This is a genomic window from Spirulina subsalsa PCC 9445, from assembly GCF_000314005.1.
Lineage (GTDB): Bacteria > Cyanobacteriota > Cyanobacteriia > Cyanobacteriales > Spirulinaceae > Spirulina_A > Spirulina_A subsalsa.
Window position 1 is genome coordinate 2,268,441 of the sequence record NZ_JH980292.1, and the last position, 57,516, is coordinate 2,325,956.

The following is a 57,516-nucleotide window of genomic DNA, read 5'->3' on the forward strand; positions in this document are numbered from 1 at the left end:
TGCTTCATTGGAATAAGCTACTTTGAAACCTTGATTCTCAGCATTTCTGATGGCATTATTGAAATCTTCTGGAGTCCAGGAATCTCGATCAAAAACGCACCATACCTGATCGTAATCTTCTCTTTCCTTCAAATCTTTCGCGCTGTTAAGCAACTTGCTAGGATTTTTTCCTACACCCTTAACATCTATCTCAGCAACCAGAAGTGTTGAATCGGTACTTATGAACTAAGTACAAATGGACACACTAACCCTGTTAAGGGGTAAATTTAACCAGGTGGCACTAGCTCTCTAAACCAGTGTACATAGCTAATTTTTTGACACATAAACGCCTGTAAATATCGCAATTTATCCAATAAAGATTTACCGAACTCTGTCGGTATCTTGAGCATATTTAGAAGTAAATAGGCAATCAGACAACTATAAATCTGGATTTCAATTCCGTTGATATTTTTAGGGATGAGGCGATCTAATTTGAGGTGCATCTTTAAAAATTTCCAAAGCAACTCAATTGACCAACGCAAACGATAAAACTCGGCAATTTCTTCTGAGCTAACTCCTCCTTCTCCCGTCTCGGGTAAGTTCGTTACTAATCGAAACTCAGTCTTTTTCTCTAAGTCGCTAAAACTCACGACTCTAGCTTCAATTTGTTCGCGACCTTGGCCTAGTAACAATTGCCATTATCTAGGAAAGTTAAGTGAACATTGTTCCTAATTCTCAGAACGAAGTAGCGATCCTTCAACTTTTGTAACAGGGCAATTTGAATTAGGCTAAAAAAGCCTCTATCCATTATTCCAACGCCATTAGCTGGAATTGATTCTAGGGTTGTATCGCCATATTTATAGTCATGACCTTGACCAAAATGAAGGAAGAGTCCGCCTGGAATTCCGGTGAAGAGATTTAGACCCGCAAAAAGCTTGACTTGGTGAACTTCTTGATGCCAGAGTAACTTACTGGTGAGAGTGACAATGGTTGAATCTAAGGGAAAAAGTTGTAGCTGATTGGATGGAATCTTATTCTGTTTAAGAAACTGTTGTGTTAGATGAACCCACAATTGATAAAAAATTTGAGGATCGCGATACTTACTGGCTTTAGAAAAGGTGGAAATATCAACAGACTCCCCCATAATATTAAGCCTCTTGAAGAGACTTCTCATACTGGTTTGACTCTGGTCAAGAACAAATTCAAGCCAAATGGAAACGAATTTAAAAGTATTTAAGACGGGATAGTCATCTTGAGGCAAATGACCGAGGCATTGTTTGACAATTTGAGGAAAGTTGGATAGAATCAAGGGATTAGTTTTTTTAAAAAAGTAAGCCCCTATTTTAAAACAATAGGGGCTTTTTGTCAAGTTTTTTACTAACATTCAACACTTCTGCTCAGCAACATCTTTAGGGACGCGAAAACTTCTAAAGTAGTTGGGTTCAGTTTTCTCTCCTTCGCACACAATCAAAAATCTCTGCCTGACTTCTTTAGTGTCAACTTTTCTAGGAGAGTATCCACGAGAATACGGCTTTCTTTTAGACATTGGATTCAATCAAGCGATTCAGATTGCCAATATATGGAATTGCACCATATCTCCCCTTAATATAGTTACTTTCGAAAGATTCATCATTACTTATTTTGTACTCTGCAAGAGAGTATAAGTCTGTTGCGCTGTATCTATTCTTTTCAGTAAACCAAATCTGATCTCTACGAAAGATTTTATTACTGAGCAAGTTAGTATCATGAGTCATGAAAATTAGCTGGCCATTGTTTGGGTTTGCCTCCCTGGAGTTAAACAGCTTAACAATCGCAAGGCTAATTAAAGGATGAAGCCTTGCATCAAACTCATCAATAATTAGAATCTCTCCTTCTTTAAGAGCAGTTACGAGAGGTCCAGCTAATGCAAAAACCTTTTTTGCACCTTCAGATTCATGGTTTTCTAAATTAAATTCTTCAATAGACTTGTAGTTTCCATCGGCATCAAATTTTCGATGAGAAATACCTATTGAGGTTGCTTTACCTCCTGCTTCTTTAACAATAAGCCTCTTAAGCTCATCTGGCATTTCGTCGGGTAGCAAGTCAATTGTGAAATCTTCCTGTTCAACTTGTATCTCGCTAATCCCTAGATCTAGCTTCTTGATCAATTGAACAATATCAGCCTTATTCTTATCGTTTATAAAACATTTGACTGTATAATTTAGGTAAGCTCCATCATGAAGACCTGAAATAATATTTAACTTATCCGTTATCCATTCTAGAATTCTTTCCGCTATTTCAACGTTAAATTGAGCAGAAACAGAAAGGAAGAGTGCATTGCTTCTAGTTCTTTGCTGAACACCGTCAGCATTGTAGACTTTAGATGATTTAATGCTATCAAGTTGACGTTCAAATAGGCTCGTTTCCCTTATGTTAGGAACATAAAATAGCCACTCCGATATTACTCTCTTCTGAGTTGCTTCAAAGCCATATCTATACTTTCGTCCATCCATCAAAAATGCTAACTCAAAGTATGATGGCTTTCCCTCAGTTTCTGTACTGAGCCTAAAAGGTTCTACCTTTATTTCATCTATGCTTTGAGTCTCTTTAGACGAATTGATCATAAACCATTTCATGAAGCTTAAGCCTCTAGCAAGATTACTTTTGCCACTGGCATTTGCTCCATATATGGCAGAGGTCTTAAGCAGTTTCAGTTCTTCATCTATCTCAAAAGTGTTGTTTGTATCAATACTCTTTTCTTTTGACACAAAATTTGCTGCCACCATACTAAAGGTGACTCGATCTTTGAATGACCTGTAATTACCAACACTAAATTCGATAAGCATAGCTCATCCCCTACCTTAATCTAGAAATCTGTGAAAAAATCACACATTCCCACATTAAGCATAGCAACAATTGGCTTGGAATGTTAAGGCATAAGATTGTCTTATGCAGTTCATGAGTACTAAAAAAGCTATAAAATATAATTAATATTTATAAATAAATTAAAAAGATGAGTGAACTGATTTTCACTTCTAAGGTATCCGGAGGCTACCCTAAATGGGTAGCCTTCGGCAAGCTAACACTGCGCTAGTGCGGACGGCACAGAGGTTATCACGTAAACCGCCGCTTAAAGCGGGGATCTAGATAATGTTTCTTGCGGCGATTGCAGGGACGACAAAGGGTTTGTAGGTTGCTAAGGTCATTTGTTCCCCCCTTCGCCAGAGGGATAATATGATCCACTTCTAAATTTTGGGTGCTGCCACAACTACGACAGCATCCACCATCACGATTTAATACAAACTGTCTGACCTCGGGGGGCATTTTGATGCGGGGGCTTTTTTCCATTGTTAAATTGATTTGTTGAATTAATTTGAACTTCTCTATCAAATGATCAACTTTTATAAAGTTTTCTTACAAGAAATAACCTCAACCGTCCATTCTATCAGACGGAGAGAGTCTTATGGGATGACCTTAGAGCAGTCCTAGCTTATTATCTCTTTTAAAGTCGTAACACAGACTACAAAATATTATTTTACCTCGTCTTAATATTAACCCCTTGACTATGTTGTTGGGTACTCCAGTGAACAAGGACAACAACATTCGCTAGCAAGCTCAAAAGAGGAGCCTATGGACAAGCAATTTGGTAGACGGAAATTTTTGATTTATGGCTCGGCAGCCCTAGGAACAAGTATTTTATTAAAGGCCTGCGGAAGCACTCCCACGACAGGAGATACTACGACGGAAGGATCTGCATCTACCCCAGTTGCAGCTAGTGGAGACACAATTAAAGTAGGGATCTTACACTCCCTCAGCGGCACAATGGCGATTAGCGAGACAACAGTAGTTGATGCGGAAAAACTCGCCATTAAACAAATTAATGAAGCTGGGGGCGTTTTAGGGAAACAAATCGAGGCTGTTATTGAAGATGGTGCTTCAGACTGGCCAACTTTTGCCGAAAAAGCAGCTAAACTGATTGATCAGGATAAAGTCGTAACGGTGTTTGGCTGTTGGACTTCTGCGAGTCGGAAAGCGGTTTTAGATGTCTTTGAATCGAAAAACCATATGTTATGGTATCCCGTCCAATATGAGGGACAAGAATGCTCTAGAAACATTTTCTATACTGGGGCTGCACCGAACCAACAGATTGAGCCTGCTGTGACTTGGCTCTTGGAGAATAAAGGCAATAAGTTCTTTTTAGTCGGGTCAGACTATGTGTTCCCTCGCACGGCTAACACGATTATTAAGGAACAGTTAAAAGCCAAGGGTGGCGAGACTGTGGGTGAGGACTATTTACCGTTGGGGAATACGGAAGTTACCCCGATTATTACCAAAATTCAGGCGGCTTTACCTGATGGAGGGGTAATTTTTAATACTCTCAATGGTGATAGTAATGTGGCGTTTTTCAAACAGTTACAAGGGGCGGGATTAACCCCAGACAAGTACCCTGTAATGTCTGTCAGTGTGGCGGAGGAAGAAGTCCAGCAAATTGGGGCGGAGTTCTTAAAAGGACATTATGCCTGTTGGAATTACTTCCAAACGGTTGAAACACCAAAAAATCAGGAATTTGTGGAGGCTTTCAAAGCAGAGTATGGTCAAAATCGGGTGACGAATGACCCGATGGAAGCGGCCTATATTATGGTGTACCTGTGGAAACAGGCTGTGGAAAAAGCGGGAACGGCCGATGATCTCGATAAGGTTCGTATGGCGGCCATTGGTCAGGAATTTGATGCACCGGAAGGGAAAGTGACGATGAATGTTAATCATCACATCTCAAAAACGGTGCGGGTGGGTCAAGTTCGCGAGGATGGTCTATTTGATATTGTCTGGTCAACGGAAGGCCCCATTGACCCCTTACCTTGGAATCAATTTGTGCCGGATACCAAGGGATATGGCTGTGATTGGACTGACCCCAATAAGGGCGGCCGCTATAAGATTTAACGGTCGGGTTTTGGGTGAAAGAAGGGTGAATTTTGGTCATCCTTCTTTTCCTTTTTGTGGTGTGGGGTTGGGAGGGTGTTGGGTTACGCTTTTCCTATGCCTAACCTATGGGGTTTTGTTGGTTGTTTTGAGATTTTTTTGCATGGTTTTACAGCTAGTACAAGGTTTATTTAATGGCCTCAGTATTGGGTCGGTGTTGTTGGTGGTTGCTCTCGGTCTAGCCATTGTGTTTGGCTTGATGGGGGTGATTAATTTGGCTCACGGGGAGTTAATGATGCTGGGGGCCTATACCACGTTTGTGGTGCAAAATACCTTTAGACCCTTGGGAGAGCCTATTTTTAGTTTTTATATTTTGGCCGCGTTACCGATGGCGTTTTTAGTGGCGGCGTTGGTGGGGTTGATTTTAGAACGGGGGGTGATTCGCTTCCTCTATGGACGACCGCTAGAAACGCTGCTGGCCACTTGGGGGGTGAGTCTCATTTTGCGCCAATTTGTGCGGAGTGTGAATGGGTCATTGGCGATGGGTTTAGGGGTCTTTTGCCTGTTGTTTTTTGGCGCGTGGGTGGTTCTCTATCGGTTGCGTCCCGATTGGCCTCGGATCCGAAATTGGGTGTTGTGGGGGGTGGGGATTTTATCTGGTGCGATCGCCTTTTTCACCCACAATCTATTAGAAGCTAACCCCACCTTTAGCACTCTCTGGTTTAGCGCGAGAAACGTCGATGTTACCGCCCCCCCTTGGTTACGGGGTGGGATTCCTTTGGGCAATTTTCAACTCCCCTACGCCCGAATTTTCATTATTATCTTGACGCTGTTCTGTGTGGTAGGGATTTATTTGTTCCTCAATCGGTCGAATTGGGGGTTACGGATTCGCGCTGTCACCCAAAACCGCAATATGAGCGCCTGCCTTGGGATTCCCACGGATCGGGTGGATGCGTTAACTTTTGCCTTGGGATCTGGTTTAGCGGGTTTGGCAGGGGTTGCGATCGCCTTATTGGGTTCGGTCGGCCCCAACACCGGACAGAACTACATTGTAGATGCTTTTATGGTGGTGGTAGTGGGGGGAGTGGGTAATCTCTTCGGCACCATTATTGCGGCGATGGCCATTGGAATTGTCACCTATTTAATCGGTTCAGGTACCCTTGCGGCGTTACTTTTACCCATTGATGCCTTAAAACCGATTACTGAGTTTTTCCTCTTCTTTGCTACTACTAGCATGGCTAAGGTGATGGTTTTTGCCCTGATTATTGCCTTTCTCCAGTTCAAACCGGCGGGAATTTTTGCCCCCAAAGGTCGAACGGCTGAACTGTAAATCCATTCTCCAATCTTCATTTTCCCAATTCCCTAGTCCCCCTGTTCCCTGTTTCGTCTAAATCCAATGACAGTAGAGATTTTAAGCAAAAGCCAAAGTCAGAAACGAGAGCGAAAGCGGCAGTTTTTGCTAGAAGGCATTGCCCTTGTTGCGATCGCCATCTTGCTGATCGGAGTGATGCCACTCTGGCTCACCCCCTTTCGTTTGCGCCTCCTCGGGCGGTTTTTGTCCCTTGCCATAGTTGCCCTTGGCATTGACCTAATTTGGGGCTACACGGGGCTGTTAAGCCTCGGACATGGCATCTTTTTCGCCTTGGGGGGGTATGCGATCGCCATGCACCTACAACTCCAACTTCCTCCCGGACAAATTCCCGACTTCTTCCCCCTCTATGGAGTCACAGAACTTCCCCTCTTCTGGCAGCCCTTTTATTCCTTCCCCTTCACCCTCTTAGCCATCATCCTGATTCCCAGTTTAGTGGCAGGCTTTTTAGGCTATCTAGTCTTTCGCAATCGCATCAAAGGGGTTTACTTTTCCATTCTGACTCAAGCCGCCCTGATTGTTTTTTTTAACTTCTTCAATGGGCAACAAAAACTGATTAACGGGACAAACGGCTTAAAAACAGACACCAATGAATTGTTCGGAGTTGTAGTAAGTTCTCAGCCCGCCCAATTTGCCTTTTATACAGCCACAATTCTGATTTTAATTTTACTCTATCTCCTCGGTCGATGGCTCACCAGTGGACGTTTTGGCCGTTTATTAATTGCCATCCGAGATGATGAAAACCGGGTGCGTTTTTCCGGTTATAATCCCACTACGTTTAAAGTCCTAGTTTTTGCCATCTCTGGCGGGGTTGCAGGGATTTCTGGCGCATTATTCACCGTTCAATCGGGTATTATCACCCCCAGCGCGATGGATGTAGCCTTTTCGATTGAAATGGTGATCTGGGTTGCTGTAGGAGGACGGGGAACCTTAGTCGGAGCTATTTTAGGTGCGTTATTAGTCAACTATGCCCGCACCTTTTTAAGTGAACAATTTGCTGAGGTTTGGCTATTCTTCCAAGGGGCTTTATTCTTAATTGTCGTAACCGTCTTACCCGATGGTATTTTAGGCTGGGTTAGAAGTTGGCAATGGGGCAAAGTTCGCGCTTTATTAGGAAGGTCAGAACCCGTTGTCACTTATCCCAGTTTAGAACAAGATCCAGAAGTGCAGAAAGAACGCCAAGAAATTGGTCAAGACAGTTAACAGTAAACCGCCATTTGTAGGTTGGGTGGAGCGATAGCGAAACCTAACTTTAGGGAATAGGTAATAGGTAATAAGTAATGGGTAATGGGTAATACTAATCAACTCCCGAATCCCTAGGGCGCAAGCATTGCGCCCCTACACCGACTCCCGACTCCCAATCCATGAACCATGACAGAAACCATCCTAAAAATTGAAGATTTAACCGTAAGTTTTGATGGATTCAAAGCCATTAATAACCTCAACTTGTCCCTCGAAAAAGGGGAATTACGAGTCATTATCGGCCCCAACGGTGCGGGAAAAACAACCCTGCAAGATGTTATTACTGGGAAAGTACAACCCACCACCGGGCAAGTTTATTTTAAAGGGCGCAAAATTACCGGACTCGCAGAACATGAAGTTGCCCGCTTAGGGATTGGGCGAAAATTTCAAACGCCTCGCGTCTATTTAAACCTAACGGTTCGGCAAAATTTAGACCTGGCTTGTAACCGCAATAAAAACTTATTTAGCACCCTATTTAAAACCATTCCTAGCACAGAAAAACGTCATGTGGTGGGATTATTAGAAACCATTGGGTTAACGGCAAAAGCGGATCTATCAGCAAGTTTGTTATCTCATGGAGAAAAACAAAGACTAGAAATTGGGATGTTAGTAGCTCAATCTCCTGATTTATTATTAGTAGATGAACCCGTAGCCGGATTAACCGATGAAGAGACGGAAAACATCGGGGCGTTATTATTAGCCCTCGCAGAAAGTCACTCTATTATTGTGATTGAACATGATATGGAGTTTGTGCGACAAATTGCCCGACAAGTGACTGTTCTCCATCAAGGTTCTGTACTTTTTGAGGGGACAATGGATGAGGTACAAAGCAATCCTAATGTCATTGAAGTGTATTTAGGAAAATCCCCTGAATTAACCCCGGAACAGATGAATATTTTGCAAGTTATCGCTTTATTTATCGACAGTGACGGGTTATTTGAGATTGATGATAAGCGGCAAATTATCTCAGAAGTTGCCGCGAAATTTGCGGGAGGTCAAGACCCTACCTTAGTGGAGGAAACCCTACAGTTGTATCTGTCAGAGGAGATAGAATGGGATTATGCGATCGCACAACTCCAGAATTCCCCCGAAAAAGAGCAAGTTTTAGCCTTAAGTCAGGACATTTTAACCTCTCGCGGCATTGACCCCAGCGAGTGCGAAATTTATCAAACTCTGATGGAACAATTGATGAAAGAGGATTTGGATGGTGTGTCAGAATTATAGTGATTTGCCCCTACAATTGTTTACGGTTTTGTTGGGTTTCGCTGTCGCTGCACCCAACCTACGAATTGCACACAACCTACGAATAGCTGATTAGGGTTTTGTTGGGTTTCGCTGTCGCTGCACCCAACCTACGAATTGCACCCAACCTACGAATACCATAGGAAAAGTAATTGAAAATGACTCAAGTTCAAGATCATTCCCCGACCTCCCAAGTTGCAACCCCTCCTCTGTTAAGAATTTCTGGTCTTAATGTTTATTACGGAGAAAGCCACATTTTGCGCAATGTGGATTTAAACGTAGGTCGGGGTCAGATGGTCTGTTTAATTGGCCGGAATGGGGTCGGAAAAACCACGCTGTTAAAAACCGTGATGGGATTGCTTTCCCCCCGCGAAGGTCAAATTAGGTTTATGGATGAAATTATCACCAAAAAAAGTCCCCACCAACGTGCAAAAATGGGCATTGGATATGTTCCCCAAGGCCGAGAAATTATTCCCCGTGTCACGGTGCGTGAGAATTTATTATTAGGACTAGAAGCCCGTCCTCACGGTCGAAAGGGGAATGATACAATTCCCGAAGAAATTTTTGATCTCTTCCCGGTTTTAAAAACGATGTTACACCGTATGGGAGGCGACTTAAGCGGTGGACAACAGCAACAATTAGCCATTGCCCGCGCTTTGATGGGGAAACCTCAATTACTGGTATTAGATGAACCGACAGAAGGCATTCAACCTTCTATTATTTTGGAAATTGAGGCGGCAGTTAAAGGGATTATTGAAGCAACCGGAATTTCGGTTTTATTAGTGGAACAACATTTACATTTTGTGCGACAAGCCGATCGGTATTATGCCATGCAGAAAGGAGGAATTGTGGCATCAGGAGCCACAAAAGATTTAAGTCAAGAAGTGATTCAACGCTTTTTATCGGTTTGATATCCAGAGGAACTCATTTGAGCTAAATTCCAATCCGGTCGCAGGTTCTTCGCTTGGCCTAAATAGACGTGAATCATGGCAGCTTGGGGGTGGGGGGTGTTAACGTGAATTAACACCCGGATACAGCGTTCTAGGCTATTTTCTACAGACATTTGCTGGACATCAAGGAGGGCGACATTATCCCAATTGGGGCGATCGCGTGCCACCGAGGCCGGGAAGATAGCATTGAGGTCAGGAGTGGCTGTAAACACCGCGCTGATAATCTCTTCCGGGTCTAGTTGATTGCGGTACTCAATCTCATCCATTAACTCCTTTACGGCCACCTGAATGGCCTCTACCGTATTCTCTAGGGCTGTTGTTGCCCCACGAATTGCCCGCACTTTCCACTCCACTGTTACATCCTCCACTGCTGCAAAATTTCCCGTAAATTCTTAAGGTCGGTAGATCCACATCGGTTGTCCTTGGGTGGAGAGTTCAAACTCTAACCAATCCAAAGAGGTGGCAAGACGCGATCGCTTAGAGAGACTACGACCAGACAACAGACGCATCAGGACGGGTTTTTTCTCCTCAATAGTGCGACATTTCACCTTGTCCGGGTCGAGATCCACTAAATCCGCTAACCACCGACGGGCATCTTCTTCCGTCCCCAAACGATCCACCACTCCCAATTCTAGAGCTTGCTGACCCGTAAAAATTCGACCATCGGCAAAACTTTTTACTGTCTCGACGGGTAAATTGCGACCTTGGGCAACGGTTCCCACAAACTGCTCATAACTGGTATCAATCAACTGTTGCAGGATGTTCATTTCCTCGGGGGTAGACTCCCGGTCAAAGGCTAGAATGTCCTTATAGGGGCCAGATTTAATGGTTTTGAACGATACCCCCACTTTCTCTAACAGACGTTCTAAATTATTGCCCCGAATAATCACCCCGATACTCCCGGTAATGGTGCCTGGATTGGCCACAATATGATCGGCCCCTACGCCAATATAAACCCCTCCCGAAGCGGAAATATTGCCGAAACTAGCGATGACTTTCACTCCCTTATGGCGAATCCGTTGGAGTGCGTCATAAATTTCCTGAGAGTCTCCGACGGTACCTCCGGGGGAGTCAATGCGCAATAACAGGGCAGGATAATGTTCCTCCTCGACAGTTTTTAGGGCTTTGAGGACTCGTTTCCGGGTTTCTGAGGCGATCGCACCCGTGATTTCAATACGGGCAATTTGCTTGCGTTTATTCGGTTTGAAGGGCCAGATCATGGACAAGTTCAGTAGTCAGTAAAAGGCTATTGTTCTATTGTAATCACGAACGGGGTGATCTCACTGAAGGGCGAACAAAAGCCCGCGCTGTCTCGGGCTTCGGCTTCTGTCGTTAGCCCTAGCCAAAAATGCCCCTCAGTCGCTACAATAGTTTGTTGAAACCCTATCGACCTTGGAGAGGTGGCAGAGTGGTTGAATGCGACGGTCTCGAAAACCGTTAAGGCGGCAACGTCTTCGAGGGTTCAAATCCCTCCCTCTCCGTTCCCAGTTCGTTAATCATGAGACACCACCCAACCTTGACAAGTTAAGGGAACAGGGCGGAGTGTCGTCCAATTTATTGGACGCTATATATGGGACTTGACAAAATGCACACAAGCTTAACTTGTTAAGGTTCGACACCACCTAAAACCCCCTTTTGAGAAGGATAGCGTAGGCGTTTCAGCCTAATTTTGAGAGATGTCTAATAAGAGGAGTAAACACTGAGTAAATTAGGGTCATTGACGCTCCCATCGCTAAAAGCGAGGGATTCCCTGTTCATCCAGTTACCTTATCTAGGAGGCTTTCACCTAATAGACAGTGGGTAGTCTGTCCGAGGGCTTGAATTTCTGTCCGCCCGACAGTATTCGCTTTTTGAAGTATGTTTTTAGCGGCGTTTTCATCCCTATCCAAAACACAACCACAAGAACAAATATGTGTTCTTACAGACAATGTTTTCTTGACAATATTGCCACAACTAGAACATTGCTGGCTAGTATATTGTGGGTTTACCGCTATCACAAACTTCCCGTGTATTTTTCCAAAATAGTCTAACCAATCGGTGAACATTGACCAACTTGCGTCACTAATAGACTTAGCAAGTTTTCTATTTTTCACCATGTTAGAAACCTTCAAATCCTCATAAACTACCAAATCGTTAGATTGGATTAACGCTTTTGCTGTCTTTACAACAAAATCTTTACGTTGTCTAGAGATTTTTAAATGAAGACAGGCTACTTTTGACTTTTGTTTTTGACGCTTGTTGCTCCCCTTTTTCTTTTTAGATAGCTTACGTTGCGCTTTTTTTAAACGCTTCTCGGCTTGGCGGAGAAATCGAGGGTTATCAACTTTATCCCCGTTAGAGTCCGTTAAAAAATGGTTTAATCCAACATCAATTCCCACTTCCTTTCCTGTAGAATCAAACGGTTCTATTCTTTCAAGATCCAAAACAAATTGGCAATAGAATCCGTCAGCCCTTTTGATAAGTCTAACTCTTTTAATTAGCAACTTATCTAGAATTTCACGATTATAAGAGCCAATTAGCTTTAACTTACCAATTCCAGTTTTATCTGTTATGTGGATAGATTTTTTATCTTCTGTTAGTTTCCAACCAGAAGTTTTGTACTCCACAGACCTTGAGAACTTCTTAAATTTAGGGTAGCCTTTTTGAGCTAACCCTTTTTTACAGTTATTGTAGAAACGAGATATAGCCAACCAAGCTCTTTCAGCACTTGCCTGGCGAGCCATAGAGTTTAGATTGCTTACAAACGGAGTATCTGTATTGTTACTCAAAGTTGTTACAAATTTACAAAAAGAAGCATAATTGACCTTGTCTTCTTTACTGGAATCCATCCAAAGTCTAAGGCATTTATTCCGAATAAACTGCCCTGTTCTAATAGCTTCTAGGATAGCTACTTGTTGCGTTTGTGTCGCTTTAACTTTAAACTCTATGACTCGCATTGAACCGACCTCTCAATGTGTTATGTTATAGTTATAGCATCTCACTGCACTAACTGTCAAGGGTATGGAAATTAATTATTTTAAGACTCGCCGGGCTACATTTAATCTCACTGTCCACATAGTCTTGGTGACTAAATACCGTAGAAAAGTATTCAAAAAAGAACATTTAGAGTTCTTAAATGAGGCTTTTAAGTCTATTGTTGATAAGTGGGATGCCGGTATCGTAGAGTTTAACGGGGAGTCTGACCACGTTCACATTCTTTTGACCTACCCACCACATAAGTTACTGAGTGGATTAATTGCTAATCTAAAATCTACTTCTAGCAAACGTATGTGGGATAATTACTCTGACTACCTGAAAAAGATTTACGGGAAAGACAAACGAGTATTATGGACGGGGGCTTATTTTGTAGCTAGTTGTGGTGGTGTCACAATAGACCAACTTAAAAAATATGTCGAGAATCAGGATTCCCCTGAATATTAGTTGTGCTTCGCTGTCTTATATTGGTCGGCTTTTCATCTCATCGGTAAAACCGAGAGCCTTCAAGCCGACATTTTAGGTAAGGATTGAGTAACTTGACTAGACCCTAGGCTACATAAGCTTTTAGACGCTATCGGGATGACAGGATTTGAACCTGCGACATCCTGCTCCCAAAGCAGGCGCGCTACCAAGCTGCGCTACATCCCGAAGTCGCTGTCCAGTGACAATCAAAAGACAACCCACTTACTATACCCTATTTTCGGCCCTCCTGCCTAGCCTTAATCAGGATACCAAAACATTCCCTTAATCCCTTCGGGATCCAAGATAAACCCTAAACGACGGTAAAAATCCACCACATGAGGGTCAGCAAACAGGGTAATGTTACTAATATCCTCGCTGCGCAGTTTTTTTATGGTGTACTGCATTAACGCTTTACCCAGACCTTGACTCTGATAACTCGGATGCACCACCACATCCCAAATGGTGGCATTAAACGCATGATCTGAAGTCGCCCGGGCAAAACCAATCAAACGCCGTCGGACACCTCGTTGTTCCCACATAGACACAACTAAAAAACTATGCTGGAGTGCCTTACGAACCTTACGGAGGGGGCGCCTTGCCCACCCTACCGCATCACAAAGTTCCTCAAGTTCATACAAATCAATTTCTCGCTCTGTGCTGAAGACAATGCGAGTATCGTTGGCGCGCGGGTCACTCGATCGGGGATCTTTGGCGATCGCACTTCCACGCCCTCCCCGAGAACTCGCTACCGTGTCAGAATTGCTAAACAAGCTTTTCCAAAAACCCATGCCAATGTGGCGAACTGATCAGTGGTGAATAAACTGGAAGGCGAAATTACAGCAGAGTCCAGAACTCCTTGTTTCACCCCCACAGCCATAGATAATAACACAACTCACCCCTTCAACGGCTAATTCGGGATCCTCAACGGAAACGGTAAGGTAGAATACAGAACATGGAAGCGAAGAAAGTGATCGTGATTGCCGGAGTAAAAATCCCCCAAGCGGATTGGGAGCAAACACCCCTGAGCGTGCGAGAACTGATCAAAGCCCTAGAACCAAGAATGATCAAGATAGAAAATAGACTAGGACTAAGCTTAAAAAAAAGTTTATGAAGCAGCGACGTAGAGGATTTGCAGTCAATCGCTGGTTTTGGCTTGCCGGACTGGTGGGACTATTACTCGACCAACTGACTAAAAACTGGGTTACAAGTACCTTTGCTCAAGAATTCGATACAATTCCTATTCTGCCCGGAATTTTTCACTTCACTTATGTTACCAATAGTGGGGCAGCGTTTAGCCTCTTTACCGGAGGGGCGGACTGGTTGCGGTGGTTGTCTTTAGGGGTCAGTGTGGGGTTGATGTTATTTGCTTGGTACAGTCCCCGCCTCCAATTAGCGGAACAACTGGGCTATGGCTTCATCCTCGCCGGGGCGATTGGTAATGGGGTTTGTCGGTTTTTGTATAGTTATGTGATTGATTTTCTGGATTTTCGTTTAATCCAGTTCCCCGTTTTTAACTTAGCCGATGTGTTTATTAACATAGGAATTGTCTGTTTACTCTATGCCATGTTCCGTTCTCCCTCCCATCTCAAAAGTTAGCTACCGAATTGACTTATGACTAGCCCTCCTCCGACTCAACTCAGTCGTATTGCGACCCAAGTCGTTCAACGGTTAAATACGGTTTTAGCACTTCGTCCCAATGCACGGGTGCCGGAATTGTGGGTACAGGATGCCGATGCAGACCACGCGGAAACTTATAAGTTGGTGGGGGATAAGTACACCTTGGGGCGCAGTTCCCGCTCCAGTGATATTGTGGTGCGGAATGCGGTGGTGAGTCAGGTTCATTTATCGGTGAGTCGGGACCCGAAACATCCCCGCCAGTTTGTGCTGAAGGATGAACACTCCACCAATGGAATTTATTTGGGCAAACGTCGCCTCACGTCTCTAGAATTGCGTCATGGGGATATTTTCACCCTCGGTCCGCCGGAGTTAGCCAATGGGGTGCGCTTGCAATACCATAATCCCCCGCCGTTATGGGTGCGAGGCCTGCGCTATGGTTTGTATGGGGTGGCCGGGATTACGGGGTTAGTTACGGCGGCGATTTTGTGGGAGTGGACGAAGATTCCCATTTATCCTCTACCCTTGGGGGTACAGGGGCCGGTGGCGGTGTATGCTCGGGATGGGGAAACGCCTTTGATGCCTTTGCGGACGGAAGCCCATCGGGAGTTTGACCGTTTGTCAGATTTTTCGCCCTATTTGCCCAAGGCGGTGATTGCTTCGGAGGATAGCCGCTTTTTTTGGCATCCGGGGGTAGATCCCTTGGGGATTTTCCGGGCGGTGTTAATTAATGTGCAACGGCAGGGGATTCGTCAGGGCGGAAGTACGGTGACGCAACAGTTGGCGCGTAGTTTGTTCCCGGAGTATGTGGGGCGCTCGAATACGGCGGGGCGGAAGGTGCGTGAGGCGATTGTGGCGTTGAAGTTGGAGACGTTCTACAGCAAAAATGAGTTGTTGCGGACTTATTTGAATCGGGTCTATTTGGGGGTGGGAAGTTATGGCTTTGAGGATGCAGCCCGGTTTTATTTTGATAAGTCGGCGGCGGATTTGACGGTGGCGGAGGCGGCGGCGCTGGTGGCGATTTTGCCGGCTCCGAATGCTTATAATCCGGTGCAGGATTACCGGACGGCGGTGCAGTTGCGGGATCGGGTGATTAGTCGGATGGCGCAGTTGGGGATGATCTCGGAGGAGGAGGCGAGTCAAGCGCGGCGATCGCGAATTCAGGTGAGTCCGAGGGCGCGGGAGGCGTTATCTCAGGCGATCGCTCCCTATTATTATGGTCAGGTGTTGCGGGAGTTAAATCGTCTGTTCCCGGAGGTGGCGCGAGAGGGAAATTTTGTTATTGAGACGGGGCTGGATCTCAATAAGCAACAGAAGGCGGAAGAGTCTTTGCGCCAAATGGTGGAACAGGACGGGGGACGGTTAAATTTTCGGCAAGGGGCGATTGTGACGTTGGATAGTCGCACGGGGGAGGTGTTGGCGTTGGTGGGGGGGGTGAGTTATGCCCAGAGTCAATTTAACCGAGCCACTCAAGCCCAACGCCAGCCCGGATCAACGTTTAAGGTGTTTGCCTATGCGGCGGCGTTGGAACGGGGGATTTCGCCGAATAAGGTCTATTCCTGCGCTCCGGTGACGTGGCGGGGGCAACGGTACCGAGGCTGTGAACGGACGGCGGGAGGGGGTGCGAATTTGTATCACGGGATGGCGCAGTCGGAAAATGCGATCGCCATTCGCATCGCCCAAGATGCGGGGATGGATAACATGATCCGCATGGCTCAACGCTTAGGGGTGACTTCTCCCCTGAATCCGTCTCCGGGGTTAGTCTTGGGGGAAAGTGAGGTGAATGTGCTGGAAATGACCGGGGCCTATGCGGTGTTTGCCAATAATGGGGTCTGGAATCGCCCCCACACGATTCGCCGGATTTTAGATAGTAGTGACTGTGAAGATACCGACAATTTCCAAACTTGTCGGGTGATGTATGATTTCACCCAGGATGGGGAACGGGACGGGGATAGAAACCAACAAGTCATTAGTGGTGCGATCGCCCAAACCATGCACAGTCTATTACGAGGTGTCATCCAAGGAGGCACCGGAGGACGTGCGGCCATTGGACAAGGAGAAGCGGGAAAAACCGGAACCACCGATCGCAATGTGGATCTGTGGTTTATTGGTTATGTCCCCCGTCAGCATCTAGTAACAGGCGTTTGGTTAGGTAATGATGACAACTCCCCCACTCGCGGAAGTAGTGGTCAAGCGGCTCAATTATGGCGGGATTATATGCGGCAAATTGTTCAATGAATATGAATGGGGAATAGAGAATAGGGGGGAGTCGGGAGTTGATTAGTCTTACCTATTACCTCTCCCCTGTTCCCCGTTCCCTACTTGTCAAGATTGCCCCTTGCCTATTGCCCTAAACCATCATCTTTTGCTTCTTCCGTTGGCGATGTTGACTCTTTTCTAAAACATAATAAATGCCGTTGCGAATAGTGGCTTCTCTAGCCAGTTGGCGTTCTGCGGATTCATTAATCAGATGGGGTTTCAAGGATTGTCCTTTACCTTCATCAAACACCATATAAAAATTGGGAATTCGACTCAAAACGTAAGCAATTAAATCAGGAAATAAATCGCGGCGAGTAAATTCTGTTTGAATGTGATCGGGCTGTTCTGCTAGGATGTGATCCATATCTTGTTCAACTTGTAGGAGTGTCAAGTTGACTAAGTTTTTGCTCATGCTTATCTTCCTGTTATGAGTTCCTACCCACTGCTTTGAGTTCATAGGCTTTGAGTTCATAGAACATTGATTAATCAACTTGTCTCAAGGAACTTGCCTCAATCACTGGCCTAATCTGCGTAAAGACTGGAGCAGTTACGCCTCATTATAGACCATGATGAGCGCAAATCTGACCGCAATATTTAGTTTTTTAAAGGGTGTGAGAGAATACATTTATATGCCAAAGATTGTGGTTCACAAAAAGCTGATCTAGGGATAACTTAACAGGAAATGGCATAATCCAGTGTCGTTAGTCGTTGTTTTAACATGGGTTTCAGTCAATTGCCTATTGTTTTTTGTTTAAACCTGTGACGGTGTAACCCTAGATTGCTGATGATCTTTTAAGAGATAAGGATGTAAAAATAAGTATATATTCTTATTGTGTTTTCATGCCTTATAGGGTAGGGAAAAAAAGGAAACTCCATCCTGCCAGAGGATGGAGTCTTTCCCACGGGTCAGGCATTAAAACCAGCCCTTAAAAACGGTAGTTGACACTGAAATATAGGCCGTCATCTTGGGCATTTCGCCCGCGATCGCGTAAATTGACCAAGGGATAACCATACTCTAAACGGATTTCTAAATTGTCAATGGGATTCCATAGAATCCCCCCCCCAACACCTGCGATAAAGTTCTGATTCCCCAGTGGGAATACATTTTGAGAATTATTCCACACCCACCCCAAATCAACAAACGGCACCACTAATAACGTCGCATTTCCCCCTTCATCCCGCAGGACAGTGATCCGATCTTCCACTGAAAAGCGCAAACCATTGTCCCCAGCTCGGACATTTTGCCGAAAACCGCGCACAGAGCGAGCGCCCCCAACGGGGAATAATTCTGAGGGTAATAAAGGCTGACTAGCTAATTGTAAATCGGCTGAAACGAGAAATAAATGATTATCCCCGACTCTTTGCACTCGTCGCACTTGTCCCAACCAACTTAAAAATTGACCGTCTGCCACCCCCGAAACATTGCTTTTTGTAGCATCAAACCAATCGGCACCGAGGCGGAATTCTGAGCGCAATAACCAAGCGCCTGCCTGGTCCCGTCTGAGGTAATCTTGGGCAAACGTTAAAACCCTAGTGCGGACTTTACCATCAGCATTGGTGGGGGCTCCAAAGGAAAAAGGCCTCCCGGATAGAAAGGTTTGCTCATTAAAGACTTCAAATCCTAAAGAAAGGGCAAATTCTTCCGTAGAGGTGCGCCGTAAGGGTTGCCGGAAACCGATGCTATAGCGTTGACTTCTACCTTCAGCGTTGAACTGTTGAAGAATGCCAGAAACGGCCCGTTGCCAGTCTAGATTCACACCCAAGCTTAATGTGCCTTCCATGGGATTGACGGGCAAACTGTAGTTAAACCCAAGCTGATTACTTCCCCCTTGCCACGTGCGGTTATACCCTAAAAAGAGTTGATCCCCTCGTCCCGTTAAGTTGAGGTGACGAAAGTTACCAAAAATTTGTTCTGAACCAATCGTCGGGGGAGATTGATTATTCGCTCCCACTTCGCCAAAATATTGTTTATCTTCAGTAACTCTGGCTCTTAAAATATATTGGAAGGGATTACTACCGGGGGTTAATTGAACTTCTATATTTTCAATCAGGGGGTTGAGACGGAGTAGTTTTAATTGGTCTTCGAGTTTGCGTAAATTTAGGGGGGGTTGTGTTCCCACGGCGATACGACTCCGGAGATACTGATCTAAAAGGCGCTGGTTGCCTTCAATTTCGATGGCTTCAATACCCCCTTCAAACACAATAATTTCAATTTTACCCGTGCTGATTGTCTCTGAGTTCACAACGGCGCGGGAGGTAATATATCCCCTTTCAATGTATAGGTCAGTGATGCTATCGGCAATTTTGGTTAGGGTTTCTGCACTGATAGATTGACCAATATAGGGGTTAATTAAGGGGGCAAAATCTTGGTCTGAAAATAGGGTGCTACCGAGGACGCTGATCCCTTCGATGGGGATGTTGTTTTGGGTAATTTGGAGGGGGTTAGAAGGGCTGGGAGAAGAGGGGACGCTGAGGGAAGAAAGGGGGGAGAATTCTAGCCAATTGGATTCTAAAAAGCCTTCTGGGAGGGGATTGTGTGGCGGTAGTGAAGAGGATAACGAGGAACAAAACTCTGAGGGAACAGGACAAGGCAGAATAAAAGAGGGCTGTTGGATTGTTGGGGGTTGATGGGGGGCTTGGGCGATCGCATTTTCCCCCAAAGCACCATAAACAAGGGGGCAAGCAACCCCTGTTAATAGTAGAGTTGTTCTTAAGGCTTGTTTAAGCATTGATTTTTCTCCTACCTACTCGGTGGATTCTAAATGAAATTGCCTTATTAAAGCGAAGATTCTCAGAATGATCAACCCCAATCTCAATCTATGAATTTATTTCGCTAACAAAAAATAAATTAAATGTCAACCTCTGGAGGGTTAATTTTAGATTAAACGGGGGTCAAGATTTAACAGCCGACTGCCAGAAGATTAGATACAATACCAACAACCTATCGTTAATGGTCAATGATTCAATCATGAAACTGCTTTATGTTTTCCCTGTGTTGCTCGGTGGTTTGACGGCGTGGAGTTTGGTGCAGGGATATCAGCCCCTTTTATCCCAAGTCTCTCCTTCTGATCCTAGCTTTTCTGGGCCATCTAGCCCTAGCTTTTCTGAGCCTTCCCCTAGCCCTATTCCTAGCCCTATTTTCACGCCTGCCCCTACCTCCACTCCTCCCTTTGAGTCTGATTCCAATCGGCCGCAACCTTGGCAATATCGACCTAGACCAACGTTGCAAACTCCTGTTTTTGTGCCAACGCTCCAACAAGAAGATGCGCGGAATATTTTAGAGGAGATTAGTGAGGAAACGGGGGTAAATCCGGCGATTATTTATATTAATTTTGTGCCGGGTCAACTGGCCTATAGTCCTAATTTTGAACAACGAGAAGCGCAAGTGACGCGGGATTTTTTGGGTCATTTGAATATTACGGAGGCTCAAGAAACCAGTCCTAGTATTACGTTTAGTCCACAACCGGATGATCAGCTGGAAATTTTAATGCTGACGGCGCAGGGGGATGCGGTGCGGAAACGGGTTCCTGTGACGCGAGAAACGGTGTTAGCCCAAGGGGATGAACTGCGTCGTGCCGTGACCAATCCGGGACGGGCGACGGCATTTTTAGCCCCGGCACAACAGTTTTATCGTTGGTTGGTTGAGCCTTTGCTGGAAGATTTAGAAGCGCGCAATATTGAGAATTTGGTGTTTATTTTAGATGAGGGATTGCGATCGCTCCCTCTGGCCACTTTACACGATGGAGAAGGGTTCATCATTGAAAACTACAGCGTCGGTTTAATGCCGAGTTTGGCGTTAACAGATACGCGCTATGTTAATATCCAAAACCTGCAAGTCCTAGCTATGGGGGCCGCTGAGTTTGCCACTCAAGATCCCCTACCGGGAGTTCCCTTGGAATTAGAACTGATTACGGAACAACTTTGGCCGGGTCGGTTTTTGTTAAATCAAGACTTCACGGTACGCAATTTAACGGAAATTCGTCAGCAAACGCCTTACGGGATTGTTCATCTGGGGACTCATGGGGAATTTCAGTCTGGGAGTCCAGAAAATTCGTTTATTCAGTTTAGTGATGGCCCCCTGCGTTTAGATGCTATTCGTCGGTTAGGGTTTAATAATCCCCCGGTGGAGTTGTTGGTGTTGAGTGCCTGTCGGACGGCGTTAGGGGATACGGAGGCAGAATTAGGGTTTGCGGGATTAGCGGCCAAGGCCGGGGTTAAAACGGCGTTAGGGAGTCTGTGGTATGTCAGTGATGCGGGGACTTTGGCCTTTATGGTGTCTTTTTATGAACAGTTGAGACAGGTTCCGATTAAAGCGGAAGCGTTACGTCAAGCACAATTGGCAATGGCCCAGGGACAAGCGCGTTTAGAGGGGGGCCAGTTGGTGACTCCGGAGGGGACTTTTCCCCTAACTCCGGAGTTGGTCGCTTTAGGCGATCGCGAATTAACCCATCCCTACTACTGGAGCGCTTTTACTATGATTGGTTCCCCGTGGTAGGAAAGAAGGGAGTCGGGAGTTGATCATTATTCCCTATTACCTCTCCCCTGCCCCCTAGTCGAGAGGGAATTAATCCAAAAAATCGGGATATTCAGCAAGGATCATCCGATCTCGTCCTTGGTGTTTGGCCTCATAGAGTGCCTGATCTCCTCGTTTGACGAAATCCTGATAGGAGAGTGCGGGATGGGGAATAGTGGTGACAATTCCCACGCTAACGCTGATATGATGGCTAACGCTCGATTGAGAATGGGGAATTTTGAGTTGTCGCACTCTGGAGAGAATTTCCCCGGCCACTTGAACGGCTCCGTTGGCATCGGTATGAGGGAGCAAAATGGCAAATTCTTCCCCTCCGTAGCGTGTTACAAGGTCTGTAGACCGTTTAACAGCCGTGCGTAAAGTTTGAGCAACAGCGCGTAAACACTCATCTCCGGCTGGATGACCATAGGTGTCATTGTAGGCCTTAAAAAAGTCTACATCGACTAATACTAAGCTGAGGGAGGCTTGAGATAAAGCCATTTTCTCCCATTCTCGGGGCAGGGCCTCGTCAAAAGAGCGACGATTTCCCACTTGGGTTAAGCTGTCTAGGGTGGCCAGTTGTTGGAGTTCGGTGTTGGTGGTTTTGAGTTCTTCTAAGAGTTCGGCCTGTTGGATAGCGATCGCAACTTGAACGGCCAACTGTTGTAATAATTCCACCTCAAACGCTTGCCAAGGGCGGGGTTGTTCGCATTCCTGCACCACCAACATTCCCCACAGTTCCTCATCATGCAGCACCGGCACCACTAAATTAGCCCGCACTTGTAAATCAGTGAGCCAGTTAATATAACACTCCGATAAATTGGACTGCTGCACATCATCCACTACATGAATCCGCCCCTTTTGGTACAGTTCCACATAGTTGGCGATGAATTCTGTATCCGTCAGTCGTCGTCCCAGCAGGGAATAATCTGGGGATCGTAATGCTTCTACTACTACAGTCCCACTCCAATCAAAATCTAAACGGTAGAGAAAAGCGCGATCGCATAATAAAAGATTCTGCACCTCCTGCACCGTTGTCTCTAGAATGGCCTCAATTTCCAAAGAACGACGAATCCGTTGGGCGATCGCATTCACTAAAGTCTGTTGATGGATAATATACTTTAAAGCATCTTCCGTATTTTTCCGTTGGGTAATATCTTCCCCAATCCCAGCCACCCCCTCCACCGTTCCCTCTGCATTCCGAATGGGAAACAACCGCACCGACACCCAGCGCGTCCGCTTTTGGGGATCTACCATCCGATACTCTAACTCTACGGTGTCCTGTAAAATCCCCTGATCTAGTGCCTGTTCTTGACTAAAAATAACTTGCTCGGCATCCTCCGCTAAAATCCCCCTTAACCAAAAACATCCTGTTTCTGTCGAGAGGGACTCTGGCCACAAGGACTCGCAGCAGGGACTTTTGTAGAACAATTGTTTTAAATCGGGACTCATTAACCAGATGCCAATGGGTAAATGAGTCACCAACTCTTGCAAAGCAATATAGTCTCGCCATGCGGCCAGATCCTTCTGTAACAAAGACTCTTGAGGGTTTGCATCCGCAGACCAACAAGCAGGGAGGGGTGAATGGGTCATAAGGAAATTTGTTCTACCTCAAGAACAATACCCAAGATTAGGCTATGCTCCTGCAAACATTAAGGGTGACAAAGAGCATTAACCCGACATTTTACCTGTTATACCGCAAGACCGCCTGTAGCATGATCCTGCACGAAAAAACCACTAGAATGGCAAACTCCCACAACAATCACAATTCCCCGAGGTAATATCAACCCCCTTGGGGTGGGTATTGCAACCACTACGATTTTAGCAATTTCTGAAGGAGAACGTCTGGACAGGCACTAACTTTGAATCGCTGTAATGACCACCGTGTTTATAATATCCGGCACAGTACAGCCGCGACTGAGGTCATTGACGGGTTTTTTCAGACCTTGGAGAATCGGACCAATGGCGATCGCACCTGTTTCTCGTTGTACCGCCTTATAAGTATTATTCCCCGTGTTGAGATCAGGGAACACCAAGACCGTCGCTTGTCCGGCCACTTCGGAATTAGGCAACTTTTGGGCGGCCACCTCTGCATCTACCGCCGCATCGTATTGAATCGGCCCTTCTAATTTTAAATCGGGACGGCGTTGTTTAGCAATTTCTGCCGCCCGACGGACTTTTTCCACCGCTTCCCCCTGTCCTGATGTTCCCGAAGAATAGGACAATAACGCCACTTTCGGTTCAATGCCAAAAGACTCGGCCGTTTCCGCCGAAGATAGGGCAATTTCCGCTAATTGTTCGGCGTTGGGATTGGGATTAACCGCACAATCCCCATAGACTAAAACCCGATCCGATAAACACATTAAAAACACAGAAGAAACAATCGCATAATTCGGCTTAGTTTTAATAATTTGTAGAGCTGGACGAATGGTGTGTTGTGTGGTATGCAATGCACCGGATACCATGCCATCCGCCTCCCCTTGATAGACCATCATCGTCCCAAAATACGACACATCTAAGACACAATCCCGAGCCGATTCTAAGGTTACTCCCTTATGTTTCCGTAGGTCATAAAAAATTTGAATATATTCCCCCAATTTCTCCGACTCAAGGGGATTAATAATCTGTACTTTATCTAAATCTAAATGAATGCCTTGTTGTTTGATAATTTGGGCAATTTCTTCCCGTTGTCCCAAAAGCGTTAAATCCACAATATCCTGATTAACTAACCACGCCGCCGCTTTTAAAATACGCGGCTCATTGCCTTCTGGGAGAACAATATGTTTATGGAGTGCTTTTGCCTGTTCTACCCGATTATAAATAAACATTTTCGGCGTGATTCCGTGACTGCGGAGGGTGCTAATTTGTTTTTCCAGTTGGGCTAAGTTTACATGACGGTTAAATTGCCGCAAACTCAGGGAAATTTTTTCATGATCCGATGCTGTAATAGAAGGATAAACAGCCGTATTGAGTTGGGTCGCTGTTTCATAAGTATTCTCTTCTACTAACAGAATCGGCAAGCTATCGGATAACCCCTCAATTAACTGCATAACGGGCAATTCTGGTCTAAATCCTGTGGATAAGACTATCCCCGCCAAGCGTGGATAATTGACCGATTGATGGGCTTGTAATGCCCCAATAATAATATCTCCTCGATCTCCCGGTGTAATAACTAAGGCATCATCAACAAAGTGAGTAATAGCGTGTTGTACCTGCATCGCGGCTACAATATAAGAAGATACCACATTATCTAGTTTATCCCCTCCCCAAATCACCTCCGCTTTAAGTTGAGCGACAATATCCCGCACCCGAGGACTATTCAGACGATTACTAAAGGGAATCACTCCTAATAAATACTTTTCGGGATCATATTTTGCCTCTAAATGGTCTTGAAACTCTTTTAAAGCGCGGGGATTCGCCTTATTCAGTAAAATTCCCACTACTTGACATTCTTCTTCTTGGTAAGCATTGAAGGACAAGTCAACGGAATTAATGGCCTCATCAATGGTCTTTTGATAGGCATTGCCGATAATTAAAACGGGACAATTTAAGGTCTTGGCAATGGTGCGGTTAATGTTAAACTCAAAGGCCGTACTTTGTCCTAAATAATCTGACCCTTCACAGAGAATAAAATCACATTTTTGTTCAAGATTTTTGTAGCGACTAATGATTTTTTCTAAAACGTTCTCTATATTACCATTTCGTCCTAAATCTCCCATCTCCTGAAAGGAAACCCCGTAGGATTCTTCATAGGTTTGATTTAAGCGAAAATGCCGCAAAATCAGCTTAATGTCCTTATCGGCTTCTTCGGGGTGATGACTCCCGATAATAGGTCTAAAAAAACCGACTTTTGTTGTTTTGCGCAAAATTAGTTCAATAATGCCTAAAGCAATGAGGGATTTCCCACTTTTGGATTCATTAATACTAATGTATAGGGAGTGTGTCATGGTTCACCATCGAGAGGTCAAGATTAATTTGAGGTGAGGAAAAAACCCTTTAAAACGCATCTTGGACCACTAACATTAAGCCCCAAATAAGTATGAGTAAAGAAACACTGATCACTCCCATAACGGGGGTGAAACGGGGAGGAGATGAGCCACTATAAGCCTCCCGCACTAGGATAGACACTGAGGCCCCTATGCCGTAACTTAGACTCAAGACGAGATAGGGCCATTGGTGACTGGTGCGCCAGGTGAAGAGAAGGATTAGCAAAAAGGCGATCGCTAAAGATAACATTAAAGCCTCAATAAAGCGCGGGGGGTTGTGTTGACTCGATAAAACAATAGTCTGCCACCACAGTCGCCAAAGTTCCATCACGGTGTTTCTCTCCTGTTTACTCTTCTCTTTCCCTCCCTCTAACTTGCATCAAAATCCCAATTTTTGCCAAGAGGTTAAGATAGAATTCACAATTGATTCCCCCCACCCCCCCATTCCCCGGATTAGAGTCCTATTCAGCCCATCCTAAATAGGATGGCTAGATTCAGCCGCCCATCATAAATTTTTCCGAAACTCTTCTAACGTAATACCAGCATTTTGTAGGGCATTTCTTAAAGTACCCGGAGCAATTTCTGATTTGTTGGGCAAAATGAACGTTAACGTTTGTCTTTTCTGATACCTAATATGACTCCCCCTCTGCCCCACATAAACAAAGCCGAGACGTTCCACCGCACGCAAGGCTTGATCTGCGGAAATTCCAGTCAGGTGACGAAACGGCCAAGAGTTTTGATCTAAATGCTGATGGGTGAAGTCCTCATTATAATCGTCGTGATTATTCTGGTCTTGATATCTTTTAAGCGCTTGTTCCATTTGCCAAAGTTGAGCAGTTTTTGAGTCTAATTCCTGCATAATTTGCCCTTTTTCCTCATGCAGTTGATGGTTTTCTTGCTCTAATTCTCGATTGTACCAGTTGATATTTTCCAGTTGATGGGTCGCCTCTTGATATTGGGTTAAAACTTGCCTGTTTTGCTGCTCCAACTGTTGTAGAATACTTTGTAAGTTGACCATTTCTTGCTGAAGTATTTCTAAATTTTGTTGCACAACGGGGTTCAGTTGTTGTTGCAAGCTATTCCGTTCTTGGGTTAATTGTTCGAGATCCCGTTGTAACTGTTGAATCCCGGCTTGTTGCGCCTGATTTTCCACTATCTGACGGCGTAAATGGCGAGTCGTGCGTTGCCGGAGAATCAACCATTCTGTCCCTCCCCAGAGGGCTAAACCTGTGCTAAGGGTGGTGAGTGCTACGGTGGTGTAGAGGGGGAAGGGGTAGCGGGGAGAGAGGGGGTTTTGTAGCCATTCTCTTATGGCTTGGGGGAAGGTGGGGGAGCTTTCTGCTCTATTGGGCGGGTTGTGCTGGATGTGGTAAGTTTGACGAAGGGCAAATGCACCACTCCCCAAAACCATCACCCCCAACAGTACCCCCCGACTCAATGGGGTAGAAAACAATCGCCAGAAGGGGGGACGTTTGGAAGATGACATAATCCTGTTACGACATAGTTTTAGTCCATTGTAAAAACTGACGGGCTTGATTGAACCAAAATTCTGAATTCCAGTAGACAAAGCAACTGGTTTCACATAATAAGAGCGCCTGTTCTAGGGGATGATCTGGGGTGAGTTTCCCCTGTTGTCGTAACGTCATCACCTGCTGACTCAACTGTTCAATCTGGTCTAAAATGGCTTTGCGTTCATCCCCCGCAAACCAATGATCATGGCCACCAATCCAAGATCCTCCGGTGGCTTTAAGTGTCACCTGACTAGCCACTCCTTGGCTACAGTAGTGGTCTATATACTCACTCACCGTCAGAAATGTAACCTCTGGCCATTGGTGGGTATTGTAAAACAGAGGGGCGAAGGAGTTTTTAAAATACTCAAACATCATCACGTTGCCATTTTCCCCGTCGGAGGTTGGCACAATGAGGGGAGGAGGACTAATCTGTTCTCGTTGGAAGAGTTCCCCCCGATAGCGAATATCATTCACCACTCCTTCGGCATTATGTCCACTTTGTTGGCGGATTCCCATATCTGTATCCCGCACCACACAAAGGATGCGTTCGGTTTCTCCCCCCGCTTCGATCACTAATTCATGGACGCGGTTTTCTAATAAGGGAGTCGCCCAATTGTCCGGTTTTTCTAGGGTACTACTGGGCAAAATTAACCATTCGTAGTGATATTTTTTCAGTAGCCGAATCAGTTGTATGGCTTCCTTGGCCTCGCCTAACATCCCCATTTCTGGCAACCAAAACCCCCGCACCCGTTGCAGTGCAGCCTCTCCAAATAAGTCGGCAAAGAGTACACGCCAAGCGCGGATTTGCGCCTCATGATCTCGTTGGGGGGTGGCGGGAAAGTAGCAGTGACTGTAGGCGGTTCCGGCAAACTCTAAGGCTTCGGGGTATTGCTCTAAAACATGGCGGAAGAGGGCGATTACATCGCCTACAGGCTCGCCTTCGACATATAAATGCTCAAACCGCCCACTACGGGATAACTGGGCTAATTCGGCTAATAAAACGCCGGAATAGTCTACCATTAACCGGGGGGTGCAGCCTTGTTGAGAGAGCATCTGCACATAACGGGCAGGATTTTTGTAAGCTTGGGCAAACCATTGGGCGTTCCATCCTTCCTCGGAGTTGGGATCACTGTTGAGCATTTTCTCTAAATTGCCTAAAATGCGATCGCCTACCCAAATCGGCGGTTGGTGCATATGAAGCCAAGGCACAAATACAGCGTAGGTCATGATGGGTTAAAAAAAAGGTGCAGAATCCCCCCTCATCCCCTTTTAGCCGGGGGAAAAATGGGGAGGAAAAACATTGAGAATTGATGATTGATTATTGATTCTGGATCATTGCTTTAATCTTACGCCATAATCCCTGTCTTGGACTGAATAAAAAAGCCACCCAGAACAAGGCGAAAATAACTAACACAATGGCGGGGCCAGAGGGCAGGTCAAGATAATAGCTTAAATACATCCCTGTAATGCTACTAAAAACCCCGAAGATTCCCGCCCCCACCATCATCCAGTGCAGTTCTTTCACTAATAAATAGGCGGTACTCGCCGGCCCGACTAACAGGGAAATGACTAATAAAACCCCCACGCTTTGCATACTGGCAATAATCGTTAAGGTAACGGCGGTAATAAAGCCAAAATAAATCCAGTTGACGGGCAAACCGCTTGCTTTTGCACCTAATGGGTCAAAGGTGTAATAAAGCAAGGGTTGGTAAAAAATAATTACAATAATGGCAATGGCTAGGGTAATGAAAAAGGTCTGGACGATATGCTGAGATTGTACGCTTAAAATATCGCCAAATAATAGCTGATTGAGGTCAATCCGATTGGTGCGCAAGAGTTCGATTAACATCACTCCAAGGGCGAGGAAACTGGAGAGAACTAAGCCCATTGCGGCATCAACACTAATGGGGGAGTTTTGCCGAATCCAAGCGACGGTAAAGGCGCTTAATACTCCGGCAATTAATGCCCCGATGGATAGATTAATCCCTAAAAAAAAGGCAATGGATAATCCGGGTAATATGGCATGGGAAATGACGTTAGCCATTAAACTCATTTGCTCTACGACTAGGTAACTGCCGACGATGGCGCATAAAATTCCGAGGAGAATCGCCATCCCGAAGGCGTTTCTCATAAATTCAAATTGTAGGGGTTCAAGTAACCAATTCATTGGAGGGAATAGTAAGCAGTAATGAACAAGGGTTGAGGCAATAACTTCCTACACTGTGTTCGACTCGTAGGGGCGTATTGCATACGCCCAAAGGGGTTGAGGCAATAACTTCCTAGATTGTGTTTGACTCGTAGGGGCGTATTGCATACGCCCAAAGGGGTTATCGGCTGCGGAGTGAGAGAATAGGGTGACAAGGGAATTAAAATAAATAGGGTCTGCTGAATATCCCTCTAAGCACTGTTTAATAAGGTTTTCAGCCGTTTTGAGCGCGAGAAAGTGCAAGGTTTTAGGGATAAATCATCAAAAAGGCTTGCCTTATTCCGATTCCCCCCTGTTCCTTCCCGTTCGCTGTTTTCCACCCGGAGTAGAGTTATATTGCTACGCAACGCTTCGCGTTCACTTCGTGACGCTTCGCGAACGCGAAGCGTCACGAAGTGAACAGCAAGCCCTAAATATTGACGCGCTATCTCTCAATTATTAACCTATTTTGTTGGGTTGCGCTGTCGCTCCACCCAACCTACAAATTTCATGGGGTTAGGTGCTTGGGTAGCGTTAGGCGGACAACAAGTTAAACGGATGACCATAGGCTTGATAAAAGTTGTCGGGGGTGAGAACTTCTTGGGGTAAACCTGTAGCGAGAATGGAGCGATTGATTAACATTAACTGATCATAGTAGTTCAGGGTGTCGCCTAAATCGTGACTCACAATTAGTAGGGTTTTATGTTCTTCTTTGAGTTCCTGTAAAATGGAGTAGAAAATCTCTTTGGTTTTTTGATCTACGCCATTAAAGGGTTCATCAAAAAAGAAAATATCGGCTTGTTGTGCAAGGGAACGGGCTAAAAAGACGCGCTGCTGTTGACCACCAGAAAGTTCTCGGATATGGCGATCGCGCAAATCCCACAAATCCACCTGGATTAACGCCTGCTTCACCCTTTGACGCGCTTGGCGAGTGGGAAACTGCCAAAACCCCTGTTGCTGCATCTGCGCCAACATCACCACATTTTTAACGGTAATCGGATAATTCCAGTCAATTTGAGAACGTTGGGGAACATAGGCCACTTTTTGCCGTTGCTGAATCAGGGGGTGGCCATCATAACGAATACTGCCCCCCTGGGGTGCCACTAACCCTAACATACTCTTCAATAAGGTACTTTTCCCCGCCCCATTCGGCCCCACCACACCGACTAATTGACCTGACTCTAAGTTAAAGCTTATCCGATCTAAGGCGCAAAACCCTTGATAGTGGACGGTCAGATCCCGAACTACCAGCATATTTTTCCCTCTTGCATGATAACGATTCTCATTCTTGAATTTTTGCGTTAAACTTAAGAATGATTATCAATTTTACTGCATAATGAGAATCATTCTATTTTTCTGGGAGGTTGTTTAATGTTTGCTCGTCCACTGGGTCCGGTTGTTGGGGTTGTGATAGCTTTGGGGATGTCCGCTTGTGCGGGTACAGTTCCCCCGGTTGTAGAAGAAACAGACACCCCGAAACCCAAAGTCGTGGCAACCACAGCGATTTTGTGTGAGATGACCGAGGCGATCGCACAAGATACCATTGATTTGACCTGCTTAATGGATAGCGCCCAAGATCCCCACACCTACGAACCCACCCCCAGCAACCGTCAGGCCATCGAAGCCGCCCAATTAATCTTTTATGGTGGGTATAATTTGGAACCAAGAGTAGAAGGGCTTTTAGCTGCCAGTTCCACCCCCACCGTCGCCGTTTACGAGCAGGCCGTTCGGGATCCCCTCATGGGACACCACCATCATGATCATGAGGATCACGGCTACAGTCATGATCACGACCATGATCACAGCCACAGCCATGATCACGAAACCAGCAGCGAGGAGAAAGAACCTGATCCCCACATCTGGCACAGTGCGGAAAACGGCGGCAAAATCGCCCGAGTGATTGCTACAGAATTAAGCTCCCTAGTTCCCGAATCCGCCACACAATATCAGGAAAAAGGCCAAGCCATTCAAGACCAACTCAACCAACTCCACAGTTGGATTAAAGACCAAATCGCCACCATACCCGCGCAACAACGGAAACTCGTAACCACCCATGACGCTTTTGCTTACTACAGCGCGGCCTATAACATCCCTAGCATGGCCGTACAGGGGTTAAGTACCGAAAGCACCCCCACCCCCCAACGTCTGAAAACCATCGTTGAAACAGTGCGAAACGCCCAAGTTCCAGCTTTATTTGTGGAAACAACCACCAACCCCGGATCGATTGAAATTGTTGCCCGTGAAGCCAACATCACCATCCCAGAACAGCCCATTTTCACCACTGGGGCTGTCGGTGTGGCTGGGGTGGGGTTAGTCCCTCTCTATACGGCCATGTTGATTGAAAATACCCGCAATATTGTTCAAGGATTGGGGGGGGAGTTTCAGGAACCGAATCTTTAGATTAGGGAACAGGGAACAGGGGAAATCCGCTCTGGTCAGAAAAAATTCTCAGCTTTGCTTAACAAAACTCAACATTTGATTACAATGAACTAAAGACACTGGCAAAATTTCTTAGAGTTCATGCAGTTGAAATCCCTAACTTCTCAATCCCCTTGGCTTCCTTTGGTTCTCATTGCGCCGTTTTTCCTCTGGGGAACGGCGATGGTGGCGATGAAAGGGGTCATTGATGATACAACCCCGTTGTTTGTGGCAGGAGTGCGTTTAGTTCCGGCCGGGGTGTTGATTTTGGGGGCGAGTTGGTACTGGAAACTCCCCCAACCCAAGGGATGGAAAGCATGGCTTTGGATTGGCTTGTTCGCCCTGTTAGATGGGTTTTTGTTTCAAGGGTTTTTAGCTGAAGGATTGACCAGGACAGGGGCGGGGTTAGGATCGGTGATGATTGATTCTCAACCGATTGCGATCGCCTTACTCTCTAGTTGGCTATTCGGCGAAGTGATTGGCCTATGGGGAGGGATTGGCCTACTCATTGGCATATTAGGGATTAGTTTAATCGGTTTGCCCGATGCGTGGCTCTTGAGTTGGTTTAGCGACAGTAGCATTGCATTGTCCTGGAGTTGGCAAAATCTCTTTAACAATGGTCAATGGTTGATGTTATTGGCCGCCCTCTCCATGGCTACCGGAACCGTTAGCATTCGTTTTGTTAGTCGTCATGTGAATCCCATTGTGGCGACAGGATGGCACATGATTTTAGGTGGAGTTCCCCTGTTTGTGCTGTCGGGATGTTGGGAAAGTCACCAATGGCAGCATATTACAGGGAGTGGTTGGTTAGCCTTGGGATACTCGGCAATTTTTGGCAGTGCGATCGCCTACGGACTCTTTTTCTACATCGCCTCCCAAGGCAACCTCACCAGTTTTACCTCCCTCACCTTCCTGACTCCCGTTTTCGCCCTCATTTTTAGTAATCTCCTCCTCGGAGAAATCCTCAGTCCTCTGCAATGGTTAGGGGTAATCCTAACCCTAGTCAGTATTTATCTAGTTAATCAACGGGAACAACTCGCCCAACAGTGGAAAAAAAACACCACACCTCTAGTATTTAACACCTTAGAACCTGTGCCTGAGCCAATCCAAAAAACCCCCCTAACCCACTCCAAGCCCTAGATAGGGATTGGAATGGGGCACTCAATATTCTAAAAGCCGCCTACGGTAGGGCATACCGGAACTTGGATCAACGATCCGAACGCTTCAGGAGATTTAGTCTCTACTTTGGCTAGAGTAATCCTGTCAAGGCAAGCTGAGTCTATGAATGAAGAATCCCCGTCCCTTTAGCGTCCAGGAGTGTCAATTAATCAGTCACTTTTTTAAACCCATGGAGTTTATCCATTGCCAAAGGCAACCCCAGAATCAACAGTTTGAGAAACCAAGGTGCAAAGAAGAGGCTAAGAAATAAACAGAGCAAGGCAATAAATCCAGCCGTCACTTTGACTATCTCTTCTTGGGTGTTGATGTTTAAACAAACTGCTACGGAAGCAATTGATAAACTGATTAGTAAAGGCGCAAGCATCATATCTCGTTTTACTCTTTCATTAGTTGGAAGGATTTCTAGATGCGGTGCGTTCCTTCGGTCATTGGCCTACTTCCGTCTCCCCGCTATACATTATTAGCTCTAGCATTTTGACTCAATTTGACTCAACATCGGGCAAAATATCGGCTCAATCTGCCAATCTAAACTAGACACTTTTGACTGGGCATTCCCAGATGGAAGTTCCCACATTAGAGTTAGTTGCTCAGGGGCTAGTTAACGGCCTAATGTTGCCAGTCTTATATAACTTCAAGTTATGCAGAGAGATGAACGATTTATGTATCCTAATATACAACATATACTTTAGTTGATGGGATTTGTCAAGTCTCTACGGATTTATTTTTTTAGGGTCTGAGGGTGATTTTTATCACAATTTTTTTAGGTTTAGATCACCACTTATCCGTGTTGCTTATCACTTCATTTTGCGATCAAATTCACTCCTTACCTTGGGGACTAATCACGTTTGCTCTGGGAAAAATGGGAGATATTAGACTGAGCGTCATCCATTTAAAGCTATGTTGCCTCCCGTTCAACTAATTCCAGGCTCTATTTCCGAAATTTTGGTGGCTGCAACGGAGACAGGTCAAATCACAAGGGCTGATCGTTATGGTTTACTAGCGGCGGTTTGTGATGAGTCTCTCCCGGAAGAGGATGCGCGGGCAATTAACCGACTACTACGAGCTATTCGTAAAGGCAAAATTAAAGTAGTAGATCAGATGTTTTAATCAAGAGCCTTGGGAAACTTTTTTCTTTGTTCGATATTCCTTTTTTTAACTCTGTTGAATTAATTACTCCTTACACGGTACAACCTCATGAAATCATCACTCTTACAAGCTTTGGTTAGATTTTTACAAGATGAACTCGCCATTCCCTCCGAATCTGTGGCGATCGCACTTCGTCGGAATCGGGACGCGAGCGCCGCGCACTGTATCCCGATGATTCTCTGGCAATATGGTTTAGTCACCTTAGACCAACTGGATCTAATTTTCGAGTGGTTAGAAACCGCCTAGGGGATGGTTTCCGGTGATTATCCCCCCGGTTGTTGAAAGTGATAGACTTCTTGCAGAACCTTCACCCAACTTTCAGCCAAAGATTGCAAAATGCGATCGCCCTTCTCCCGCGTTCCCTTCGTTCCATCTCCCAGCACCCCACTGTGGCTTAACTCCCGCGTCACCCAAGCAAAGGGTAAAGCACCCTCCAGACTCAACAGACTCCCCTCGGGCATAGCGGGCGGATACTCACAAACAGCCCTCTCCATCTGCACCTGCTCCGGCAAGAGAGAAAGCATTAAACTCGTTTCCGCCTCCCCCCCATGAATCCCATACTCCAACTCCTTAGCGCTGAGTAATTCCCGCGTAGCATTGGGAACTCGCCAAACAAACAAGGGAAACACCAATAAATCCCCATACCCTTGATGTAAGTCCCGGGCCGCAATTTGCATCACTTGAGGTTGTCCCCCGTGGGCATTAAACAACACCAACTTGCGAAATCCTGCCCGGTAAATACTCCCGGCCACCTCCCGAATCACCCCTAACAGCGTTTCTGCGGATAAGGTAATCGTGCCGGGGAAGTGCCAATGCTCATTAGACTTGCCATAATACAACGGCGGCAGGGCATACACAGGCACATCAGACGGCAACAAATTCAACGCCCGCCCCAATACCCCCACACTAATCGCCGCATCCACCACCAGAGGCAAATGGGGGCCATGCTGCTCAATTGCTCCCACAGGTTGAACAATGACCACATTTTCCCGATCCTCCATCTGTTCAATTTCCGTCCAAGTGAGATAGGGAAAAAACCGTTCTGGGGGAATAAAACCGTGCATTGTTTCCTTAAAGTTACTAAAAATTTGGGTTTAAAGCCCCGTCCTTTTAGGACAGCTTTTCTAGGGCAGAGAGCATCAACTACAAATTGAAAAGCCCCACAGTAACACATCAAAGCGTGGCCGTGAGCGACTCAGCCCAACGGTGAGCGTGGGACAAACTACCTCCTAGTATAATATTCAGGGATTAGCCAAGCTAATTTGTTTGCCACCTACATAATCTGGAAAAATCAGAGTCCCTTTCCTTCCTACTCCCCCGAATGAAAACCGACACCATCTTTTACCGCATCTTCAAAGAACTGCCCAACACCCTCTTTGACCTTCTTGGACAATCCCCCACCCCCGATAATCCCTACCGTTTCGAGTCCATCGAAATCAAACAAACAGCCTTTCGGATTGATGGAGTATTCTTCCCCCAAACCATCACCCCTCAAACCCCCCTCTACTTCACCGAAGTCCAATTTCAGAAAGACCCCAATTTGTACGCCCGTCTGTTTTCTGAACTCTTCCTGTATCTACGCACCAATCACCCCCAAGCCCCTTGGCGCGCTGTTATCCTGTTTAGAAGTCCCAACATAGAACCCACTCCCCGAGAAAGACTCCCCTATGAACCCTTGCTTAATAGTCCTTGGGTAACGCGGATTTATCTCAACGACTTGCAACAAGAGGAAAACCCACGACTGAGTTTAAGAATTCTTCAGTTACTGGTAGCCCGGAGCAAAGAAATCCGTCCCCAAGTGAAAAGCTTAGTCGAACAAGTAGAACAGGAGGTTGGAAGTCAACGGAATCGAGAACAAGTGTTAGATTTGATAGAAACGATTGTTTTGTATAAACTACCCCAGATTAGTCGTCAGGAGTTAGGAGAAATGTTCAGTGTAGAGAATTTAAAAAAGACTCGTTTTGCTCAAGAGATGAAGCAAGAGGGACGAGAGGAAGGTTTACAACAGGGGCGAGAGCAGGGTTTACAACAGGGGCGAGAGCAGGGTTTACAGCAGGGACGAGAGCAGGGTTTACAACAGGGGCGAGAGCAGATGAAACAGCAACTCATCCACCGTTTAACGGAGCGAGGGATGTCTCCTGCTGAAATTGCCGATCTTTTGGAATTAGACCTCACTGTTGTTCAACAAATCCTCAAATCTTCAGAAAATTAAGCCAGACCAGAGTCCCTTTCCTTCCTACTCCCCCGAATGAAAACCGACACCATCTTTTACCGCATCTTCAAAGAACTGCCCAACACCCTCTTTGACCTTCTTGGACAATCCCCCACCCCCGATAATCCCTACCGTTTCGAGTCCATCGAAATCAAACAAACAGCCTTTCGGATTGATGGAGTATTCTTCCCCCAAACCATCACCCCTCAAACCCCCCTCTACTTCACCGAAGTCCAATTTCAGAAAGACCCCAATTTGTACGCCCGTCTGTTTTCTGAACTCTTCCTGTATCTACGCACCAATCACCCCCAAGCCCCTTGGCGCGCTGTTATCCTGTTTAGAAGTCCCAACATAGAACCCACTCCCCGAGAAAGACTCCCCTATGAACCCTTGCTTAATAGTCCTTGGGTAACGCGGATTTATCTCAACGACTTGCAACAAGAGGAAAACCCACGACTGAGTTTAAGAATTCTTCAGTTACTGGTAGCCCGGAGCAAAGAAATCCGTCCCCAAGTGAAAAGCTTAGTCGAACAAGTAGAACAGGAGGTTGGAAGTCAACGGAATCGAGAACAAGTGTTAGATTTGATAGAAACGATTGTTTTGTATAAACTACCCCAGATTAGTCGTCAGGAGTTAGGAGAAATGTTCAGTGTAGAGAATTTAAAAAAGACTCGTTTTGCTCAAGAGATGAAGCAAGAGGGACGAGAGGAAGGTTTACAACAGGGGCGAGAGCAGGGTTTACAACAGGGGCGAGAGCAGGGTTTACAGCAGGGACGAGAGCAGGGTTTACAGCAGGGACGAGAGCAGGGTTTACAGCAGGGTCGAGAGCAGATGAAACAGCAACTCATCCACCGTTTAGCGGAGCGAGGGATGTCTCCTGCTGAAATTGCCGATCTTTTGGAATTAGACCCCACTGTTGTTCAACAAATCCTCAAGTCTCTAGAGAATTAAAGGGTATCGTGACATCCTCCCGACATCGACCCTACGGGTACGGTGCGGGCTTCCCCATATTACTATGAGGCTTTCCTGCTTCTACGGGAGGCTCTAGATGTCTTTTTAGGGACATCCCCGTTCGCGAAGCGTTGCGTAGCAATAACCTCTTCCTCTACAGGCAGCTTGACCCCCAAAGGGCTGCAAGTCCACGTTGCTCAACAACCATCGCCGCAGCAACGTCCCTATCCGTTACCAACCCACAATGAGAACATTTGCTACTCAACGCTCCGCGTTTGCTACGCAACGCTTCGCGTTCGCGAAGCGTCACGAAGTGAACATGCACTCGTTGAGACAAGTCTTTCTTACCAGTCACTACACCACAATTCGGACAAATTTGGCTAGTGAAATTAGCATCAACTTTCTGGAAATAAACATCTCGTTTCCAAGCCACGTGCTTTAATACCTCTAGAAAACCGCCAAAACCAGCATCAAGGGTAGGTTTACACAACATTCCCCTAGACATGGCTTTGACGTTTAAATCTTCGGCAAAAATGATATTGGCTTGGTCACAAAATCGAACCCCTCAATTAACCGTCTTTCCTCCCGACACTGACATTTGCTACGCAACGCGTCACAAAGTGAACGCGAACGTACAGTGCGGGGCTTCCCGACGATGAGCTAAAACACTGTTTGCTGCCAAAACAAAAAGAACAGGTTAGAATGCAGCCAAGAATCTAACCCAGAGTCATTTATGGTTATTACCCCAGAATCCTCCAATCCTTACTCTATTCAACAAGAGGAACTGCAAAAAATAGATGCCTACTGGCGAGCCTGCAATTATCTAGCCGCAGGTATGATTTATCTACGCAGTAACCCCCTGCTTAAAGAACCCCTGCAACCCGACCATGTTAAAAACCGCCTCCTCGGCCATTGGGGTTCTAGTCCGGGTTTAAGCTTTGTTTATGTTCACCTGAACCGTCTGATTAAGAAATATGACCTGAACGCGATTTATTTAGCGGGTCCGGGTCATGGGGCTCCGGGTGTTCTTGCTCCGGTCTATCTCGAAGGGACTTACTCGGAAATTTATCCCAACATGAGCGAGGATGAGGAGGGGATGCGACGGTTTTTCAAACAGTTTTCCTTTCCGGGGGGGATTGGTAGCCATTGCACCCCAGAAACTCCGGGCTCCATTCACGAAGGGGGAGAATTGGGTTACAGTCTGTCCCATGCTTACGGAGCGGCTTTTGATAATCCTGATCTCCTAGTGACGGTGATGGTGGGAGATGGGGAAGCGGAAACGGGTCCCCTTGCCACGGCTTGGCACTCGAACAAGTTCCTTAATCCTATCCGGGATGGGGCGGTGCTGCCGATTTTGCACCTTAATGGCTATAAAATCGCCAACCCTACAATCCTGTCTCGCATTAGTCGGGAAGAATTGGAAGATTTGTTTAAAGGTTATGGCTATACCCCTTATGTGGTGGAGGGGGAAGACCCGACAACGATGCACCACTTGATGGCGAATACTCTGGAGCATTGTGTGAATGAGATTCACGCGATTCAGGAGGAGGCGCGTCGTAGTGGGGTGGCTAAACGTCCCCGATGGCCGATGATTATTTTGCGCACTCCGAAGGGGTGGACGGGACCGAAAGAGGTAGATGGTCACAAGGTTGAGGGATTTTGGCGATCGCATCAAGTCCCAATGGGAGGTCTACATCATAACCCAGAACACTTGCAGATGTTGGTGGACTGGATGAAAGGGTATGAACCCGAGGAACTATTTGATGAGAAAGGTCGTTTAATCCCCGAATTAAAGGCACTCAGTCCTACAGGACATCGCCGAATGGGAGCTAACCCCCACGCTAACGGGGGAGTTCTGCGTAAAAAGCTGAAAATGCCCGATTTCCGCGATTATGCTGTAGATATTGGTCGCCCGGGTTCCATTGAGATGGAAAATACTAAGGTCATGGCCTATTTTCTGCGGGATGTGATGCGGAATAATATGACTAATTTCCGCTTATTTGGCCCGGATGAAACGGCTTCTAATCGTCTCCATCCAGTCTATGAGGTCACAAAGAAAACCTGGCTGGCTGACTTTTTACCTGAAGATGAGGACGGGAGTGAATTGTCCCCCGATGGTCGGGTGATGGAAATGCTCAGTGAGCATACTTTAGAAGGGTGGTTAGAGGGCTATTTACTCACAGGAAGACATGGCTTTTTCCATACCTATGAAGCTTTTGCCCATGTGATTGATTCAATGTTTAATCAACACGCCAAATGGCTAGATATTTGTAAGAAGGAGGTGCCTTGGCGTGCGCCGATTTCTTCCCTGAATATCCTGTTATCTTCTGTGGTATGGCGGCAAGATCACAATGGGTTTAGTCACCAAGATCCGGGTTTTGTGGACTTGGTAACGAATAAGAGCGCCGATGTGGTGCGGGTTTATTTCCCACCAGATGCGAACTGTTTGTTATCGGTGGCAGATCACTGTTTACGCAGTACGGATTATGTGAATGTCATTGTGGCAGATAAACAGTCTCATTTGCAGTATTTGACTATGGAAGAGGCGGTTAAACACTGTACTAAAGGGATTGGGATTTGGGAGTGGGCGAGCAATGATGATTGTGGCAAGGAGCCGGATATTCCTGATGTGGTAATGGCCAGTTGCGGGGATATTCCCACGCGGGAAGCGTTGGCGGCAACGGCGATTTTACGGGAAGAGTTCCCGGATTTAAAAGTCCGTTTTATTAATGTGGTGGACTTGTTTAAGTTGCAGTCGGAGGGGGAACATCCTCACGGTTTATCGAACCGGGATTTTGATACGTTGTTCACGCCAGATAAGCCTGTGGTGTTTAATTTTCACGGCTATCCTTGGTTAATCCATAAGTTAGTGTATCGTCGGACAAATCAGGATCGGATTCATGTTCGAGGTTATAAGGAGGAGGGAAATATTAATACTCCTTTGGAGTTGGCGATTCATAACCAAATTGACCGTTTTAATTTGGTGATTGATGTGATCAATTATGTGCCGAAATTACGTTCTGCGGCGGCTTATGTGAAGGAACGGATGAAGAATGAGATCATTGATCATTTACACTATGCCTATGATCATGGGATAGATAAGCCGGAAATGGTTCACTGGAAGTGGCCTTATTAGGGGAAATCTATCAATCTATATTGTGCTACATCGTGGCGGCAATTTGTGAATTTCCCCAATAGTCTAGGGGGAATTCATGAATTACCTCCGCCCCCTGCTATAGGCTTTTGGCTAATAGTTCAGGAATGGTGACAAATTCATACCCTTGTTGCTTGAACTGACTAATAATTTGGGGGAGGGCTTCGAGGGTCTGACGACGACTCCCTCCCCCATCATGGAGTAGTATAATCCCGCCGGACTTGGCTTGACTAACGACGCGCTGGGTAATGGTGGAGGCTTGAATATTGGTGTAGTCTTGGGGATCAACAGACCACATAATGATGGTGTAGTTCTGGCTTTTGGCCTGAGTGACCATCCCATTATCGAGAACTCCACCGGGAGGACGAAATAGGGTAGTTTTGACCCCTGTGAGCCTTAGTATCTCATTTTCGGTCTTTTTGACCTCTGTGGCGGCTTGGGTGGCGCTGAGGGGCTGATAGGTGTGATTCCAGCTATGATTAGCGATGATATGACCTTTTTCTACGAGGCGTTGGGCGACTTGGGGATAGAGTTCTAGGTGTTTGCCGACGACGAAAAAGGTGGCTTTGATTTGGTGGGTGTCGAGGACTTCTAGAAAGCGATCGCTGTTTTGCCACGGGCCATCATCGAAGGTCAGGGCGATCGCCTTTTCTGTAGGGGGTAGGTCAACTTTATAAACAATTTTGCCCTGAAATTCGGGGGGAGGGGTCGTAATAGGTGTGGAGGGTGGAATCTCGGGCAGGTGATCCGCAAAGTCGGGCAGCAGGGGCAGTTCGAGATTAACTGGCTCTGGCGTTAAGATAATATCAATGGGTTGTGGACTGAGGGCTAAAGGGGTTGAGACAAGCAAAATCCCTAGGAATACCATGATCAAAAACCAGCGTTTCCAGCGTTTCATCACTTTTTCCGGGTGTTGTTATAAGTTTATGATAGCAATGGTTAAATCCTCTGGCTTAATATAGCTACAATCAAGGTTTAGTCAGCATTTAAGCCCTTTTTTCAGGAAAATTGATCCTCATTTTTCGCCTCTTTGAAGAAGAAAGCCCCATCTCTCATGATTTTGTCAGAAGAGACTGGGGCAAATAGGGTCTAATTATGGTCATCTCTTATTGTGCCAATACTTTTGTCAAAATACCAAATAGATAAGGAAAAAATTACAAAAATTCCCCCTGAAAAATTCCTTCTAGATCAGGAGAAGTGATGGGAGCGGTCGTCCCCCTTGCCGAGTAAAATAGAGGAAATGTGCATCGAAAGGAGTGGACAACGGGATGTCTCCAATTGGCGATCGCTTAAATCGAATGATGGGACGCACGCGCTTTATGGTGTGTCGTTTGTTTTTGCAAATCACAGGATCGGATATTGCCCCACTATTGGGAATTCTCAATCAGGCGGGACGAGAGGCGATCGCTTCAGAGGGCGATCTCAGAGTCTTGGGGGAAAGTTTAGAGCAAATTTGTCAGAGTTTGTTAGATGTCCAACACGCTTGGCAGGCTGCCGCTAATGAAGGGGATATCTTTTGGCAGGAAGAAGAAGCCGGAGATTATGTTAACGCACTCTTCACCGATTCCGCACAACGTTATCTGAGTCAGCCTAGTATTGGGGAAGAAATGGGACAGGATACGCTGTCTTTCCCCATGACCCGCCACATTGTGGTGATGATTACGGTCGCAGCAGAGGGAGAAGTCCAAGAGTTAGAAACGGATCTCGCGGATCTTAATGCGATGACAGAGGGCTTAAAAAGTCTGATCAATTTACATTATGAAGGCCGTTTGCGTGCCATTCAAGTCCATTTTTCCCCCGCCCGTTTCGGAGATCAGTTAACGGATGAACAAGTCCTCTTGAATTTTCCGGAACTGATTCCCCTTTGACTTAATGTCTTGACACTCCCGAGCCCTAAAGGGACGGGGATTCTTCATTCATAGACTCAGTTTGCCCTCAGAATTCCCCATCCCTTCTCATCGTCTCGACCCAATGACTGCACCTCAGATTTCTCTCCCATCCCTAACTCCCGTGCAGAGACTTGACAAAACCTCCATTCTGGGCTATTTTTAAGATACCCATTACCCAATCTAAACCCCTCTGGTGCGCCCCTTAAGGATTGATCTGAGAGTCAACCTTAAGCTGGGCGCGCCAGTAAATTTTTGGGGGGTTAATTTGGGCTTGCTGAGAAAGTCGGGGAACAGGGAACAGGGAGTTGGGGGTCGGGAGTGGGGAATCGGGAGTCGGGAATAGGCAAAAGGCAAAAGGCAGTAGTAATCAACCCATCCCCCCTCTCCCCTGCTCCCCTGCTCCCCCTCTCCCCCTGTTCCCCGTTCCCCGTTCCCTGTTCCCTAATTTCAAAGAAAGAGCCGGACATAAGCCGGATTCTGTTCTTCCCGAAGGAAGGACGGTTATCTATCTAGGATGTTTGTTACCAAACACCTCAAGCGGTTCACCAAAAGCGGGACGGGAAAAAGACCAACCCTTGCCCCTGCGACCTTGCTCCCAACCGGGGTTTACCGAGCCAGTACCTCACGATACTGCTGGTGCGCTCTTACCGCACCTTTGCACCCTTACCCTCCAAAGAAGGCGGTATTTTTCTGTGGCACTCTCCTCACGCTCACGCGCACTGGGCGTTACCCAGCAAGTCTGGTCTTTGGGGAGTCCGGACTTTCCTCAGACTAACCGCAAGGGATAATCTGCAACCATCTCGCCGACTCTTTCTAGCTCTAGTGTATCTTGAGAAGTTACGATGCTCTCTCCAATGATTGAAATTTTTGATACAAAATCGCGAAAGGAGCGCGTTTTTGTAGGATGGAGAGAGAAGAACAACAGCTAAAATAATGAAGTTGTTCTGACTCCATGAGCCGCCGATTTTTCCCCCTTGCCCAATCCACCTCCGAGGAAAAGACCCCAACCCCAACTTCAATGAGTATTTCTACTTCCATCCTTGCTGATTTGTTGAAGGTGCTACCGGACTGGCGACCCCAGATGTATTTTAAATCGTCTCTCATTGCGCTGTCCCATGCGATGGAGGATCAAGTGCTGGCAGGGTCTAGCTCTCCTTTAGTCATTGCAACGTTCCAACAAGAGCGTTTTTATCGCCAAGAAGCCCATCGTTATCGTCGCATTGCCCAGAAAAGTGATCAGGTCTATGTGTTAGCTGCCCCAGAAACGGAGTTTCGCAATCACTCAGGGGATTATGAAACGGTTGCCTTTGCGCCTACTGATGGTTTAGCCCAAGAATGGCATCTAGTGGTGTTGGGGGATAGTTATGCCACTTGTTTGATTTGTCGGGAAAAAAGTAGCCCGGGGGATGAGTCTACATTAGGGATGGACTCTAATCGTCGGTTTGAGGGGATTTGGACTTTTGATCGTCAAGTGGCTCAAGAGGCGGCTGGGCTTTTGTTGGATCGGATTTTGCGCTACCGTCCGGAGTTGGCGCGGAAACTGGCTCAGGCCAAACGAACCTATTTGGGGGTTTCCGTCAGAACTCAGGGGGGGGATGAGTCTGTGGCGACGAATCCGGATCCCTTTGTGGGGCGTTTAGTGACCTACTTGCAGGTAAGTCAGTATAAGTTAGTGAAAGCTTATCGTGCGATCGCCGCTCAAGAGAAACGAGAGCGCTTGATTCACCTGATGACCGTGGCCATTCGGCGATCGCTCAATCCCGAAGAAATCCTACAAGTCGCCGTCGAAAAAGTCGGGCAAGTCCTCGGTGCTTGTCGTTGCCTCATCTATCGCTGTCGATCCACCGACACCACCGCCACCATTACCCATGAATTCCTCAGTCCTAACGTTCCCTCCCTCCAAGGCATTACTTGGCCCCTCACGGAAAACCCCCTCTTTCAAGCCGTCATTACCACCAACGAATCGGCCTGGGTGAAAGATGCCCAACAAGATCCTCCCCTTGACCAAGCCAGCCGGGAATTCCATCAACTCTTGCAACAGTGGGGGATTCGCTCCTGGCTCCTCGTTCCCGTCTTTTACCAAGAGCGCCTACTGGGGATTGTAGAACTCCAACACTGTGGCCCGCGACCCGAAGAATGGACTAGCGAGGAAATCGGCTTAGTGGAGGCGATCGCCAATCAAGTGGGAGTCGCCCTCATTCAAGCCGAGGCCTACGCCCACCTCGAAGACCTCAATCAACAACTCGCCGCCCTCGACCGCACCCGTTCCAACCTCGTCGCCATCACCGGACACGAACTGCGCACCCCCCTTTCCACCATTCAAGTCTGTCTCGAAAGTCTTAGCACAGAACCCGATATGCCCCCAGAACTGCGTCAAGTCATGCTCAACACCGCCCTCTCCGACGCAGAACGAATGCGCAAACTTATTCAAGACTTCCTCACCCTCTCGAAACTCGAAAGCGGCCGGGTGGACTGGAATCCTGAACCCCTTGCCCTACCCGAATGTATTGATTTGGGACTCAGCCATATTCGCGCCCGCCATAACCCCCAAGACCTACCCCAGATTATCACCCATCTCCCCGAAAACCTGCCCCTCATCGAAGCTGACGGGGAATGGTTAGTCGAAGTTCTCGCCAAACTCCTCGACAACGCCTGTAAATTCACCCCCCAGAAAGGCAACATCACCATCAGCGCCCAACCTCGGGACTCCAAAATGTTACAAGTCACCGTTACCGACACCGGACGCGGCATAGAACCCAAACGCCTAGAAACCGTCTTTGACCGCTTCTATCAAGAAGAAGGCGCGTTACAGCGCACCACCGGGGGAACCGGCCTAGGATTAGCCATTTGTCGGCAAATCATTCAACGTTGGGGCGGCATAATCTGGGCAGAATCCCAAGGCAAAGATCAGGGGAGTTCCTTCCATTTCACCCTACCCATGATTCCCCGGACTGAAACCCCCTCAAGAAAGCGGCAAAAAAGGACAGTCCGCTAATTTTTCCCGGAGTACCCCTATCCATGACCTACCGAAACCCAGCCCCCACCGTTGATATTATTATCGAACTGATCGACCGTCCCCACCGTCCCATTGTCTTAATTGAACGGCAAAACCCCCCCTATGGCTACGCTATCCCCGGTGGGTTTGTCGATTATGGGGAATCGGTGGAAACGGCAGCACGACGAGAAGCGGAGGAAGAAGTGTCCCTCAAAGTCCGCTTATTCGAGCAGTTTTATGTCTATTCTGACCCCCAACGGGACTCGCGAAAACATACGATTAGTATTGTGTTTTTGGCTACAGCCACCGGAGAACCCAAGGCGGCCGATGATGCGAAAAGTGTAGGCATTTTTCACCCTTGGGAAATTCCCACTAATCTCTGTTTTGATCATGACCAAATTTTGCGAGATTATTTCCGTTACCGGAATTATGGGATACGACCTCATTTGTAAGTTAAGGCTTGCCCAGAAAGTTTCCTGGTAACATTCTTTACACCCCTTTCGCTAAAAACAGTATAAATTATTACACCATTTAGGGAATAAATGGGTGATAATGTTATGTTGCAAGAAAAGAGCAAGTGATGAAGTGATTGACATTCTATGGCTTCTCGTTTGTTCTGGTCTGGTCTTCCTCATGCAGCCCGGGTTTATGTGCCTGGAGTCTGGACTTACTCGGTCGAAGAACAGCATCAATGTTGCTGTCAAAAACCTGTCAGACTTTGGAATTTCCGTGTTGCTATTTTGGGCATTAGGATATGCCCTAATGTTTGGAGCCTCTCAAGCAGGGTGGATAGGCTCAACAGGCTTTTTGATGGATTGGGAGTCCACACCAGAACAAGCAACGTTTTTTATTTTCCAAGCAATGTTTTGCAGCACTGCCACCACTATTGTTTCCGGAGCAGTCGCTGAACGCTTGAAATTTTCCGCCTATTTGTGCATTGCCGCTTTTATTTCTGGGATTATTTATCCGCTTTATGGTCATTGGGCTTGGAATGGCATTAGAACCGGAACCTTTATCGGTTGGTTAGGGAATTTGGGCTTTATTGACCAAGCCGGGGCTACCGTCGTTCACAGCATTGGCGGCTGGACTTCCCTCGCCGTTCTCCTCGTTGTGGGTCCCCGCTTTGGGCGCTTTGTGGCCAATACAACCCAACGGATTCATGGCTCTAACCTGCCTTTATCCGTTATGGGTACTATGTTTTTGTGGTTAGGTTGGTTAGGATTCAATGGCGGTAGCTTACTGCATCTAGGCCCCCAAGTTCCCGCTATTCTGGGTAACACGATCCTAGCAGGTGCAACGGGAATGTTGATTGGCATTCTGTTCAGTTGGCCGAATGGACAAGGGGCAAGGGTTGAATATCTCATTAATGGCTCATTAGCGGGTTTAGTGTCTATTACGGGCTCTTGTCACTCTGTCTCCAGTGGTTCTGCTGCCTTAATTGGAGCCGTGGGAGCCTTAGTTATGCTCTTCTTTAGCGACTTCCTCCTCCGTTGCCGAGTAGATGATGCGGTAGATGCCGTTGCGGTTCATGCTGGGGCGGGGGCTTGGGGAACCGTAGCCGTTGCCCTCTTTTGTCCCTTAGATACTTTTGCACCGGGCGTTAGTCGTCTGGAACAGTTAGGGATTCAATTGCTGGGGGTTGTTCTGGCTTTCCTTTGGGCTTTTGGCATGACTTGGTTATTTTTAAAGTGCCTCACCCCTTGGTTTTCGCTCCGTGTTTCTGTGGAAGCCGAAGAGTTAGGGCTGAATGTCTCAGAACATGGGGCGAAAACCGAAACCTACGAATTGTTTCGTGTTATGGATGAGCAAGCGGCTACCCAAGATTTGAGCTTACGGGTGCCGGTAGATCCTTTTACGGAAGCGGGACACATTGCCATGCGTTACAACAGCGTGATGGATGTGATGGAAGAGTCCCTATTACGCATTGAGGCGATTATTGAAACGGCCACCGATGCCATTATTACCTTTACTACCAACACTTTGGAGATTCTAACGGTCAATCCTAGCGCCGAGCGAATGTTTGGTTATTCGGGGGATGCCTTGGTGGGAATGTCGGTTTTGGACTTGGTGCGTTGTTATCCAGGTGCGATCGCAGACCGTACCCAATTTTTTGTTCAACTCCTTGACCAAAACGTAAAAGAGATTCTGGGACAACGGGCCGACGGATCCCATTTCCCCGTCGAAGCCAGTTTACGCCGAGCAGAGTTAAAAACTCGCTCTTTTTATACCGGAACATTCCGCGATATTACTGAGCGAAAACAAGCGGAGGAAGCCGAAAAGCACCAAGCCAAAACCATCCAGTTAGAACGAGCTTTACTTGAACTGCAACGGACTCAATCCCAACTTATCCAATCGGAAAAAATGTCCAGTTTAGGTCAAATGGTGGCCGGAGTTGCCCATGAAATCAATAATCCCGTTAACTTTATCTATGGCAACTTAATCTATGCTCAATCCTACAGTGAGGATCTCTTACGTTTACTGGACTTATATCAAGAATACTACCCAGAACCCCCCAGTGAAATTCAGGGTAAATTAGAAGAGCTAGAATGGGAATTTTTGCAAGAAGATTTACCAAAACTTCACAATTCTCTCTTAGTGGGAGCCGAACGGATTCGGCAAATTGTGCAATCCCTGCGCACCTTTTCCCGCTTGGATGAAGCCGAAGTGAAAAAAGTGGATCTTCATGAAAACTTAGAGAGTACCCTATTGATTTTGCAGCACCGCTTACATCCCAAATGTGGTGAAATTCCTAGCAAACGGCGTAATATTGAGGTCGTCAAAGAGTATGGAGAATTACCCCTCGTTGAGTGTTATGCTGGGCAGTTGAATCAGGTGTTCATGAACTTGTTAAATAATGCCATTGATGCCTTAGAAGAAACCCAGTTTAATGACGATCAAGAACCCACTATTTTGGTTCAAACTGAATGTAAGAATAGGGAGTGGATTCAGATTATCATTCAAGACAATGGGATGGGGATTAAACCGGAATATTTATCCAAGTTGTTCGATCCCTTTTTCACCACCAAAGAAGTTGGAAAAGGGACAGGATTAGGCTTGTCCATTAGTTATCAAATCATCGTAGATCGTCATCAAGGGGTGATGAAATGCCACTCAGATCCGGGACATGGGGCTAAGTTTATCTTAGAAATCCCCGTCAACCAACTCTCCAATCGTCAGGAATCTAAAAGCCATTTAATCAGGACAGTTGCCTCTTCCTAGCTAGAGAACATAGCGCTGTGTCTTAAATTGAACACCCCACAACTTGACACTCCCGGGCTTAAAGGCGTGGGGATTCTACATTCACCGACCCGCTATTAGACAGCCGACTTGTGCCAACCGCCCAAGATGGCAAATCTCCTGTAGCGTAAGTTCCGGTATGCCGACCGTATTTAGTGCAGGCTTGCTTGTTACTTTTAGTCACACAAACAAGGGGTTAAACTCACCCAATCTCCCCCCAGCTTAAAGTTGTACGAAGTTTTTTCAAGATTCACCCAGAAGTTATTTACGTTACCTTTCTTCCTTTGGGTCAGGTGTTAGGGTGAATGTGGTTGATTCCTTACCCCAAACGGCATCAACCCTCATTTTCTCGGGATCCCTGAATTATAAACCCCTTTGACCAGAAGGTAACTTGATATGATGCTCCCTGTTTTCCCTCTCCTGCTTCTGTTCTTGGCTTTAGCTAATATCTGGATTTATCAGCGTTCGACGAATGAATTAACTCGCGTCCTCACGGTTGCTACGGCAGCCGTTTGTTTGATCTGGGGATTTGCGATCGCCCATTGGTCAATCCACCTGCTCAGTTTACTACTGCTGTTCAAATACCGTGAATTGGCTTTTGCCCTGAGTTCTAGCCGTTCCTAACTCCCCGGAAATCCCCATTCTGGACAAATTTAAAAAAAGACTTGACACACCCACCGAGTTTTAGTTATATTGAATCTCGGTGCGCAACTGGGACTGTAGTTCAACTGGTTAGAGCACCGCCCTGTCACGGCGGAAGTTGCGGGTTCGAGCCCCGTCAGTCCCGTTCTAAAAACTCTGAACTCGAAAAACCCTGATCAAACGGTCAGGGTTTTTTCTGCTGCCAGTAGAAGCCTAAGATGTTGGGTTACACTTCGTTTCACCCAACCTACGGGATTTAATCATACTAAAAAGACCCTCTGAAGGGTCTTTTTGCTAAGGGCAGGTTCACAGAAAATCAAATTCTTATCAAGGTCAGCAGATAGCGGGTTAACTCATAGCGGCATTGCTGCGGTCGTAGGACGTGCGAGAAGCAGAACTGGTTTTTCCTTGAATGCGACTGCTGTATTGAGAGGTATCCACATCAACGCCAATTTCAGAAGCGGCACGACCTAACATCGATTCTTGGCGGTTACGGACGATCCGATTATGACGCATCATTAACGCACGAGCTTGATTTTGAGTATCCATAAATTTTGTCTCCGTATTGCTTTATTCAAAAAGTGAATTTTTTGTTTTTTGCTTATGTTTTCAATATAGCAGGAAATTCTGTAACAATGGCTACAAAATGCTATCTGTTCAAGAATCTTAATATTTTTTGGGGAAATCAAGGCTGCATAGCTTGTAACAGGGAGTACCGACTTCTGGACTCCTGTATTTTTGCTCCGTTCGCGCAGCGTCTCGGAACGAGACAAGAGACTCATTAACCAGATGGACTTGCGATAGAACGCTATAGTGGGGATTGATTGATCCTGAACTGAAGTCCTATCAAGTACAAACTATGAACCGCAGAGACTTTTTAAATTGGATTGGTGTGGGATTTGTGGCTAGTTTTCTCCCGGTTGCGATCGCCGCTTGTTCAGAGAGCGAGGAAACCACTACCGCCACACCGGGGGAATTCCAAGGGGTGGGAACCGTGACGGCCCTCAATGCAGAAGGTCATTTACTGGATGAATCTTCCCCTATCGGTAGTATTTCAATCCTGAAAAATCCCACGAATCCCGAGGAATTGTTAGCGGTTAATCCGACCTGTACCCATAACGGGTGTACCGTAGATTGGAACCGAGAAGCCGGAAAATATATTTGCCCTTGTCATGGGGCTGAATATAGTCCCGAGGGGGAAGTGTTACAAGGCCCGGCGATGGATTCTTTACCCACCTACGAGGTGAAAGTAGAAGGGGATGAAATTCTAGCTCGCATCATTTAAATAAAGCCCGATTTCTGGTTATTTTTGCCGAAAAATGGGCAAATTGACCAAGAAACCGGGTTTTAAAGAAGGTGGGTTAAAACGCTACTTGACTACTCCGGCCGGAATGGTGGGGGGTTGCTGAGAACGGGACTGTAAGACGCTTTCTTTTAAGCTGTCGGCTAAAACATCGCTACGAGATTTAGCAAGGGCGAAAAAGGCGATGGCGGGAATGACCCCAACCACCCAGCCTAACAGGGCCGGAATCCAGAAGCCAGAACCAACACTCATCACCGTCGCAAAGATTAAATTGCTTACATAAACCACGAGAGGAAAGATCAATTGCTCACGGGAAAGATTGAGGGGGGTTTTCGGCCATAACAGGGTGGCAACAGTCATAAATACAACACCAGTCCCAAACCATCCAGCAAAGTTTTGATAAGGCATCCCGAAAAATCCGCCCGGTTGTTCCCAAATCCAGAAGGGAACGTTGGTCTGGCTCATGGCCGGGTCGAGAACGAAATCCCAAGAGGTCAGGAGTAGGGATCCGAAGGCGATCGCACTGATTAAACTCCAGCGAGTCGCTACCCCACGAGACTCTAGACCCACACGCACTAGAAGATAGGCACTAAACCCGAGATAAAACCAAGATAAGGGAATGGTAAACGGCACTAAACCCGCAATTTTATAACCTAAACCACTTAAATAACGGTAATGTCCAAAAGGGAATCCGGTACTGGTGCCTAAAAGCTCACTTCCTAAAGAAAGGAACACCGCAGGCATCATGAAGGTTAAACAACGACGTAAACCCAAAATGCGGTAAGCATAAATGGCTACCGCCGCCGTCGCTAAAACCATATAACTCGCGCCCCCTCCAGCCATTGACCAGCGAAAGACCAATTGACCAAACTCCGGCAGATTAGCGATAAATTGAGCGTTCGGGAGGACAAGGAGTAAGCCCGCTAAACCAAATACCATCGAGATGATATGGCCAACGAGCAGAGAGCGTTCAGCAATAACAAGTTTTTTCATCTAAAATGCAAACCTCTTGAATCTGAGTGGTTCATCCCGCCAAACTGCTCGTTGCTCTGAACTGGGGGCAGTGGGGGCGGGGAATTGCGTAACATCTAGAATGGGAATTTCAATGGTTGATAATAGTCCGTCTATCCTGACTGGAGATAGCATGACACCACATTTTATTAAACAATAGTTTACATCTGTACACAATACTTTACTTTCTGTCCAGTTCGGGAGAGAACAGCAAATCGTATCTTTTGTTACGAACCCCGCCGATTGAGTGAAATCCGTTAGAATGGGAGGACAGGAGTGCTGTGAGATAAGCGGGTGTGACGGATTGCCTTAAGGTCTGGAATCCACCCCTTATGTTCCCCCTCTTGGCTCTCTCGTCGCTCTTAGCAGGCATTTGGGAATTCTATGACCTCATCTGTGATCAAAGACCTCAATCTAGAAATTCGCCCGTTGCAACTCCGTGATCTCGATGGGGTAGAACAACTGGTTAATCAAGTATTAGCGGATGACCACGAGAAACAAGCGAATCATCTCCGCAAAACCCTAAGAGCTTTTCGTCAGTGGTATGGTTTATTAAAAGTGCTGCGTCTGTTCCCCAACCCGACCCAGCATCGTTTTTGTTTATATGTGGCGGCGAGGGGCGATACTATTGATGGGTTAATTCACGTTTCCCCCTTCAACCGCACGCGCACGACTTGGCGGGTGGAGAAAATCTTAGTCAATCCGACTCTCCAAGCTGGAGAGAAACTCATCCCAGCCCAAGAAGTGGGTTCTCATTTGTTGCGGCACTGTTTAGAGACAATTTGGGAAGCACGCACTTGGTTGTTAGAAGTCAATGTGAACGATAATGAAAGTCTGGGGATTTACCGACAAAATGGCTTTCAACCTTTAGCACAACTCACCTATTGGGCGATCGCACCGGATTTATTAAACCACCTCGCCGAAACCCCCCCGAGTGTCCCTAATTTACTCCCAGTCAGCAACGCCGACGCTCAATTGTTGTATCAACTAGATACCGTCTCCATGCCGCCCCTGTTGCGTCAAGTTTTTGACCGCCATATTCTGGACTTTAAAACCCCGTTCTGGCAGGCTTTATTCGATAACCTGAAAAAATGGTTCAATCATCAAGAACGAGTGCAGGGTTATGTTTTTGAACCCCAACGCAAGGCGGCCATTGGCTATTTTGACTTAAAAATTACTAAAAATGGAGTGAAAGCCCATAAAGCCCAGTTAACGGTACATCCGGCCTATACTTGGCTCTATCCTGAACTGCTGTCTCAGATGGCGCTAGCTGTGCAGAATATCCCCCCTCAAACGTTGCTCCTTGCTTCAGCCGACTATCAACCGGAACGGGAAGAGTATTTAGAGAAATTAGGGGCAGAGCGCACCGAACACACCCTGTTAATGTCTCGCTCAGTATGGCACAAGTTACGAGAAACGAAACCCCTTGAAGGGCTGCAACTATCAGATGTGTTGCAAGGTTTACAACCCGCCCGGACTCCTGTTCCGAGTCGAATCTCTTGGATGCGCCACTTCCAACATCAAAAACCTGTTCAAGGGGGAGAAAAGGGGGCTGAACATCCCCCGGAAGCCCATTCTTGAGAGTCCCCGCTTTCCTGCTCCCTCTGCCCTTGTTCAGTCTAGGGTTTGCTACGCAACGCCACCGGTTCTCTACAAGTCGTAGAGAACGGTTTTTGCCGCAGACCCTAAAAAGACGGGACGACCAAGCTCCTGTTTTTTCTCGTGTTAACCTATCTCCAGCCCTCGGTTCAGTAATAGAGATCACTCAAAAAGGCGATCGCGTTCACTGAATATGATGTCCCCCATCACACCGGACCAACCGTATTTTCCGACATACTGAATGTATCGAGTTAAGTCAGAAACCCATGTTAACTCTACTAGATGTAATCCAAGAAATCTCCCGTCTCGGTAAAATTACTCCCGAACTGGGTCAAGAATTGGACATTCTGCTCTGGTCTAGACCGTTTAATGATTCAGAAATCACGATTTTACGGCAATTAGACCAATGGATTAGCTCCGGCCTCGTACAAATCGACTAATTCAAATTGACTAATTTAACACCTCTTCAACTTCTCTCTGCTCCTAGAGTTCAGCCTTTAGCCTTTTTGATCCAACCGGAATTACTCTTCCTGATTCCCAGAGTCCAATAACTCAAATAACCGCTGGCGCATCCCTAGATGACGTTCTACCCCCTCGTAACCATAACGATTGAGATTGTGCTGTACAATAAACCGCTCTAAATCAGTAATCCGTTCGCGGGTGTTGGGATGGGTGGATAACCAAGCGGGAGGACTCGGTTTATTTTCCTGCTCCAACCGTAACAACAAATGGTGTAAACCATCGGCCGGGTAGCCACTGGCCGCGAGGAGACGAGTTCCCACGCGGTCGGCCTGTCGTTCCATCTCCCGACTGTAGCGAAAGACCATTAAATTAGTCGCTGTCCTCCCCACCCAAGGGATTTGGCGCATCATATTGGCCGTGACTTGGCCTTGGGTCATTAACTGGAAGCCATGAGAGAGAATCGTGTGGGCGAGTTCATGAGCTAAAAGTCCCGCCAGTTCTGCTTGGGACTGGGCGGCTAAAATCGCTCCGGCGTTGATGAAGATTTGCCCACCGGGGAGCGCAAAGGCGTTAAATGTCTCATCTTGGAGAATATGGAATTCATAGTTAAAGTCATTCCGACCGGATACTTGCGCTAATTTTTCCCCCATTTCCTGCACATAGGCTACCAATTCAGGATCTGTAATTAGGGGGGCTTGATCAAGGATTTGACGAGCCATCCGTGTACCCACGGATGATTCTCCCCGTAATAACAAGGCAGTAGTTTCCACAGTAGACAGAGAGCCGAAAATATTCCCCGTGGCGAACAGACTTAAACTCCCGGTTAGAACATTGGCGATCGCACCCCCTGTAATTTGCTGCTGTAATTGTTGTTGATAGCGGCGAAAATTCTCATCCGCCCGTTGCAAAAACTCAGCCTGTTGAGGATGCTCCGGATGGCTCAAGGCAAACTGACGCGCCAAAAAAGAAGCCCCCAGCCAATTCTCCCCCGCCTCATAGGTTTGAATCGCCATCTCCGTCAACCCCAGATGATGAGGAAACCGCCCTAACGCCCCTTGCAAAACCGCCTCAGCCCCCTGATTATGCCCTCGTTCCTTCAACCTTTGGGCATAGTGCAGATGTCCTAAAATAAAATCCGGTTCTCGTTCAACCAACAATTGCAGAGGCACCAACACCCGACTATCCACATTTTGCGTCACCCCTTGTTGATATTGTCGCCAAAACGCAGAGCCAGCCGGAGAAAGTAGACTGGAATCCTCAAACCCCTCCCCAGGGGCTTCTAGGGGCTGAATTTCCCGCTTAAAGGGCGGTTTAACCTGTTGATATAACTCCCGAGCGCGGGCGTAATTTCCCTCCAAGAACAGAGCATCCGCCTCCCGTAAAATGTCGTAACGGGCTTGTTCTTCGGGAGTTAATTCAAAGGTGCGTTGAGGGAGATCCTCAATCTCTACCTCGGTGATAATTTCCACAGAGGCAGGAACTTCCGCCAACGCCACACCGGACAATAAGCTACTGCACACAATTAAACCAGCGTGAAAGACAAATTTCATGGGACAATGGGGCAAAATTATTTCATTTCATGTCTTCCATTCTGAACAAATTGGGGCGATATTGTTCTCTCTCCTAGGATAAGGATATTGTGCCGTTCCAACCCCTTGTCAGCAGGATTGCATCTTTTCCCCAAATTGTAAATAATTATTTAAATCACTTGACAATATTGGCAATGCCGGAATCCTTAAAACAAGTTTCTGTTTTACACCTACCCGTTCACCTTTGTCCGGATTATCTGAGTTGGTTGCGATCGCGCCTAGAAAACGGGCAAACCACCCACATCGTCACCCTCAACTCCGAAATGGCCATGTTAGCCGAACGCACCCCCCCACTCACCCAAGTCATTAAACAGGCAGAACTGGTCATCCCAGACGGTGCTGGCGTGATTTTCTACCTCCGGTTACGTCGTCACCAACAACAACGCTGTCCGGGCATCGAACTAGCCGCCTCCCTCCTAGAATACATCGGCCACCACCAGCCCAACGTTCCCATCGTCTTCTATGGCGGAGCCCCCGGCGTTGCCCAAAAAGCCGCCCACTACTGGGAAAACCGTTCCCCCCACCTCAACATCACCGCCTATCACGGCTACCTATCCCCCTCCGAAGAAGAACAGTTAAAAGAATTCCTCCAAACCACCCAACCCCGGGTTATTTTCGTCGGATTAGGCGTTCCCCGACAAGAATATTGGATTGCCCAACATCGTCACCTTTGCCCCCAAGCCATTTGGATTGGAGTCGGGGGGAGTTTTGATATCTGGGGCGGTGTAAAATCAAGAGCGCCAATGTGGTTGCGCGAAAATCATCTAGAGTGGTTGTATCGTCTTTATCAAGAACCTTGGCGCTGGCGTAGGATGTTAGTATTACCTCAGTTTGCTCTCCGCGCCTTTGTGAAATAGTGAGTGGACTGGATCCCGATGAAAACCTCTCGACGAAGAATCGTCATTAACCCACAAACACGCTCTACCTTGGAAAACGTCACCCCCATTCGGTCGTTTCGCCAAGCCCCTCCCCCCAAAGAAATCATCATCCGTTTACAGGATGTCTCCAAAATCTACCCCGATGGAAGCCGTTGTTTAATTGGGGCCAACTTGAACCTCAAACGAGGGGATTTTATCTTTATCACCGGAACCTCCGGCACGGGGAAATCTACCCTGCTCAAACTACTCTACGGCGAGGAAACCCCCTCCTCCGGTCAAATTTACGTTAACGGTTCAGAAGTCCATGAACTCAAAGGGGATCATCTCGCCAAATTCCGCCGCCGCATTGGTGTAGTGTTCCAAGACTATAAACTAATTCCCAACCGTACCGTCGCCGAAAACGTGGCCTTTGTCCTCCAAGCCCAAGGCCGCCGCCAACAAGAAATAGAACGGCGCTTACTCCCCACCCTAAAAATGGTCGGATTAGCCCACAAAGCCGACTCATTCCCCGATCAACTTTCCGGGGGAGAACAGCAACGGGTGAGTATTGCCCGGGCCATTGTAGGAACACCGCCTTTAGTGTTAGCCGATGAACCCACCGGGAATTTAGACTTAGAAAATGCCACCCAAATCCTGAGAACCTTAGAAAACCTCAACACCTACGGCGCGACCATCATTATCACCACCCATGATCATCACCTAGCCGCCCTTTCCGGCAAACCGATTATTGAGTTACGACAGGGGCAACTCTATTGGCAAAAGTCCTAATCATGGGCATCCCAAAGCAACGACACTATACTAGAGAGTAGAAGCACAATGCGCCAACTTATCGGATTTACTCCATGATGATGACCTCTATTCGTTCTCTGGCCTTATTCTTGCTCTTACTGGTCCTTCCTCTGCTGGGGTGCGAGACTCCCTCGGGGGAAATCACCTTGCCGTTACCGGATGATCTCGCAGAACCTCAGCCTTCTATGGCGATGGTGGAAGAGGTGGTGGTGGAAGTGAAGGAAGGGACTCCCCCATCTGTCACCTTAAAAGTAACGGGTATTTTACCCGATGGCTGCGATTTGCCCTTGCAAGTGGAACAAAACCAGGAAGGACAGGAAATCACGGTACAACTCTATCGACTGTTGCCTCCGGATGTGATGTGTCCGGCGGTGGTGGTGCCGTTTGAGAAGGAGATTGCTTTAGAGGAGGGTTTAGACTCGGGGAGTTATCGCCTGATAGTAAATGAAAAAACCCTAGATTTTGAGCTATAGTCAAAGTCAAAGTCGAACCACATAAGGCACAAAATAGCAATGTCTCATTTCACCACTATTAAGGTTCAAATCAAGAATGGCGAGGTGCTGCAAGAGGTTTTGCAAGAACTCGGCTATCGGGTTGAAGAAAACGCGGAAGTACGGGGGTATAAAGGCATGACCACCCAAGCGGATTATGTTATTCGTCAGAGTAACCGCTATGACTTGGGTTTCCGACGCAATGGGGATAATTATGAACTCATTGCTGATTTTTGGGGGAGTCAGATTAATCAGCAGGAGTTCCTCAATCGGGTGAATCAAAAATATGCCCACAAAACCCTGTTAGCCACAGTGCAGGAACAAGGATTTCAGGTGGAAGAGCAAGAAACCTTAGAGGATGGAACGGTGCGGGTTTTGGTCGGACGT

49 protein-coding genes, 3 tRNA genes, 1 other RNA gene and 5 pseudogenes (2 of these 58 running past the window's edge) are annotated in these 57,516 nt (G+C 46.7%); 31 read left to right on the top strand and 27 right to left on the bottom strand.

Features of this window, described 5'->3' with window-relative positions:
* From SPI9445_RS25145 to SPI9445_RS0110565, 5 genes and pseudogenes are all read right to left on the bottom strand, one after another.
* A pseudogene (locus SPI9445_RS25145) lies at positions 1-198 on the bottom strand (RloB family protein) (its annotated part extends 267 nt beyond the left edge of the window); the annotation flags it as partial.
* Positions 199-266: 68 nt separating this feature from the next.
* A pseudogene (locus SPI9445_RS26985) lies at positions 267-1,285 on the bottom strand (transposase).
* 90 nt (positions 1,286-1,375) lie between these two features.
* A pseudogene (locus tag SPI9445_RS32070) lies at positions 1,376-1,525 on the bottom strand (RloB family protein); the annotation flags it as partial.
* Positions 1,518-2,804, bottom strand: coding sequence for an AAA family ATPase (locus SPI9445_RS0110560; protein WP_017304717.1), 1,287 nt, complete (start codon positions 2,802-2,804; stop codon positions 1,518-1,520). The gene SPI9445_RS0110560 and the pseudogene SPI9445_RS32070, both read right to left, overlap by 8 nt.
* Positions 2,805-3,072: 268 nt before the next feature.
* Positions 3,073-3,306, bottom strand: a complete 234-nt coding sequence (locus SPI9445_RS0110565) for an HNH endonuclease (protein WP_017304718.1) — start codon at positions 3,304-3,306, stop codon at positions 3,073-3,075.
* Between the two features lie 282 nt (positions 3,307-3,588).
* On the opposite strand from SPI9445_RS0110565, the gene urtA reads away from it, so the two are divergent.
* From urtA to urtE, 5 genes are all read left to right on the top strand, one after another.
* Complete coding sequence (gene urtA, locus SPI9445_RS0110570) at positions 3,589-4,899, top strand: urea ABC transporter substrate-binding protein (RefSeq protein WP_017304719.1); 1,311 nt, start codon at positions 3,589-3,591, stop codon at positions 4,897-4,899.
* A gap of 142 nt (positions 4,900-5,041) precedes the next feature.
* On the top strand, positions 5,042-6,208 hold the full coding sequence (urtB, locus tag SPI9445_RS0110575) for an urea ABC transporter permease subunit UrtB (protein ID WP_017304720.1): 1,167 nt from the start codon (positions 5,042-5,044) through the stop codon (positions 6,206-6,208).
* A gap of 66 nt (positions 6,209-6,274) precedes the next feature.
* The gene (gene urtC / locus SPI9445_RS0110580; RefSeq protein WP_017304721.1) at positions 6,275-7,450 is read left to right on the top strand and encodes an urea ABC transporter permease subunit UrtC; all 1,176 of its coding nucleotides are present in this window, start codon (positions 6,275-6,277) and stop codon (positions 7,448-7,450) included.
* Positions 7,451-7,618: 168 nt separating this feature from the next.
* The gene (urtD, locus tag SPI9445_RS0110585; RefSeq protein WP_017304722.1) at positions 7,619-8,713 is read left to right on the top strand and encodes an urea ABC transporter ATP-binding protein UrtD; all 1,095 of its coding nucleotides are present in this window, start codon (positions 7,619-7,621) and stop codon (positions 8,711-8,713) included.
* A gap of 176 nt (positions 8,714-8,889) precedes the next feature.
* Positions 8,890-9,642 carry an urea ABC transporter ATP-binding subunit UrtE gene (urtE, locus tag SPI9445_RS0110590; protein WP_017304723.1) on the top strand — a complete coding sequence of 251 codons (753 nt, stop codon included), beginning with the start codon at positions 8,890-8,892 and terminating at the stop codon, positions 9,640-9,642.
* Here the strand turns inward: urtE and aroH are convergent.
* A complete protein-coding gene (gene aroH / locus SPI9445_RS0110595; protein ID WP_026079690.1) occupies positions 9,621-10,034 on the bottom strand; it encodes a chorismate mutase in 414 nt (137 codons plus the stop codon). The two genes, urtE and aroH, sit on opposite strands and share 22 nt — an antisense overlap.
* 39 nt (positions 10,035-10,073) lie before the next feature.
* Positions 10,074-10,901, bottom strand: coding sequence for a signal peptide peptidase SppA (gene sppA, locus SPI9445_RS0110600; protein WP_017304725.1), 828 nt, complete (start codon positions 10,899-10,901; stop codon positions 10,074-10,076).
* Between the two features lie 174 nt (positions 10,902-11,075).
* Here sppA and SPI9445_RS0110605 point away from each other — a divergent pair.
* A tRNA-Ser gene (locus SPI9445_RS0110605) sits at positions 11,076-11,162 on the top strand.
* A gap of 273 nt (positions 11,163-11,435) precedes the next feature.
* On the opposite strand, the gene SPI9445_RS0110610 is transcribed toward SPI9445_RS0110605, so the two are convergent.
* A complete protein-coding gene (locus SPI9445_RS0110610; RefSeq protein ID WP_017304726.1) occupies positions 11,436-12,617 on the bottom strand; it encodes an RNA-guided endonuclease InsQ/TnpB family protein in 1,182 nt (393 codons plus the stop codon).
* Positions 12,618-12,681: 64 nt separating this feature from the next.
* On the opposite strand from SPI9445_RS0110610, the gene tnpA reads away from it, so the two are divergent.
* The gene (gene tnpA, locus SPI9445_RS0110615; RefSeq protein ID WP_017304727.1) at positions 12,682-13,101 is read left to right on the top strand and encodes an IS200/IS605 family transposase; all 420 of its coding nucleotides are present in this window, start codon (positions 12,682-12,684) and stop codon (positions 13,099-13,101) included.
* 130 nt (positions 13,102-13,231) lie between these two features.
* Here the strand turns inward: tnpA and SPI9445_RS0110620 are convergent.
* Positions 13,232-13,305: transfer RNA gene (locus SPI9445_RS0110620), tRNA-Pro, on the bottom strand.
* A 71-nt stretch (positions 13,306-13,376) separates the two neighbouring features.
* On the bottom strand, positions 13,377-13,907 hold the full coding sequence (locus tag SPI9445_RS0110625) for a GNAT family N-acetyltransferase (protein WP_017304728.1): 531 nt from the start codon (positions 13,905-13,907) through the stop codon (positions 13,377-13,379).
* 319 nt (positions 13,908-14,226) lie between these two features.
* Here SPI9445_RS0110625 and lspA point away from each other — a divergent pair, with 319 nt between their 5' ends.
* Both lspA and SPI9445_RS0110640 read left to right on the top strand, forming a co-directional pair.
* Positions 14,227-14,715, top strand: a complete 489-nt coding sequence (lspA, locus tag SPI9445_RS0110635) for a signal peptidase II (protein ID WP_017304730.1) — start codon at positions 14,227-14,229, stop codon at positions 14,713-14,715.
* A 15-nt stretch (positions 14,716-14,730) separates the two neighbouring features.
* Positions 14,731-16,971, top strand: coding sequence for a PBP1A family penicillin-binding protein (locus SPI9445_RS0110640; RefSeq protein WP_017304731.1), 2,241 nt, complete (start codon positions 14,731-14,733; stop codon positions 16,969-16,971).
* A gap of 112 nt (positions 16,972-17,083) precedes the next feature.
* On the opposite strand, the gene SPI9445_RS0110645 is transcribed toward SPI9445_RS0110640, so the two are convergent.
* Together SPI9445_RS0110645 and SPI9445_RS25155 are read right to left on the bottom strand one after the other, a co-directional pair.
* Positions 17,084-17,404 carry a hypothetical protein gene (locus SPI9445_RS0110645; protein ID WP_017304732.1) on the bottom strand — a complete coding sequence of 107 codons (321 nt, stop codon included), beginning with the start codon at positions 17,402-17,404 and terminating at the stop codon, positions 17,084-17,086.
* A gap of 514 nt (positions 17,405-17,918) precedes the next feature.
* Positions 17,919-19,721 carry a ShlB/FhaC/HecB family hemolysin secretion/activation protein gene (locus tag SPI9445_RS25155; protein ID WP_017304733.1) on the bottom strand — a complete coding sequence of 601 codons (1,803 nt, stop codon included), beginning with the start codon at positions 19,719-19,721 and terminating at the stop codon, positions 17,919-17,921.
* 239 nt (positions 19,722-19,960) lie between these two features.
* Between SPI9445_RS25155 and SPI9445_RS0110655 the strand changes: the two genes are divergently transcribed.
* Complete coding sequence (locus tag SPI9445_RS0110655) at positions 19,961-21,487, top strand: CHAT domain-containing protein (protein ID WP_164674508.1); 1,527 nt, start codon at positions 19,961-19,963, stop codon at positions 21,485-21,487.
* Positions 21,488-21,556: 69 nt separating this feature from the next.
* On the opposite strand, the gene SPI9445_RS25160 is transcribed toward SPI9445_RS0110655, so the two are convergent.
* From SPI9445_RS25160 to SPI9445_RS0110690, 7 genes are all read right to left on the bottom strand, one after another.
* Positions 21,557-23,095: a sensor domain-containing diguanylate cyclase gene (locus SPI9445_RS25160; protein ID WP_017304735.1), complete on the bottom strand. Its 1,539-nt coding sequence runs from the start codon at positions 23,093-23,095 to the stop codon at positions 21,557-21,559.
* 263 nt (positions 23,096-23,358) lie between these two features.
* On the bottom strand, positions 23,359-25,449 hold the full coding sequence (gene pta, locus SPI9445_RS0110665) for a phosphate acetyltransferase (protein WP_017304736.1): 2,091 nt from the start codon (positions 25,447-25,449) through the stop codon (positions 23,359-23,361).
* A 49-nt stretch (positions 25,450-25,498) separates the two neighbouring features.
* Entirely contained in the window at positions 25,499-25,816 is a 318-nt protein-coding gene (locus tag SPI9445_RS0110670; protein WP_017304737.1) for a hypothetical protein, read from the bottom strand.
* Between the two features lie 177 nt (positions 25,817-25,993).
* Positions 25,994-26,974, bottom strand: coding sequence for a type II toxin-antitoxin system HicA family toxin (locus SPI9445_RS31105; RefSeq protein WP_017304738.1), 981 nt, complete (start codon positions 26,972-26,974; stop codon positions 25,994-25,996).
* A gap of 7 nt (positions 26,975-26,981) precedes the next feature.
* Complete coding sequence (locus SPI9445_RS0110680; RefSeq protein WP_017304739.1) at positions 26,982-28,226, bottom strand: polysaccharide deacetylase family protein; 1,245 nt, start codon at positions 28,224-28,226, stop codon at positions 26,982-26,984.
* Positions 28,227-28,317: 91 nt separating this feature from the next.
* Positions 28,318-29,166 carry a metal ABC transporter permease gene (locus SPI9445_RS0110685; RefSeq protein ID WP_026079692.1) on the bottom strand — a complete coding sequence of 283 codons (849 nt, stop codon included), beginning with the start codon at positions 29,164-29,166 and terminating at the stop codon, positions 28,318-28,320.
* 552 nt (positions 29,167-29,718) lie between these two features.
* Positions 29,719-30,438 carry a metal ABC transporter ATP-binding protein gene (locus tag SPI9445_RS0110690; RefSeq protein WP_017304741.1) on the bottom strand — a complete coding sequence of 240 codons (720 nt, stop codon included), beginning with the start codon at positions 30,436-30,438 and terminating at the stop codon, positions 29,719-29,721.
* Positions 30,439-30,555: 117 nt separating this feature from the next.
* On the opposite strand from SPI9445_RS0110690, the gene SPI9445_RS0110695 reads away from it, so the two are divergent.
* From SPI9445_RS0110695 to SPI9445_RS32075, 3 genes and pseudogenes are all read left to right on the top strand, one after another.
* Complete coding sequence (locus SPI9445_RS0110695) at positions 30,556-31,584, top strand: metal ABC transporter solute-binding protein, Zn/Mn family (RefSeq protein ID WP_017304742.1); 1,029 nt, start codon at positions 30,556-30,558, stop codon at positions 31,582-31,584.
* Positions 31,585-31,704: 120 nt separating this feature from the next.
* The gene (locus tag SPI9445_RS0110700) at positions 31,705-32,742 is read left to right on the top strand and encodes a DMT family transporter (RefSeq protein ID WP_017304743.1); all 1,038 of its coding nucleotides are present in this window, start codon (positions 31,705-31,707) and stop codon (positions 32,740-32,742) included.
* Positions 32,739-32,910 (top strand): annotated as a pseudogene (locus SPI9445_RS32075) (RNA-guided endonuclease TnpB family protein); the annotation flags it as partial. The gene SPI9445_RS0110700 and the pseudogene SPI9445_RS32075, both read left to right, overlap by 4 nt.
* A 16-nt stretch (positions 32,911-32,926) precedes the next feature.
* On the opposite strand, the gene SPI9445_RS0110705 reads toward SPI9445_RS32075, so the two are convergent.
* A complete protein-coding gene (locus SPI9445_RS0110705; protein WP_017304744.1) occupies positions 32,927-33,148 on the bottom strand; it encodes a hypothetical protein in 222 nt (73 codons plus the stop codon).
* Positions 33,149-33,678: 530 nt separating this feature from the next.
* Here SPI9445_RS0110705 and SPI9445_RS0110710 point away from each other — a divergent pair.
* Both SPI9445_RS0110710 and SPI9445_RS0110715 read left to right on the top strand, forming a co-directional pair.
* Positions 33,679-33,888, top strand: coding sequence for a hypothetical protein (locus SPI9445_RS0110710; protein WP_017304745.1), 210 nt, complete (start codon positions 33,679-33,681; stop codon positions 33,886-33,888).
* A gap of 87 nt (positions 33,889-33,975) precedes the next feature.
* The gene (locus SPI9445_RS0110715) at positions 33,976-34,173 is read left to right on the top strand and encodes a DUF2949 domain-containing protein (RefSeq protein ID WP_017304746.1); all 198 of its coding nucleotides are present in this window, start codon (positions 33,976-33,978) and stop codon (positions 34,171-34,173) included.
* Between the two features lie 17 nt (positions 34,174-34,190).
* Here SPI9445_RS0110715 and SPI9445_RS0110720 read toward each other — a convergent pair whose 3' ends face one another.
* Positions 34,191-34,991: a creatininase family protein gene (locus SPI9445_RS0110720; protein ID WP_017304747.1), complete on the bottom strand. Its 801-nt coding sequence runs from the start codon at positions 34,989-34,991 to the stop codon at positions 34,191-34,193.
* A 257-nt stretch (positions 34,992-35,248) separates the two neighbouring features.
* On the opposite strand from SPI9445_RS0110720, the gene SPI9445_RS0110725 reads away from it, so the two are divergent.
* Entirely contained in the window at positions 35,249-36,139 is an 891-nt protein-coding gene (locus SPI9445_RS0110725; RefSeq protein ID WP_017304748.1) for an Rpn family recombination-promoting nuclease/putative transposase, read from the top strand.
* A gap of 36 nt (positions 36,140-36,175) precedes the next feature.
* On the top strand, positions 36,176-37,090 hold the full coding sequence (locus tag SPI9445_RS0110730; protein ID WP_017304749.1) for an Rpn family recombination-promoting nuclease/putative transposase: 915 nt from the start codon (positions 36,176-36,178) through the stop codon (positions 37,088-37,090).
* A 62-nt stretch (positions 37,091-37,152) separates the two neighbouring features.
* Here SPI9445_RS0110730 and SPI9445_RS26990 read toward each other — a convergent pair.
* Positions 37,153-37,643, bottom strand: a pseudogene (locus tag SPI9445_RS26990) (zinc ribbon domain-containing protein); the annotation flags it as partial.
* A gap of 180 nt (positions 37,644-37,823) precedes the next feature.
* On the opposite strand from SPI9445_RS26990, the gene SPI9445_RS0110740 reads away from it, so the two are divergent.
* Entirely contained in the window at positions 37,824-40,226 is a 2,403-nt protein-coding gene (locus tag SPI9445_RS0110740) for a phosphoketolase family protein (RefSeq protein WP_017304750.1), read from the top strand.
* A gap of 97 nt (positions 40,227-40,323) precedes the next feature.
* Here the strand turns inward: SPI9445_RS0110740 and SPI9445_RS0110745 are convergent, their stop codons facing one another.
* A complete protein-coding gene (locus SPI9445_RS0110745; protein WP_017304751.1) occupies positions 40,324-41,142 on the bottom strand; it encodes a polysaccharide deacetylase family protein in 819 nt (272 codons plus the stop codon).
* 370 nt (positions 41,143-41,512) lie between these two features.
* On the opposite strand from SPI9445_RS0110745, the gene SPI9445_RS0110750 reads away from it, so the two are divergent.
* Complete coding sequence (locus tag SPI9445_RS0110750) at positions 41,513-42,112, top strand: DUF1517 domain-containing protein (protein ID WP_017304752.1); 600 nt, start codon at positions 41,513-41,515, stop codon at positions 42,110-42,112.
* 472 nt (positions 42,113-42,584) lie between these two features.
* On the opposite strand, the gene rnpB is transcribed toward SPI9445_RS0110750, so the two are convergent.
* An RNA gene (rnpB, locus tag SPI9445_RS27975) (RNase P RNA component class A) lies at positions 42,585-42,944 on the bottom strand.
* Between the two features lie 207 nt (positions 42,945-43,151).
* Here rnpB and SPI9445_RS25170 point away from each other — a divergent pair.
* From SPI9445_RS25170 to SPI9445_RS0110775, 5 genes are all read left to right on the top strand, one after another.
* Positions 43,152-45,128, top strand: a complete 1,977-nt coding sequence (locus SPI9445_RS25170) for a DICT sensory domain-containing protein (protein ID WP_033374516.1) — start codon at positions 43,152-43,154, stop codon at positions 45,126-45,128.
* Positions 45,129-45,151: 23 nt separating this feature from the next.
* A complete protein-coding gene (locus SPI9445_RS0110760; protein ID WP_017304755.1) occupies positions 45,152-45,580 on the top strand; it encodes an NUDIX domain-containing protein in 429 nt (142 codons plus the stop codon).
* A 100-nt stretch (positions 45,581-45,680) separates the two neighbouring features.
* A complete protein-coding gene (gene amt / locus SPI9445_RS0110765; RefSeq protein WP_071525278.1) occupies positions 45,681-48,347 on the top strand; it encodes an ammonium transporter in 2,667 nt (888 codons plus the stop codon).
* Between the two features lie 414 nt (positions 48,348-48,761).
* Positions 48,762-48,989: a hypothetical protein gene (locus SPI9445_RS0110770; RefSeq protein WP_026079696.1), complete on the top strand. Its 228-nt coding sequence runs from the start codon at positions 48,762-48,764 to the stop codon at positions 48,987-48,989.
* Positions 48,990-49,078: 89 nt separating this feature from the next.
* Positions 49,079-49,152, top strand: a tRNA-Asp gene (locus tag SPI9445_RS0110775).
* A gap of 203 nt (positions 49,153-49,355) precedes the next feature.
* Here the strand turns inward: SPI9445_RS0110775 and gifA are convergent.
* Positions 49,356-49,556: a glutamine synthetase inactivation factor IF7A gene (gene gifA / locus SPI9445_RS0110780; protein WP_017304758.1), complete on the bottom strand. Its 201-nt coding sequence runs from the start codon at positions 49,554-49,556 to the stop codon at positions 49,356-49,358.
* Between the two features lie 310 nt (positions 49,557-49,866).
* On the opposite strand from gifA, the gene SPI9445_RS0110785 reads away from it, so the two are divergent.
* Positions 49,867-50,292 (top strand): QcrA and Rieske domain-containing protein, encoded by a 426-nt coding sequence (locus SPI9445_RS0110785; RefSeq protein ID WP_026079697.1) that lies wholly within the window; start codon positions 49,867-49,869, stop codon positions 50,290-50,292.
* 84 nt (positions 50,293-50,376) lie between these two features.
* On the opposite strand, the gene cruF is transcribed toward SPI9445_RS0110785, so the two are convergent.
* Entirely contained in the window at positions 50,377-51,303 is a 927-nt protein-coding gene (gene cruF / locus SPI9445_RS0110790; RefSeq protein WP_017304760.1) for a gamma-carotene 1'-hydroxylase CruF, read from the bottom strand.
* A gap of 402 nt (positions 51,304-51,705) precedes the next feature.
* Here cruF and SPI9445_RS25175 point away from each other — a divergent pair, with 402 nt between their 5' ends.
* Both SPI9445_RS25175 and SPI9445_RS30500 read left to right on the top strand, forming a co-directional pair.
* Positions 51,706-52,902, top strand: a complete 1,197-nt coding sequence (locus SPI9445_RS25175) for a GNAT family N-acetyltransferase (protein ID WP_017304761.1) — start codon at positions 51,706-51,708, stop codon at positions 52,900-52,902.
* A gap of 284 nt (positions 52,903-53,186) precedes the next feature.
* On the top strand, positions 53,187-53,360 hold the full coding sequence (locus SPI9445_RS30500; protein WP_017304762.1) for a hypothetical protein: 174 nt from the start codon (positions 53,187-53,189) through the stop codon (positions 53,358-53,360).
* Between the two features lie 81 nt (positions 53,361-53,441).
* Here the strand turns inward: SPI9445_RS30500 and SPI9445_RS25180 are convergent, their stop codons facing one another.
* Entirely contained in the window at positions 53,442-54,932 is a 1,491-nt protein-coding gene (locus SPI9445_RS25180) for a M48 family metallopeptidase (RefSeq protein ID WP_017304763.1), read from the bottom strand.
* Between the two features lie 173 nt (positions 54,933-55,105).
* On the opposite strand from SPI9445_RS25180, the gene SPI9445_RS0110810 reads away from it, so the two are divergent.
* The 4 genes from SPI9445_RS0110810 to SPI9445_RS0110825 all read left to right on the top strand — a co-directional run.
* Complete coding sequence (locus SPI9445_RS0110810; RefSeq protein WP_017304764.1) at positions 55,106-55,828, top strand: WecB/TagA/CpsF family glycosyltransferase; 723 nt, start codon at positions 55,106-55,108, stop codon at positions 55,826-55,828.
* Positions 55,829-55,846: 18 nt separating this feature from the next.
* Positions 55,847-56,617, top strand: a complete 771-nt coding sequence (ftsE, locus tag SPI9445_RS0110815) for a cell division ATP-binding protein FtsE (protein ID WP_017304765.1) — start codon at positions 55,847-55,849, stop codon at positions 56,615-56,617.
* 74 nt (positions 56,618-56,691) lie between these two features.
* Entirely contained in the window at positions 56,692-57,111 is a 420-nt protein-coding gene (locus tag SPI9445_RS0110820; RefSeq protein ID WP_017304766.1) for a hypothetical protein, read from the top strand.
* Between the two features lie 39 nt (positions 57,112-57,150).
* Positions 57,151-57,516: the 5' portion of a DUF1257 domain-containing protein gene (locus SPI9445_RS0110825; RefSeq protein ID WP_017304767.1), read on the top strand. Its footprint extends 9 nt past the window's final position; 366 of the gene's 375 nt are visible here — the first part of the coding sequence; its start codon is at positions 57,151-57,153; the stop codon falls past the right edge of the window.

Excerpts from the sequence above, each read along its gene's own strand:
- SPI9445_RS0110560 (WP_017304717.1), bottom strand. The coding sequence starts at position 2,804 with ATGCTTATCGAATTTAGTGTTGGTAATTACAGGTCATTCAAAGATCGA.
- SPI9445_RS0110565 (WP_017304718.1), bottom strand. The coding sequence starts at position 3,306 with ATGGAAAAAAGCCCCCGCATCAAAATGCCCCCCGAGGTCAGACAGTTT.
- urtA (WP_017304719.1), top strand. The coding sequence starts at position 3,589 with ATGGACAAGCAATTTGGTAGACGGAAATTTTTGATTTATGGCTCGGCA.
- urtB (WP_017304720.1), top strand. The coding sequence starts at position 5,042 with ATGGTTTTACAGCTAGTACAAGGTTTATTTAATGGCCTCAGTATTGGG.
- urtC (WP_017304721.1), top strand. The coding sequence starts at position 6,275 with ATGACAGTAGAGATTTTAAGCAAAAGCCAAAGTCAGAAACGAGAGCGA.
- urtD (WP_017304722.1), top strand. The coding sequence starts at position 7,619 with ATGACAGAAACCATCCTAAAAATTGAAGATTTAACCGTAAGTTTTGAT.
- urtE (WP_017304723.1), top strand. The coding sequence starts at position 8,890 with ATGACTCAAGTTCAAGATCATTCCCCGACCTCCCAAGTTGCAACCCCT.
- sppA (WP_017304725.1), bottom strand. The coding sequence starts at position 10,901 with ATGATCTGGCCCTTCAAACCGAATAAACGCAAGCAAATTGCCCGTATT.
- SPI9445_RS0110610 (WP_017304726.1), bottom strand. The coding sequence starts at position 12,617 with ATGCGAGTCATAGAGTTTAAAGTTAAAGCGACACAAACGCAACAAGTA.
- tnpA (WP_017304727.1), top strand. The coding sequence starts at position 12,682 with ATGGAAATTAATTATTTTAAGACTCGCCGGGCTACATTTAATCTCACT.
- SPI9445_RS0110625 (WP_017304728.1), bottom strand. The coding sequence starts at position 13,907 with ATGGGTTTTTGGAAAAGCTTGTTTAGCAATTCTGACACGGTAGCGAGT.
- lspA (WP_017304730.1), top strand. The coding sequence starts at position 14,227 with ATGAAGCAGCGACGTAGAGGATTTGCAGTCAATCGCTGGTTTTGGCTT.
- SPI9445_RS0110640 (WP_017304731.1), top strand. The coding sequence starts at position 14,731 with ATGACTAGCCCTCCTCCGACTCAACTCAGTCGTATTGCGACCCAAGTC.
- SPI9445_RS0110645 (WP_017304732.1), bottom strand. The coding sequence starts at position 17,404 with ATGAGCAAAAACTTAGTCAACTTGACACTCCTACAAGTTGAACAAGAT.
- SPI9445_RS25155 (WP_017304733.1), bottom strand. The coding sequence starts at position 19,721 with ATGCTTAAACAAGCCTTAAGAACAACTCTACTATTAACAGGGGTTGCT.
- SPI9445_RS0110655 (WP_164674508.1), top strand. The coding sequence starts at position 19,961 with ATGAAACTGCTTTATGTTTTCCCTGTGTTGCTCGGTGGTTTGACGGCG.
- SPI9445_RS25160 (WP_017304735.1), bottom strand. The coding sequence starts at position 23,095 with ATGACCCATTCACCCCTCCCTGCTTGTTGGTCTGCGGATGCAAACCCT.
- pta (WP_017304736.1), bottom strand. The coding sequence starts at position 25,449 with ATGACACACTCCCTATACATTAGTATTAATGAATCCAAAAGTGGGAAA.
- SPI9445_RS0110670 (WP_017304737.1), bottom strand. The coding sequence starts at position 25,816 with ATGGAACTTTGGCGACTGTGGTGGCAGACTATTGTTTTATCGAGTCAA.
- SPI9445_RS31105 (WP_017304738.1), bottom strand. The coding sequence starts at position 26,974 with ATGTCATCTTCCAAACGTCCCCCCTTCTGGCGATTGTTTTCTACCCCA.
- SPI9445_RS0110680 (WP_017304739.1), bottom strand. The coding sequence starts at position 28,226 with ATGACCTACGCTGTATTTGTGCCTTGGCTTCATATGCACCAACCGCCG.
- SPI9445_RS0110685 (WP_026079692.1), bottom strand. The coding sequence starts at position 29,166 with ATGAATTGGTTACTTGAACCCCTACAATTTGAATTTATGAGAAACGCC.
- SPI9445_RS0110690 (WP_017304741.1), bottom strand. The coding sequence starts at position 30,438 with ATGCTGGTAGTTCGGGATCTGACCGTCCACTATCAAGGGTTTTGCGCC.
- SPI9445_RS0110695 (WP_017304742.1), top strand. The coding sequence starts at position 30,556 with ATGTTTGCTCGTCCACTGGGTCCGGTTGTTGGGGTTGTGATAGCTTTG.
- SPI9445_RS0110700 (WP_017304743.1), top strand. The coding sequence starts at position 31,705 with ATGCAGTTGAAATCCCTAACTTCTCAATCCCCTTGGCTTCCTTTGGTT.
- SPI9445_RS0110705 (WP_017304744.1), bottom strand. The coding sequence starts at position 33,148 with ATGATGCTTGCGCCTTTACTAATCAGTTTATCAATTGCTTCCGTAGCA.
- SPI9445_RS0110710 (WP_017304745.1), top strand. The coding sequence starts at position 33,679 with ATGTTGCCTCCCGTTCAACTAATTCCAGGCTCTATTTCCGAAATTTTG.
- SPI9445_RS0110715 (WP_017304746.1), top strand. The coding sequence starts at position 33,976 with ATGAAATCATCACTCTTACAAGCTTTGGTTAGATTTTTACAAGATGAA.
- SPI9445_RS0110720 (WP_017304747.1), bottom strand. The coding sequence starts at position 34,991 with ATGCACGGTTTTATTCCCCCAGAACGGTTTTTTCCCTATCTCACTTGG.
- SPI9445_RS0110725 (WP_017304748.1), top strand. The coding sequence starts at position 35,249 with ATGAAAACCGACACCATCTTTTACCGCATCTTCAAAGAACTGCCCAAC.
- SPI9445_RS0110730 (WP_017304749.1), top strand. The coding sequence starts at position 36,176 with ATGAAAACCGACACCATCTTTTACCGCATCTTCAAAGAACTGCCCAAC.
- SPI9445_RS0110740 (WP_017304750.1), top strand. The coding sequence starts at position 37,824 with ATGGTTATTACCCCAGAATCCTCCAATCCTTACTCTATTCAACAAGAG.
- SPI9445_RS0110745 (WP_017304751.1), bottom strand. The coding sequence starts at position 41,142 with ATGAAACGCTGGAAACGCTGGTTTTTGATCATGGTATTCCTAGGGATT.
- SPI9445_RS0110750 (WP_017304752.1), top strand. The coding sequence starts at position 41,513 with ATGTCTCCAATTGGCGATCGCTTAAATCGAATGATGGGACGCACGCGC.
- SPI9445_RS25170 (WP_033374516.1), top strand. The coding sequence starts at position 43,152 with ATGAGTATTTCTACTTCCATCCTTGCTGATTTGTTGAAGGTGCTACCG.
- SPI9445_RS0110760 (WP_017304755.1), top strand. The coding sequence starts at position 45,152 with ATGACCTACCGAAACCCAGCCCCCACCGTTGATATTATTATCGAACTG.
- amt (WP_071525278.1), top strand. The coding sequence starts at position 45,681 with ATGTTATGTTGCAAGAAAAGAGCAAGTGATGAAGTGATTGACATTCTA.
- SPI9445_RS0110770 (WP_026079696.1), top strand. The coding sequence starts at position 48,762 with ATGATGCTCCCTGTTTTCCCTCTCCTGCTTCTGTTCTTGGCTTTAGCT.
- gifA (WP_017304758.1), bottom strand. The coding sequence starts at position 49,556 with ATGGATACTCAAAATCAAGCTCGTGCGTTAATGATGCGTCATAATCGG.
- SPI9445_RS0110785 (WP_026079697.1), top strand. The coding sequence starts at position 49,867 with ATGAACCGCAGAGACTTTTTAAATTGGATTGGTGTGGGATTTGTGGCT.
- cruF (WP_017304760.1), bottom strand. The coding sequence starts at position 51,303 with ATGAAAAAACTTGTTATTGCTGAACGCTCTCTGCTCGTTGGCCATATC.
- SPI9445_RS25175 (WP_017304761.1), top strand. The coding sequence starts at position 51,706 with ATGACCTCATCTGTGATCAAAGACCTCAATCTAGAAATTCGCCCGTTG.
- SPI9445_RS30500 (WP_017304762.1), top strand. The coding sequence starts at position 53,187 with ATGTTAACTCTACTAGATGTAATCCAAGAAATCTCCCGTCTCGGTAAA.
- SPI9445_RS25180 (WP_017304763.1), bottom strand. The coding sequence starts at position 54,932 with ATGAAATTTGTCTTTCACGCTGGTTTAATTGTGTGCAGTAGCTTATTG.
- SPI9445_RS0110810 (WP_017304764.1), top strand. The coding sequence starts at position 55,106 with ATGCCGGAATCCTTAAAACAAGTTTCTGTTTTACACCTACCCGTTCAC.
- ftsE (WP_017304765.1), top strand. The coding sequence starts at position 55,847 with ATGAAAACCTCTCGACGAAGAATCGTCATTAACCCACAAACACGCTCT.
- SPI9445_RS0110820 (WP_017304766.1), top strand. The coding sequence starts at position 56,692 with ATGATGATGACCTCTATTCGTTCTCTGGCCTTATTCTTGCTCTTACTG.